General features: G+C 50.8%; 54 protein-coding genes and 1 other RNA gene (2 of these 55 only partly in view). 19 read left to right on the top strand and 36 right to left on the bottom strand.

From position 1 onward, the window contains the following. Positions 1-1418, bottom strand: partial view of a TonB-dependent siderophore receptor gene (locus tag ACTHRE_RS04905; protein WP_070815049.1) — the 5' portion only. 628 nt of this gene lie to the left of the window's left edge; only the first 1418 of its 2046 coding nucleotides appear in the window; its start codon is at positions 1416-1418; its stop codon lies off the left edge, out of view. Between the two features lie 423 nt (positions 1419-1841). Here ACTHRE_RS04905 and groES point away from each other — a divergent pair, with 423 nt between their 5' ends. Continuing rightward, positions 1842-2129 (top strand): co-chaperone GroES, encoded by a 288-nt coding sequence (gene groES / locus ACTHRE_RS04900; RefSeq protein ID WP_003684150.1) that lies wholly within the window; start codon positions 1842-1844, stop codon positions 2127-2129. A 98-nt stretch (positions 2130-2227) separates the two neighbouring features. After that, positions 2228-3862 carry a chaperonin GroEL gene (gene groL / locus ACTHRE_RS04895; RefSeq protein ID WP_049322649.1) on the top strand — a complete coding sequence of 545 codons (1635 nt, stop codon included), beginning with the start codon at positions 2228-2230 and terminating at the stop codon, positions 3860-3862. A gap of 303 nt (positions 3863-4165) precedes the next feature. On the opposite strand, the gene katA is transcribed toward groL, so the two are convergent. The 4 genes from katA to accB form a co-directional block, all read right to left on the bottom strand. After that, on the bottom strand, positions 4166-5680 hold the full coding sequence (katA, locus tag ACTHRE_RS04890; RefSeq protein ID WP_377073699.1) for a catalase KatA: 1515 nt from the start codon (positions 5678-5680) through the stop codon (positions 4166-4168). 304 nt (positions 5681-5984) lie between these two features. Further along, entirely contained in the window at positions 5985-7346 is a 1362-nt protein-coding gene (gene accC / locus ACTHRE_RS04885; RefSeq protein ID WP_296185240.1) for an acetyl-CoA carboxylase biotin carboxylase subunit, read from the bottom strand. Positions 7347-7374: 28 nt separating this feature from the next. Beyond that, positions 7375-7569 (bottom strand): YqaE/Pmp3 family membrane protein, encoded by a 195-nt coding sequence (locus tag ACTHRE_RS04880; RefSeq protein WP_039862547.1) that lies wholly within the window; start codon positions 7567-7569, stop codon positions 7375-7377. 71 nt (positions 7570-7640) lie between these two features. Then, positions 7641-8099, bottom strand: a complete 459-nt coding sequence (accB, locus tag ACTHRE_RS04875; RefSeq protein WP_070504010.1) for an acetyl-CoA carboxylase biotin carboxyl carrier protein — start codon at positions 8097-8099, stop codon at positions 7641-7643. Between the two features lie 355 nt (positions 8100-8454). Here accB and queA point away from each other — a divergent pair, with 355 nt between their 5' ends. Next, positions 8455-9483 carry a tRNA preQ1(34) S-adenosylmethionine ribosyltransferase-isomerase QueA gene (queA, locus tag ACTHRE_RS04870; protein ID WP_070633218.1) on the top strand — a complete coding sequence of 343 codons (1029 nt, stop codon included), beginning with the start codon at positions 8455-8457 and terminating at the stop codon, positions 9481-9483. A gap of 178 nt (positions 9484-9661) precedes the next feature. On the opposite strand, the gene gyrB is transcribed toward queA, so the two are convergent. The 4 genes from gyrB to ACTHRE_RS04850 all read right to left on the bottom strand — a co-directional run bounded on the left by gyrB (position 9662) and on the right by ACTHRE_RS04850 (position 14438). Beyond that, complete coding sequence (gene gyrB, locus ACTHRE_RS04865) at positions 9662-12052, bottom strand: DNA topoisomerase (ATP-hydrolyzing) subunit B (protein WP_377073697.1); 2391 nt, start codon at positions 12050-12052, stop codon at positions 9662-9664. A 194-nt stretch (positions 12053-12246) separates the two neighbouring features. Continuing rightward, positions 12247-13134: a 50S ribosomal protein L11 methyltransferase gene (prmA, locus tag ACTHRE_RS04860; protein ID WP_377073696.1), complete on the bottom strand. Its 888-nt coding sequence runs from the start codon at positions 13132-13134 to the stop codon at positions 12247-12249. Between the two features lie 89 nt (positions 13135-13223). Further along, a complete protein-coding gene (gene dapB, locus ACTHRE_RS04855; protein WP_070504004.1) occupies positions 13224-14033 on the bottom strand; it encodes a 4-hydroxy-tetrahydrodipicolinate reductase in 810 nt (269 codons plus the stop codon). A 9-nt stretch (positions 14034-14042) separates the two neighbouring features. After that, positions 14043-14438 (bottom strand): outer membrane protein assembly factor BamE, encoded by a 396-nt coding sequence (locus ACTHRE_RS04850; protein WP_107867902.1) that lies wholly within the window; start codon positions 14436-14438, stop codon positions 14043-14045. Positions 14439-14589: 151 nt separating this feature from the next. Here ACTHRE_RS04850 and fur point away from each other — a divergent pair, with 151 nt between their 5' ends. The 3 genes from fur (at position 14590) to dapD (ending at position 16995) form a co-directional block, all read left to right on the top strand. Beyond that, positions 14590-15087 (top strand): ferric iron uptake transcriptional regulator, encoded by a 498-nt coding sequence (gene fur, locus ACTHRE_RS04845; RefSeq protein ID WP_003682812.1) that lies wholly within the window; start codon positions 14590-14592, stop codon positions 15085-15087. A gap of 77 nt (positions 15088-15164) precedes the next feature. Continuing rightward, the gene (gene aat, locus ACTHRE_RS04840; RefSeq protein WP_293206389.1) at positions 15165-15911 is read left to right on the top strand and encodes a leucyl/phenylalanyl-tRNA--protein transferase; all 747 of its coding nucleotides are present in this window, start codon (positions 15165-15167) and stop codon (positions 15909-15911) included. A gap of 262 nt (positions 15912-16173) precedes the next feature. Beyond that, entirely contained in the window at positions 16174-16995 is an 822-nt protein-coding gene (gene dapD, locus ACTHRE_RS04835; protein ID WP_003684212.1) for a 2,3,4,5-tetrahydropyridine-2,6-dicarboxylate N-succinyltransferase, read from the top strand. A 191-nt stretch (positions 16996-17186) separates the two neighbouring features. On the opposite strand, the gene ACTHRE_RS04830 is transcribed toward dapD, so the two are convergent. The 4 genes from ACTHRE_RS04830 to ACTHRE_RS04815 form a co-directional block, all read right to left on the bottom strand. Further along, complete coding sequence (locus ACTHRE_RS04830; protein WP_377073695.1) at positions 17187-17981, bottom strand: glycosyltransferase family 8 protein; 795 nt, start codon at positions 17979-17981, stop codon at positions 17187-17189. A gap of 38 nt (positions 17982-18019) precedes the next feature. Then, on the bottom strand, positions 18020-19822 hold the full coding sequence (rmuC, locus tag ACTHRE_RS04825; protein WP_377073694.1) for a DNA recombination protein RmuC: 1803 nt from the start codon (positions 19820-19822) through the stop codon (positions 18020-18022). Between the two features lie 1026 nt (positions 19823-20848). Beyond that, a complete protein-coding gene (mnmE, locus tag ACTHRE_RS04820) occupies positions 20849-22213 on the bottom strand; it encodes a tRNA uridine-5-carboxymethylaminomethyl(34) synthesis GTPase MnmE (RefSeq protein ID WP_377073693.1) in 1365 nt (454 codons plus the stop codon). Between the two features lie 112 nt (positions 22214-22325). Beyond that, positions 22326-22865, bottom strand: a complete 540-nt coding sequence (locus ACTHRE_RS04815) for a DUF924 family protein (protein WP_377073692.1) — start codon at positions 22863-22865, stop codon at positions 22326-22328. 459 nt (positions 22866-23324) lie between these two features. Between ACTHRE_RS04815 and ACTHRE_RS04810 the strand changes: the two genes are divergently transcribed. The 4 genes from ACTHRE_RS04810 (at position 23325) to ubiG (ending at position 26326) form a co-directional block, all read left to right on the top strand. After that, on the top strand, positions 23325-24215 hold the full coding sequence (locus ACTHRE_RS04810; protein WP_440344857.1) for a LysR family transcriptional regulator: 891 nt from the start codon (positions 23325-23327) through the stop codon (positions 24213-24215). Beyond that, positions 24212-24484, top strand: a complete 273-nt coding sequence (locus tag ACTHRE_RS04805; RefSeq protein WP_107697139.1) for a GIY-YIG nuclease family protein — start codon at positions 24212-24214, stop codon at positions 24482-24484. The genes ACTHRE_RS04810 and ACTHRE_RS04805 overlap by 4 nt, the downstream gene beginning before the upstream one ends. A gap of 471 nt (positions 24485-24955) precedes the next feature. Further along, positions 24956-25450: a c-type cytochrome gene (locus ACTHRE_RS04800; protein WP_440344858.1), complete on the top strand. Its 495-nt coding sequence runs from the start codon at positions 24956-24958 to the stop codon at positions 25448-25450. A gap of 162 nt (positions 25451-25612) precedes the next feature. Next, positions 25613-26326, top strand: coding sequence for a bifunctional 2-polyprenyl-6-hydroxyphenol methylase/3-demethylubiquinol 3-O-methyltransferase UbiG (gene ubiG, locus ACTHRE_RS04795; protein WP_440344859.1), 714 nt, complete (start codon positions 25613-25615; stop codon positions 26324-26326). A 157-nt stretch (positions 26327-26483) separates the two neighbouring features. Here ubiG and ACTHRE_RS04790 read toward each other — a convergent pair whose 3' ends face one another. Both ACTHRE_RS04790 and ACTHRE_RS04785 read right to left on the bottom strand, forming a co-directional pair. Then, the gene (locus ACTHRE_RS04790) at positions 26484-26954 is read right to left on the bottom strand and encodes a CYTH domain-containing protein (RefSeq protein WP_003681591.1); all 471 of its coding nucleotides are present in this window, start codon (positions 26952-26954) and stop codon (positions 26484-26486) included. 37 nt (positions 26955-26991) lie between these two features. After that, the gene (locus ACTHRE_RS04785; RefSeq protein WP_440344860.1) at positions 26992-27411 is read right to left on the bottom strand and encodes a CopD family protein; all 420 of its coding nucleotides are present in this window, start codon (positions 27409-27411) and stop codon (positions 26992-26994) included. A gap of 234 nt (positions 27412-27645) precedes the next feature. Between ACTHRE_RS04785 and ACTHRE_RS04780 the strand changes: the two genes are divergently transcribed. After that, on the top strand, positions 27646-27909 hold the full coding sequence (locus ACTHRE_RS04780; protein ID WP_070645374.1) for a hypothetical protein: 264 nt from the start codon (positions 27646-27648) through the stop codon (positions 27907-27909). A gap of 353 nt (positions 27910-28262) precedes the next feature. On the opposite strand, the gene ACTHRE_RS04775 is transcribed toward ACTHRE_RS04780, so the two are convergent. The 4 genes from ACTHRE_RS04775 to ACTHRE_RS04760 all read right to left on the bottom strand — a co-directional run bounded on the left by ACTHRE_RS04775 (position 28263) and on the right by ACTHRE_RS04760 (position 32734). Continuing rightward, the gene (locus ACTHRE_RS04775) at positions 28263-30299 is read right to left on the bottom strand and encodes a M3 family metallopeptidase (RefSeq protein WP_070645372.1); all 2037 of its coding nucleotides are present in this window, start codon (positions 30297-30299) and stop codon (positions 28263-28265) included. A 121-nt stretch (positions 30300-30420) separates the two neighbouring features. Continuing rightward, positions 30421-31287, bottom strand: coding sequence for a hypothetical protein (locus tag ACTHRE_RS04770; RefSeq protein ID WP_440344861.1), 867 nt, complete (start codon positions 31285-31287; stop codon positions 30421-30423). Positions 31288-31354: 67 nt separating this feature from the next. After that, entirely contained in the window at positions 31355-32218 is an 864-nt protein-coding gene (locus tag ACTHRE_RS04765) for a mechanosensitive ion channel family protein (protein WP_070645366.1), read from the bottom strand. A 21-nt stretch (positions 32219-32239) separates the two neighbouring features. Further along, positions 32240-32734 (bottom strand): restriction endonuclease, encoded by a 495-nt coding sequence (locus ACTHRE_RS04760; protein WP_440344862.1) that lies wholly within the window; start codon positions 32732-32734, stop codon positions 32240-32242. A gap of 287 nt (positions 32735-33021) precedes the next feature. Here ACTHRE_RS04760 and ACTHRE_RS04755 point away from each other — a divergent pair, with 287 nt between their 5' ends. Continuing rightward, positions 33022-33357 carry a hypothetical protein gene (locus ACTHRE_RS04755; RefSeq protein WP_107810431.1) on the top strand — a complete coding sequence of 112 codons (336 nt, stop codon included), beginning with the start codon at positions 33022-33024 and terminating at the stop codon, positions 33355-33357. Between the two features lie 240 nt (positions 33358-33597). On the opposite strand, the gene dnaE is transcribed toward ACTHRE_RS04755, so the two are convergent. Then, the gene (dnaE, locus tag ACTHRE_RS04750; RefSeq protein ID WP_440344863.1) at positions 33598-37032 is read right to left on the bottom strand and encodes a DNA polymerase III subunit alpha; all 3435 of its coding nucleotides are present in this window, start codon (positions 37030-37032) and stop codon (positions 33598-33600) included. 165 nt (positions 37033-37197) lie between these two features. Here dnaE and ACTHRE_RS04745 point away from each other — a divergent pair, with 165 nt between their 5' ends. After that, positions 37198-37431 (top strand): RNA-binding S4 domain-containing protein, encoded by a 234-nt coding sequence (locus ACTHRE_RS04745; RefSeq protein WP_377073731.1) that lies wholly within the window; start codon positions 37198-37200, stop codon positions 37429-37431. Further along, positions 37409-37627 carry a hypothetical protein gene (locus ACTHRE_RS04740; RefSeq protein ID WP_070503978.1) on the top strand — a complete coding sequence of 73 codons (219 nt, stop codon included), beginning with the start codon at positions 37409-37411 and terminating at the stop codon, positions 37625-37627. The genes ACTHRE_RS04745 and ACTHRE_RS04740 overlap by 23 nt, the downstream gene beginning before the upstream one ends. A 100-nt stretch (positions 37628-37727) precedes the next feature. On the opposite strand, the gene ACTHRE_RS04735 is transcribed toward ACTHRE_RS04740, so the two are convergent. Both ACTHRE_RS04735 and yihA read right to left on the bottom strand, forming a co-directional pair. Beyond that, entirely contained in the window at positions 37728-38189 is a 462-nt protein-coding gene (locus ACTHRE_RS04735; protein ID WP_234394609.1) for a PepSY domain-containing protein, read from the bottom strand. Positions 38190-38532: 343 nt separating this feature from the next. Next, complete coding sequence (gene yihA, locus ACTHRE_RS04730; protein WP_377073686.1) at positions 38533-39174, bottom strand: ribosome biogenesis GTP-binding protein YihA/YsxC; 642 nt, start codon at positions 39172-39174, stop codon at positions 38533-38535. A gap of 215 nt (positions 39175-39389) precedes the next feature. Between yihA and ACTHRE_RS04725 the strand changes: the two genes are divergently transcribed. The 5 genes from ACTHRE_RS04725 to rarD all read left to right on the top strand — a co-directional run bounded on the left by ACTHRE_RS04725 (position 39390) and on the right by rarD (position 45684). Continuing rightward, a complete protein-coding gene (locus tag ACTHRE_RS04725) occupies positions 39390-40013 on the top strand; it encodes a c-type cytochrome (RefSeq protein WP_003684518.1) in 624 nt (207 codons plus the stop codon). 265 nt (positions 40014-40278) lie between these two features. Beyond that, the gene (locus tag ACTHRE_RS04720) at positions 40279-42231 is read left to right on the top strand and encodes a cytochrome c biogenesis protein ResB (protein WP_377073730.1); all 1953 of its coding nucleotides are present in this window, start codon (positions 40279-40281) and stop codon (positions 42229-42231) included. After that, on the top strand, positions 42224-43411 hold the full coding sequence (gene ccsB, locus ACTHRE_RS04715; protein WP_377073685.1) for a c-type cytochrome biogenesis protein CcsB: 1188 nt from the start codon (positions 42224-42226) through the stop codon (positions 43409-43411). Before ACTHRE_RS04720 ends, ccsB begins: the two co-directional genes overlap by 8 nt. A 99-nt stretch (positions 43412-43510) precedes the next feature. Further along, positions 43511-44581 (top strand): tRNA (adenosine(37)-N6)-threonylcarbamoyltransferase complex transferase subunit TsaD, encoded by a 1071-nt coding sequence (gene tsaD / locus ACTHRE_RS04710; protein WP_377073684.1) that lies wholly within the window; start codon positions 43511-43513, stop codon positions 44579-44581. Positions 44582-44781: 200 nt separating this feature from the next. Further along, a complete protein-coding gene (rarD, locus tag ACTHRE_RS04705) occupies positions 44782-45684 on the top strand; it encodes an EamA family transporter RarD (protein WP_107867843.1) in 903 nt (300 codons plus the stop codon). A 93-nt stretch (positions 45685-45777) separates the two neighbouring features. Here rarD and murU read toward each other — a convergent pair whose 3' ends face one another. From murU to ACTHRE_RS04635, 14 genes are all read right to left on the bottom strand, one after another. Next, positions 45778-46473 (bottom strand): N-acetylmuramate alpha-1-phosphate uridylyltransferase MurU, encoded by a 696-nt coding sequence (gene murU, locus ACTHRE_RS04700; RefSeq protein WP_070645347.1) that lies wholly within the window; start codon positions 46471-46473, stop codon positions 45778-45780. An 82-nt stretch (positions 46474-46555) separates the two neighbouring features. Further along, positions 46556-47059: a 4-hydroxyphenylacetate 3-monooxygenase, reductase component gene (gene hpaC / locus ACTHRE_RS04695; protein WP_107867842.1), complete on the bottom strand. Its 504-nt coding sequence runs from the start codon at positions 47057-47059 to the stop codon at positions 46556-46558. A gap of 10 nt (positions 47060-47069) precedes the next feature. Next, positions 47070-47507 (bottom strand): homoprotocatechuate degradation operon regulator HpaR, encoded by a 438-nt coding sequence (gene hpaR / locus ACTHRE_RS04690; RefSeq protein ID WP_003681518.1) that lies wholly within the window; start codon positions 47505-47507, stop codon positions 47070-47072. 343 nt (positions 47508-47850) lie between these two features. Next, a complete protein-coding gene (locus ACTHRE_RS04685; RefSeq protein ID WP_070460484.1) occupies positions 47851-48357 on the bottom strand; it encodes a protein disulfide oxidoreductase in 507 nt (168 codons plus the stop codon). Positions 48358-48444: 87 nt separating this feature from the next. Further along, complete coding sequence (gene rpsI, locus ACTHRE_RS04680) at positions 48445-48837, bottom strand: 30S ribosomal protein S9 (protein WP_003681515.1); 393 nt, start codon at positions 48835-48837, stop codon at positions 48445-48447. A gap of 12 nt (positions 48838-48849) precedes the next feature. Beyond that, positions 48850-49281: a 50S ribosomal protein L13 gene (gene rplM, locus ACTHRE_RS04675; protein ID WP_003684605.1), complete on the bottom strand. Its 432-nt coding sequence runs from the start codon at positions 49279-49281 to the stop codon at positions 48850-48852. A gap of 178 nt (positions 49282-49459) precedes the next feature. Next, a non-coding RNA gene (gene ssrS, locus ACTHRE_RS04670) (6S RNA) lies at positions 49460-49640 on the bottom strand. A gap of 14 nt (positions 49641-49654) precedes the next feature. Further along, positions 49655-49951: a cell division protein ZapA gene (locus ACTHRE_RS04665; RefSeq protein WP_070460483.1), complete on the bottom strand. Its 297-nt coding sequence runs from the start codon at positions 49949-49951 to the stop codon at positions 49655-49657. A gap of 11 nt (positions 49952-49962) precedes the next feature. Beyond that, on the bottom strand, positions 49963-50286 hold the full coding sequence (locus ACTHRE_RS04660) for a hypothetical protein (RefSeq protein ID WP_039864236.1): 324 nt from the start codon (positions 50284-50286) through the stop codon (positions 49963-49965). A 74-nt stretch (positions 50287-50360) separates the two neighbouring features. Further along, positions 50361-51350: an NAD(P)H-dependent glycerol-3-phosphate dehydrogenase gene (locus tag ACTHRE_RS04655; RefSeq protein ID WP_070460481.1), complete on the bottom strand. Its 990-nt coding sequence runs from the start codon at positions 51348-51350 to the stop codon at positions 50361-50363. A 135-nt stretch (positions 51351-51485) separates the two neighbouring features. Beyond that, a complete protein-coding gene (locus ACTHRE_RS04650; protein ID WP_440344864.1) occupies positions 51486-53645 on the bottom strand; it encodes a polysaccharide biosynthesis tyrosine autokinase in 2160 nt (719 codons plus the stop codon). Positions 53646-53671: 26 nt separating this feature from the next. Continuing rightward, positions 53672-54121: a low molecular weight protein-tyrosine-phosphatase gene (locus ACTHRE_RS04645; RefSeq protein WP_070460478.1), complete on the bottom strand. Its 450-nt coding sequence runs from the start codon at positions 54119-54121 to the stop codon at positions 53672-53674. A gap of 171 nt (positions 54122-54292) precedes the next feature. After that, a complete protein-coding gene (locus ACTHRE_RS04640; RefSeq protein ID WP_377073678.1) occupies positions 54293-55420 on the bottom strand; it encodes a polysaccharide export protein in 1128 nt (375 codons plus the stop codon). 43 nt (positions 55421-55463) lie between these two features. Continuing rightward, a protein-coding gene (locus tag ACTHRE_RS04635) for a polysaccharide biosynthesis protein (RefSeq protein WP_107792221.1) crosses the window boundary here: on the bottom strand, positions 55464-56421 show its 3' portion. 944 nt of this gene lie beyond the right edge of the window; only the last 958 of its 1902 coding nucleotides appear in the window; the start codon falls outside the window, past its right edge; it ends in the stop codon at positions 55464-55466.

Here is a 56421-nt window from a genome sequence, read left to right as displayed (position 1 = left end):
GCTTTAGTGCCGTCTGCAATCGATGTGATGGCATTTTTGCGTCCATGTTGACGCAGTGCATCGTAAAGACGCGGGCTGCGGGATGCGTAGTTGTGGCTGGCACTGAAACTCCAGTATTCATGTGGCTGCCAAATCACGCCGAAGCTCGGGTTGACTGTGCCGTCGGAAACGGATTTGCCGTCATGGGTTTTGATATCGAAATGGTCGTAGCGCAAGCCGCCTGTGAGGGTAAAGTCGCCGATGTCGTGGATGGCTTCAGCGTAAATACCGGCATCGCTTTTCTTCGGATTGCTCAAGGCTGAGCTGAAGAATACCGGCGGTTTGATTTCTTGATGACGGTAGTTGACGCCGTATTTAATCAATGTGTTTTCGCCAATGCGGCTGTCCAGATTGAAATTCGCGCCTTTGGTTTCGATAACGGTCGTACTCGGGCCGGGCAGGTTGCCTGCATAACCGTTTTTACTGTCATCGGCCGAATAGCGTTCATTTTTCATGAGGTAGGCGTTGGCGTCCAGTTTTTCGACAAAGCCCAAGTTGTTCGCTGTCCATGCCAAGTTGGTGTTGGAGAGGCTGGTTTCACGGTAGGTCGGGGCTTGGCGTTCCAAGGTCAGACGCGGGTTGTTAGTGGCGGTAAACTCTTCACGGACGGTACGGATGCCTCGGTGTTGATCATTCATGTGGCTTAACACTAAGCGGTGGTCGCCGAAGTTTGCGCCGATTTTGGCAAGATAGCTACGCTTGTCCAGCGCGCTGAATGGTACGGTTTTGCCGCCGTTGCTGTGTGTATAGCCTTTGCCGGGTTCATAATCTTTTTCATCGTTGCGGCTGTAAGAGAACAAGCCATCAAAGTTGCCCGCTTTGCCGAATACGCTTGCACCGTAGCTTACGCCGTCATTGCTGGCATAGCCGCTGTTGAGGCGCACACCCCAGTTTTTGTCCAAACCTTTGAGCAAGTCTTGGGCATCGACTGTTTTGGTAATAATCGCACCGTTGGTTGCGCCGATACCGGCAGATGCCGAACCTGCGCCTTTTTGTACAGAGACGATTTTAACCAGTGCAGGGTCGATGATGAAACGGCCTTGGTGATACAGCATTTGGCTGTCGGAAGAGGCGTTGTCCACCTTAATATCCACCGAGTTTTGACCCATGCCGCGCAGCGTCAGGAATTGAGATGAACCGTTGCCGCCACCGAAGTCGATGGCGGGTTCTTCTTTTAATAATTCACGCAAATCGGTTGCCGTGCTTTCGTCTTTTTGACGAAGAGTGACGATATTGGTTTTGATTTTGCTACCTTGGCGGTCACCTTTAACGGTAACGGTATCAAGCACAACGTTGTCTTTGGCTTCATTTTCTGCGTGTGCAAAACCGGCCGCCAGTGTCAGTGACAGCAGGCTCAGTCGGAACAGGGGCGTATTCATTGAGAAATGTCCTTAATAAAATGACAGTAATAAAAAATAAAAGCAAATAAAGAGAAATTATCTTTAAAATATGCAATTAAGAATAATCATCATTTATAATAATGCATTAAAAAGGAATAGTTGTAAAGAGTTGTGCTGCATTTGTAAAGAAATTGTGTTGTTTTTAAACGAATTTTGCAGTTTGTATGTCAGGCCGTCTGAAAAATAAGTGATCGGGCATTTTTGCGTATGAAAATATTTGGAAAGACTGCATAGAATTTTTTACTTTTTCCCTTGAATTTGTCGCAAACAACCCAAATCTACCCGCCATTACGGCAGGCTTTCCATAAGCGTGTCGCTATTTCCAAGCAAACCGTGTCTGTCATGTCCGACAGACAATTGTTTTCAATCTATTTATTTATTTATTTATCGGAGCATTAAGACATGACCATCCGCCCTTTACACGACCGTGTAGTCGTCAAACGCTTAGAAGCTGAAGAAAAAACCGCCTCCGGCATCGTTTTGCCGGGCGCAGCCGCTGAAAAACCCGACATGGGCGAAGTGATCGCCGTAGGTGCGGGCAAAATCGGCAAAGACGGCGAACGCCGTCCGCTGGATGTCAAAGTCGGCGACAAAGTGATCTTCGGCAAATACAGCGGCCAAACTGTAAAAGCCGACGGCGAAGAGCTGTTGGTAATGCGTGAAGAAGACATTTTCGGTATCGTTGAATAATTGTTGAATTAAGTTTCAGAACCAAAGGCCGTCTGAATCAAACATGAAGTTTTCAGACGGCCTCGAACAGATTTTTAATATTGATTTGGAGAATTTAAATGGCAGCAAAAGACGTACAATTCGGCAATGAAGTTCGCCAAAAAATGGTAAACGGCGTCAATGTATTGGCAAACGCCGTCCGCGTAACTTTGGGCCCTAAAGGCCGCAACGTGGTACTCGACCGCGCTTTCGGCGGCCCGCACATCACTAAAGACGGTGTGTCTGTTGCAAAAGAAATCGAATTGAAAGACAAATTCGAAAACATGGGCGCGCAAATGGTGAAAGAAGTGGCGTCTAAAACCAACGACGTGGCCGGCGACGGTACCACCACTGCAACCGTATTGGCGCAATCCATCGTTGCCGAAGGCATGAAATACGTTACCGCCGGCATGAACCCGACCGACCTGAAACGCGGTATCGACAAAGCCGTTGCCGCTTTGGTTGACGAGCTGAAAAACATCGCCAAACCTTGCGATACTTCTAAAGAAATCGCTCAAGTCGGCTCGATTTCCGCCAACTCTGACGAACAAGTCGGCGCGATTATCGCCGAAGCGATGGAAAAAGTCGGTAAAGAAGGCGTGATTACCGTTGAAGACGGCAAATCTTTGGAAAACGAGCTGGACGTGGTTGAAGGTATGCAGTTCGATCGCGGCTACCTGTCTCCTTACTTCATCAACGACGCTGAAAAACAAATCGCAGCTTTGGACAATCCGTTTGTATTGTTGTTCGACAAAAAAATCAGCAATATCCGCGACTTGTTGCCTGTTTTGGAACAAGTGGCCAAAGCCAGCCGTCCGCTCTTAATTATCGCTGAAGACGTAGAAGGCGAAGCATTGGCGACTTTGGTGGTGAACAACATCCGTGGCATCCTGAAAACCGTTGCCGTTAAAGCCCCTGGCTTCGGCGACCGCCGCAAAGCCATGTTGCAAGACATCGCTATCCTGACCGGCGGCGTGGTCATTTCCGAAGAAGTCGGCCTGTCTCTGGAAAAAGCGACTTTGGACGATTTGGGTCAAGCCAAACGCATCGAAATCGGTAAAGAAAACACCACCATCATCGACGGCTTCGGCGACGCTGCCCAAATCGAAGCGCGTGTTGCCGAAATCCGCCAACAAATCGAAACCGCGACCAGCGAATACGACAAAGAAAAACTGCAAGAGCGCGTGGCTAAATTAGCAGGCGGTGTGGCAGTGATCAAGGTCGGTGCCGCTACCGAAGTCGAAATGAAAGAGAAAAAAGACCGCGTGGAAGACGCGCTGCACGCTACCCGCGCAGCCGTTGAAGAAGGCGTGGTTGCAGGCGGTGGCGTAGCCCTGTTGCGCGCACGTGCCGCTTTGGAAAACCTGCACACCGGCAATGCCGACCAAGACGCAGGCGTACAAATCGTCTTGCGCGCCGTTGAGTCTCCGCTGCGCCAAATCGTTGCCAACGCAGGCGGCGAACCTAGCGTGGTCGTCAACAAAGTGTTGGAAGGCAAAGGCAACTACGGTTACAACGCAGGCTCCGGTGAATACGGCGACATGATCGAAATGGGCGTACTCGATCCTGCCAAAGTAACCCGTTCCGCGCTGCAACATGCTGCATCTATCGCCGGCCTGATGCTGACCACAGACTGCATGATTGCTGAAATTCCTGAAGAAAAACCTGCTATGCCTGATATGGGCGGCATGGGTGGTATGGGCGGCATGATGTAAGGCCGTCTGAAACCTTCAGATAAAAAGCAAAACCGCACGGCAAGCAGCCGTGCGGTTTTTTATTTGCCAGTAGAGGCATGAGATGGTGAGGAGAATGCCATGATTTACAGAGAAATAAGGGTAGCCAGTTCTATTGAATCAGAAGCAGTTAAATAAACTTCATCATCAAAAAAGGCCGTCTGAAACTTTATTCTGCGTTTCAGACGGCCTGCTTAATGATCTAAACCGTTACTTTTTGCTCGAACGGCTGTATCGGACAGCTTGAGACAAGAGTTCTTCAATTTCTATCCACATAATGCCTCCTTACAGTAAACCAGGTTGACCTAAAGCCGGGTCGTTGGCTCGTGCCGCTTGGGCATCTTCGACAGTCAGTCCAAGGGCTTTGGCTACGCCTTTGCCGTATGCCGGGTCGCAATAGTAGCAGTTGCGGATGTGGCGGTATTTGATGAAGTCTGGGGCATCGCCCATGGCTGCGGCGGTGTTGCCGAACAAAGCCTGTTTCTGCGCGTCGTTCATCAGGTTGAACAAGGCGCGCGGTTGGCTGAAGTAGTCGTCATCGTCTTGGCGGTAGTCCCAGTGCGCCGCGTCGCCGTTGATTTTCAAAGGCGGTTCGGCGAAGTCGGGCTGTTGTTGCCATTGGTTGAAGCTGTTGGGTTCGTAGTGCGGCAGGCTGCCGTAGTTGCCGTCGGCGCGGCCTTGTCCGTCGCGCTGGTTGCTGTGAACAGGGCAACGCGGGCGGTTGACGGGAATTTGGCGGAAGTTTACGCCCAAACGGTAGCGCTGCGCATCAGCGTAATTGAACAAACGGGCTTGCAGCATTTTGTCGGGGCTGGCGCCGATACCGGGAACCAGATTGCTCGGGGCGAAGGCGGATTGTTCCACATCGGCGAAGAAGTTTTCGGGATTGCGGTTCAACTCGAATTCGCCGACTTCAATCAGCGGATAGTCTTTTTTCGGCCAAACTTTGGTCAAATCGAAAGGATGATAAGGCACTTTTTCCGCATCGGCTTCAGGCATGACTTGGATGTACATCGTCCATTTCGGAAACTCGCCGCGTTCGATGGCTTCGTACAGATCGCGTTGATGGCTTTCGCGGTCGTCGGCGATGATTTTTGCGGCTTCTTCGTTGGTCAGGTTTTTAATACCTTGCTGGCTGCGGAAGTGGAATTTCACCCAAAAACGTTCGCCTGCTTTGTTCCAGAAGCTGTATGTATGCGAACCGAAGCCGTGCATATGGCGGTAGCTGGCGGGGATACCGCGGTCGCTCATGACGATGGTGACTTGGTGCAGGGCTTCGGGCAGCAGCGTCCAGAAGTCCCAGTTGTTTGTGGCAGAACGCATATTGGTGCGCGGGTCGCGTTTGACGGCTTTGTTCAGGTCGGGGAATTTACGCGGGTCGCGCAGGAAGAACACGGGCGTGTTGTTGCCGACCATGTCCCAGTTGCCTTCTTCGGTATAGAACTTCAATGCAAAGCCACGGATGTCGCGTTCCGCATCTGCTGCGCCGCGCTCGCCTGCCACGGTGGTGAAACGGGCGAACATCTCGGTTTTCTTACCGACTTCGCTGAAGATTTTGGCGCGGGTGTATTTTGTGATGTCGTGTGTTACGGTAAACGTACCGAACGCGCCTGAACCTTTGGCGTGCATACGGCGTTCGGGGATGACTTCGCGCACGAAGTCGGCAAGTTTTTCATTCAGCCACAAATCCTGCGCCAGCAGAGGGCCGCGCGGACCGGCAGTCAGGCTGTTTTGATTGTCGGCAACGGGCGCGCCGTTGTTCATGGTCAGGTGGGTAACAGGGCATTTAGAGACGGTCATGATGATTTCCTTTGCAAAATGGTCAGTGATTTATAAAACGATTTGCCGAAAAGCATATTCGTAGCTGGTTTCTTGATATTCATAAATTTCTTGTATCGACATTTGTTTTTCCTTTTATTTAAACTATGAAAAGAACTATACAGAAAGGTTTTGACTATTGGAACTATGAAACCGATTTAGAATAGATATAATAAATCAATTATTAAATATCATTAGTTTTAATAAATAATTTGATTGTGAAAAAAGGCCGTCTGAAACTTTGTTTTGCGTTTCAGACGGCCTGATTTTTAGTCAAAACAAGGGATTATTTATCCTGTTTGGCTTTGCGTTCTTCCAACCAGTGTTCCAAGTAGTGGATGCTGACGCCACCTTTTTGGAAGCCTGGGTCACTGAACAAGTCGCGATGCAGCGGCGTATTGGTTTTGATGCCGGTAATCGCCAGTTCGGCAAGGGCTACGCGCATTTTTGCCATGGCTTGGTCGCGGTCTTTACCGACGACGCAGATTTTGCCGATCAGGCTGTCGTAGTAAGGAGGGATGCGGTAGCCTTGGTAGATGTGGCTGTCGACGCGGATGCCGAAGCCGCCGGGCAGGTGGCAGCTTTCAATCAGGCCCGGGCTTGGAATGAAGTTGTACGGGTCTTCGGCATTGATACGGCACTCAAACGCGTGGCCTTCGACTTGAATGTCTTCCTGTTTGTATTGCAAAGGCAGACCGGATGCGATGCGTAATTGCTCTTGGACGATGTCTACGCCGGTGATGAGCTCGGTAACCGGATGCTCAACCTGAACGCGAGTGTTCATCTCGATAAAGAAGAATTCGCCGTCTTCGTACAGGAATTCAAACGTACCTGCGCCGCGATAGCCGATGCGTTTGCAAGCGTCGGCACAGGCTTTGCCGATTTTGGCGCGTTCTTCTTCAGTGATGAACGGAGCCGGTGCTTCTTCGATGACTTTTTGGTGGCGGCGCTGCATGGAGCAGTCGCGCTCTGCAAGGTAGATGGCGTTGCCGTGTTCGTCGGCAATCACTTGGATTTCGACGTGGCGCGGACGCTGTAGATAGCGTTCCATGTAAACCATCGGGTTGCCGAATGCCGCGCCTGCTTCGGCTTTGGTCATTTCAACAGACTGGAGGAGGTCTTCTTTTTTCTCGACGACGCGCATACCGCGACCGCCGCCGCCGCCGGAGGCTTTGATAATGACGGGATAACCGACTTTATCGGCAATTTTGAGGATTTCTTCGCCGTCGTCTGGCAATGCGCCGTCAGAGCCGGGAACGCAAGGCACGCCGGCTTCAATCATGGCGTGTTTGGCGGATACTTTGTCGCCCATCAGACGGATGGTGTCGGCTTTAGGGCCGATGAAGACAAAGCCGGATTGTTCGACTTGTTCGGCAAAATTGGCGTTTTCGGCGAGGAAGCCGTAGCCTGGGTGGATGCCGTCGGCTTCGGTGACTTCGGCGGCTGCGATGAGGGCGGGAATGTTGAGGTAGCTTTGTGCGGATGCGGCAGGGCCGATGCACACGGATTCGTCGGCGAGTTTGACGTGCAGGCTGTCTTTGTCGGCTTCGGAATGGACGGCGACGGTGGCGATGCCCATTTCACGGCAGGCACGCAGGACGCGCAGGGCGATTTCGCCCCGGTTGGCGATCAATACTTTTTTCAGCATGATAATCTTTCCGGATGGTTCAGACGGCCTATTGGCGGCCGCCTAATGCGTTGCGGATTTTTTGGTCGGTTTTGTATTGGCTCAAGGCGTAAACCGACCACATGGCTGCCGGTATCCAGCCGACCAGCGTACATTGCAGAATCAGACAGATGATGCCTGCAAACGGACGGCCGATGGTGAAAAACTGAAGCCATGGCAAGAAAATAGCCAAAATCAGACGCATGGTTTGTCCTTAATGAACAGAAAAAGGAATTTCAGACGGCCTTAAAGATAAAGGCCGTCTGAAAAAACGGATTATTCAATGATGAAGAGCGGCTCGCCGTATTCGACCGGAGTACCGTTTTCAACCAGAATTTCTTTAACGACACCGGATTTCTCGGCTTCGATTTCATTCATCAGCTTCATGGCTTCGATGATGCACAAAGTATCGCCGGCTTTGACTTGTTGGCCGACTTCAACGAAAGCAGCGGCGTTAGGGCCGGGGGCGCGGTAGAACGTACCGACCATAGGCGATTTTTGCGCGTTGGACAAATCGCGAGCGGCAGGGGCGGCGGCTGGAGCGGCTGCGGCCGGAGCAGCGGCAGGGGCGGCAACCGGAGCGGCTGCGGCAGGTGCCGGAGCAGCATAAATAGGCGCTGCGGCGGCAGTGGTACGCGTAATGCGGACTTTTTCTTCGCCTTCGGTAACTTCAATTTCTGCAATGCCTGATTCTTCGACCAAATCAATCAGTTTTTTTAATTTACGCAAATCCATTGCTTTTCCTTTTTAGCGCGGCATAAAGTGCATATTGGGTATGCGCCGCTGTGGTTTTAGATGATTTCCTGAGACGTCGGAAGGTAGGTTTGCCATCCGGCGTTTAAATAATGTCGGAACAGGGCGGAGCCTGAGAAATGAATCTGGTTATTTTCCCGAACTTGTCGGTAAATGTCCAGTAAAAGATAGAAAAAAGGCGTTTTTCGGCGAAAAAAGAAAGGAACGCTGATTTTCGTTAAAAAGTAATTTTTTCAAGAGCGTTTATTCTAATTTATTGGTTTTTCGATAAAACATGCCGTCTGAAAACCAACTTTGCGCGTATAATGGCGCCTGTTTTTTTAAAGTATGCGCGACAATGGATATTTCCGATTTTGATTTTGAATTGCCCGAAAAACTGATTGCCCAGCATCCTCCGGAAGTGCGCGGCAGCAGCAGGCTTCTGGTTGCCTTGCCTACATTGCCGATTGAAGACAAACATTTCGGCGATTTACCCGATTATGTCGCACCGGGCGATGTGCTGGTGTTTAACAATACCAAAGTGATGAAGGCGCGCCTGTTCGGCCAAAAAGCCAGCGGCGGCAAAATCGAAGCCCTGATTGAACGGGTATTGGACGCGCATACCGCATTGGCGCATATCCGCTCGTCCAAATCGCCAAAGCCGGGTACAGAATTGATTTTTGAAGGCGATATCCGTGCCGTCATGATGGAACGTGCGGAAGAATTGTTTTGCCTGAAATTTGAAGGCGAGCAAACCGTTTATGAACTTTTGGAGCAAAACGGTCATTTGCCGTTGCCGCCTTATATCGAACGCGCGGCCGATGATGAAGACGACAGCCGCTATCAGACCGTGTACGCCAAGTATCAAGGCGCAGTGGCCGCGCCGACGGCAGGTTTGCACTTTACCGATGAGTTATTGGGCCGTCTGAAAGCCAAAGGCGTAGAAACCGCGGAAGTAACCCTGCACGTCGGTGCAGGCACATTCCAACCCGTGCGCGTCGATAAAATTGAAGAACATAAAATGCACAGCGAGTGGTTTGACGTACCGGCCGAGACCGTTGCCGCCGTTGAGGCCGCCAAAGCGCGCGGCAATAAGGTGTGGGCAGTGGGTACAACCTCCATGCGCGCCTTGGAGTCCGCCGCACGCGAAACAGGCCGTCTGAAAGCCGGACGCGGCGATACCGATATTTTCATTACGCCGGGCTACCGCTTCAATGTTGCCGACCGCTTGATTACCAACTTCCACCTGCCCAAATCAACCTTGCTGATGCTTGTCAGCGCGTTTTCGGGTATGGAGCATATCCGCAGCGTTTACCGTCATGCGGTGGAACAGGAATACCGCTTTTTCAGCTATGGCGATGCGATGATTTTGGGAAAAGCGGAATAAATTGGAAGCAGATTGGAGCGTTTCAAACAGGGTATTTGGGTTGTCCCGAATCTGAATCAGTTGGAACGCTCTATTAAAACACGCGAAGTTGTTGGGATTTGAGTTGTAAGAAATAAAGTACAAAAACAAAAAAGGCCGTCTGAAAATGGTTTTCAGACGGCCTTTTATATCCCCATGCTTAGGCGTCGATGTTTTGTGCCAGCAGGGCGTTGTTTTCGATGAAGGCACGGCGCGGTTCGACTTCGTCGCCCATGAGGGTGACGAACACTTCGTCGGCGGCGATGGCGTCTTCGATGCGGACTTTCAGGAGGCGGCGGACGGTAGGATCCATCGTGGTTTCCCAAAGCTGTTCCGGATTCATCTCGCCCAAGCCTTTGTATCGTTGGATGGACATGCCTTTTTGGGCAACGCTCATCAAGATGTCCAAAGCGCCTTCAAAGCTGTCGATGTCGTACTCGTTGTCGCCTTTGTAGAGCTTCGCCCCTTTGCCGACCATGCCTTTGAGTGCGGCGGCGGTTTGGGTAAGGGTTTGGTAGGCTTTGCTGTTGAGGAACTTAGGCTCGAGGTAGCTCACCATCACATTGCCGTGCAGCTTGCGTGTGATTTTGATGAACTGGTGTCCTTCGTGGCCTTCGATGCGTTCAAGTGCGACTTCTTTTTCGTCCAAGAGGCCGCTCAATTCGGCAACGGCGCGGTCTGCGCTTTCTGCTGTACTGAGGTCGACCGGCGAAGCGTGCAGCATGGCGTGCAGGACGAGTTCGTCAATGATGCGGCTTTCTTGCTCGATAACGGTTTTGGCCAACAGGAATTGTTTGGCGGTATTGGCAAGCTCTTCGCCTTCGATGGTGCGGCCGTCTGAAACGATTTTGGCTTTTTCCAAGGCCAAGCCGAGCAGCCATTGGTCTTTTTCCAATTCGTCTTTGAGATAGCGCTCTTGTTTGCCGTATTTGGCTTTGTACAAAGGCGGCTGGGCGATGTAGATGTAGCCGCGTTCGACCAGCTCGGGCATTTGGCGGTAGAAGAAGGTCAGGAGCAGGGTGCGGATGTGCGCGCCGTCCACGTCGGCATCGGTCATGATGATGATGCGGTGGTAGCGCAGTTTTTCGGCATTGAATTCTTCTTTGCCGATGCCCGCGCCCAAAGCGGTAATCAGCGTGGCGACTTCTTGGCTGGCCAGCATTTTTTCAAAACGTGCTTTCTCAACGTTCAAAATTTTACCTTTGAGCGGCAAAATCGCTTGGAATTTGCGGTCGCGGCCTTGCATGGCGGAACCGCCTGCGGAGTCGCCCTCGACGAGGTAGAGTTCGGACAGGGCAGGGTCTTTTTCTTGGCAGTCGGCAAGTTTGCCCGGCAGGCCCAAACCGTCCATCACGCCTTTGCGGCGGGTAATTTCGCGTGCTTTGCGGGCGGCTTCGCGAGCGCGCGCGGCATCGACGATTTTGCTGGTGATGATTTTGGCTTCGGTCGGGTTTTCTTCAAGGAAGTCGGTCAGGGCTTGGTTGATGACTTCGTTGACGACGGGACCGATTTCGCTGGAAACCAGTTTGTCTTTGGTTTGCGATGAGAATTTCGGATCGGGCAGTTTGACGGACAAAACGCAGGTCAGGCCTTCACGCATATCGTCGCCGGCGGTTTCGACTTTGGCTTTTTTGGCGACTTCGTTGGCTTCGATATAGTTGTTGATGGTGCGGGTCATCACTTGGCGCAGTGCGGTCAAGTGGGTGCCGCCATCACGTTGCGGAATGTTGTTAGTGAAACATTGCACGCTTTCTTGGTAGCTGTCGTTCCATTGCATCGCGCATTCCACGCTCATGCCGTCTTTTTCGCCGAATGCATAGAAGATTTTTTCGTGCAACGGCGTTTTTTTGCGGTTCATGTATTGTACGAAACCTGCCACGCCGCCGGAAAGGGCGAAGCTTTCGTGTTTGCCGTCGCGTTCGTCAATCAATTCGATGTCCACGCCGTTGTTCAGGAAGGAAAGTTCGCGGATGCGTTTGGCGAGGATGTCGAAGCTGTATTCGACGTTGCCGAAGGTTTCCGCGCTGGCGAGGAAGCGCACGGTCGTGCCTTTTTTGTCGGAATCGCCGACTACTCGCAACGGCTCTTCGGTTTCGCCGCGTACGAAACGGACGAAGTGTTCTTTGCCGTCGCGGTAGATGGTCAGCGTTACCCAGTCGGACAGCGCGTTGACGACGGATACGCCCACGCCGTGCAAGCCGCCGGAGATTTTGTAGCTGTTGTTGTCGAATTTGCCGCCTGCGTGCAAGACGGTCATGATGACTTCGGCGGCAGAGCGGCCTTCTTTCGGGTGGATACCGGTCGGCATGCCGCGGCCGTTGTCGGCCACGCTGACGGAATTGTCGGCATGGATGGTTACGGTGATTTTGTCGCAATGTCCGGCGAGCGCTTCGTCAATGGCGTTGTCGAGCACCTCGAACACCATGTGGTGCAGGCCGCTGCCGTCCTGCGTGTCGCCGATATACATACCGGGGCGTTTGCGTACCGCTTCCAAGCCTTCCAGCACTTGTATGCTGTCGGCGCCGTATTCTTCGTGTTTTTGGTCAGTCATGGTCTTTTCTTGCTGAATTTCAAGGAATTTTTCCGTGCGCGCGATGAAATATCAAACGGGCGCGGCGGATGTGTTCCGAAAGGTCAAAATAATAGGCAATTATACCTGATTTTGCTGGAATATTCAGCGTTTTAAGTGCAAAAAGGCCGTCTGAAAGATTAAATTTCAGACGGCCTTTGTATCGTAAAACAGGTTTAGCGTTTGACGCCGCTCAATCGCGCCCAGCCTTCTTCGATTTCGGCAGGCTCGATGTCGAACCATTGGCTGTAAATGCCGCTGAGTTCTTCGACTTGTTCGTCCAAAAGGCCGGACAAGACAATGCGGCCGCCTTGTTTGGTACGCGCGGCAAGCATTTCGCCGAGCATACGCAACGGGTTTGCCAGAATGTTGGCGACAACGACATCAAATTGACCTTGCGGCAGGCCGTCCGGCAGGTAGAACTGCGCATTGACGTTGTTTTGCGCGGCATTGTCTTTGCTGGCGCGGATGGCTTGTTCGTCAATGTCTACGCCGATGGCGGAGCCTGCACCGAGTTTGAGGGCGGCAATGGCCAAAATGCCTGAGCCGCAACCGTAGTCCAATACGCTTTCGCCACCTTTGAGTTGCGTGTCGAGCCATTTGAGGCAGAGGCGGGTGGTCGGATGGCTGCCGGTGCCGAAGGCAAGGCCCGGGTCGAGTTGCAGGTTGACGGCGTTGCCGTTGGGCGCTTCGTGCCAAGACGGGGTAATCCACAAGCGCTCGGAAATTTGAATCGGATCGAATTGCGCTTGGGTCAGGCGTACCCAGTCTTGATCTTCAAGGATTTCGCCGGTGTATTTCAAATCGTTCAAACCGCATTCCTGCGCGGCAGTTTCGATAATGGAAGCGGCGTCGTCGCTTTCGCCGAAAAGGGCGATGACTTTGCTTTGTTGCCAGATTTGCTCGGTCGGCATGCCCGGCTCGCCGAAAATAGCCTGCTCGTTTTCTGTACCGGCGTAGGCATCTTCAATGGCGGCGGACAATGCGCCGTGTTCCATCAGCGCGTCGGCAAGGCGTTCGGCGACGGCATCGTTGACGTTGATGGTGATTTGTTGATAGGACATGGTGGGACTTTCTTTTTAATAAGGCCGTCTGAAAATCGACGTTGTGCTTTCAGACGGCCTTGTAAGGTATGAAACCTGATGATGCGGGTTTATCGGTTTTTCAAACCCAGTACGTCTTGCATATCGTACAGGCCTTTTTTGCCGTTTGCCCAAACTGCGGCGCGTACGGCACCGGCGGCAAAGGTCATGCGGCTGCTGGCCTTGTGGGTGATTTCCACGCGCTCGCCGTCAGTGGCGAAGAGGGCGGTGTGGTCGCCGACGATGTCGCCTGCGCGGACGGTGGCAAAACCGATGGTGGACGGATCACGCGGGCCGGTATGACCTTCGCGGCCGTAAACGGCGCATTCTTTGAGGTCGCGGCCGAGTGCGTCGGCAATGACTTCACCCATGCGCAACGCAGTACCGCTTGGGGCATCGACTTTGTGGCGGTGGTGGCCTTCGATGATTTCGATGTCGTAGCCTTCGTTTAACACGCGGGCGACGGTGTCGAGGATGTGGAAGGTCAGGTTGACGCCGACGCTGAAATTGGCTGCAAAAACAACGCCTGTTTTTTCGCCTGCGGCTTGGATGGCGGCTTTGCCTGCGTCGTCGAAACCGGTGGTGCCGATGATGATGTTGACGCCTTTTTCCACGCATTTTTGCAGGTGTTTTAGGGTTGGCTCGGGACGGGTAAAGTCGATGAGGACATCGCTTTGAGCCAGTACGGCATCCACGTCGTCTGAAATGGCAACGCCGGTTTTGAGGCCGGAGGCGAAGCCTGCATCCAAACCCAATACTTCCGAACCGGAATGCTCCAGTGCGCCGGAGAGGACGGCATCGGGATGGTTGTTGACCGCTTCAACCAAAACGCGACCCATGCGGCCGTTGACGCCGGCAATGGCGATTTTCAATGCGCTCATGGGGCTTCCTTATTTCGCGTTGGTTTTGGTAGTCGGAACGACGTTTTGTCCGGCTTGAACGGCTTCGATGGATTTTTGAATGGCATCGCCTTCGGCACGTGCGAGGACGTCGTTTTCAAAGTACAGGGTCAGGTTGCTTTGTTCTTTGATGATGCCGTTGCGGCTGGTGTTGAAAGTGTAATCCCAGCGGTCGGCGTGGAAGGCGTCACGCAGGAGCGGCGTGCCGAGCAGCAGTTGGACTTGGTCGCGGGTCATACCTTGGCGCAGGGAAACCACGGCGCGAGGATTGAGCTCGTTACCTTGAATGATTTTGAGTTTGTAGGATGGAAAGTTGGATACGCGCTCGGCACTGCATGAGGCCAGACCTAAAATAGCGGCGATGGCAAGGCATAAGGCTTTATTCACGGGCTTACCTTTCTGTGTCATTTCGGGAAAGATGTTTATCATCGCTTGAATATTTTTAAAAAGCAAACGATAATCATCTTCTTAATTTTTCTTTTCGCCGATTTTCAATTGCAAGACCGGCGGCAGATTGCCGCCCTTTAACGGCCCAATAGTGGGCAAACGGGCGGAAAGTGCGTATTATAACGGTTATTACCTTACAGGGATATTGAATATTATGGAAAAATTCAGCAACATTGCGCAATTGAAAGACAGCGGTTTGAAAGTTACGGGTCCACGTTTGAAAATTTTGGACTTGTTCGAGACTCATGCCGAGGAGCATTTGAGTGCGGAAGATGTGTACCGTATCCTGTTGGAAGAGGGTGTGGAAATCGGTGTGGCGACGATTTACCGTGTGTTGACCCAGTTTGAACAGGCCGGCATTTTGCAACGTCACCACTTTGAAACCGGCAAAGCGGTTTACGAATTGGACAAAGGCGATCACCACGACCACATCGTCTGCGTGAAATGCGGCGAAGTAACCGAATTCCACAATCCGGAAATCGAAGCGCTGCAAGACAAAATCGCCGAAGAAAACGGCTACCGCATCGTCGATCACGCGCTGTATATGTACGGCGTATGCGGCGAATGCCAAACCAAAACCAAACGTTAATCAGTTTGTATGTTGATTTTTCAGACGGCCTTGGGCATTTTCAGCCTGAGGCCGTCTGAAACTTTATGGGCTTTACGATGAAGATTCCTTTTCTTGCGCCACGGGATTATCGTTTCCCCGACCTGTCTTACGCATTAGATGAATGCGACGGCTTGGTCGGCGTCAGTGGCGATTTGGATACGGGGCGGCTGTTGTCGGCGTATGGGCAGGGGATTTTTCCGTGGTTTAGTCGCGACGGTTGGTTTTTCTGGTATGCGGTTGCGCCGCGAGCCGTGATTGTGCCGGGAAGCCTGCATATCGGCCGTTCGCTCGCCAAAACTTTGCGTCACAAGCCGTATCGGGTAACGGTCAACCGCTGTTTTGAAAAAGTAATTGCCCATTGCGCCAATGTGCCGCGTCCGGAACAGGACGGAACATGGATAGAACCTGCGTTTCAGACGGCCTATTTGAAGCTGCACCATCAGGGGCATGCGCATTCGTTTGAATGCTGGCTGCCGGATGAACAAGGCGAAATGCAGTTGGCAGGCGGGTTTTACGGCGTGCAAATCGGCTGCGTGTTTTATGGCGAGTCGATGTTTGCCTTGCGTCCCGATGCGTCCAAGATTGCGTTTGCCCGCGCCGTACCGTTTTTGGCGGATTTGGGCGTTGCGCTGATAGACTGTCAGCAGGATACCGAACATATGCGCCGTTTCGGTTCGCAGTTGATGGATTTTGCCGACTTTCAGACGGTCTTGAAGGATTTGAATACGAAACCGTTAAAGCGGAATATCGAATGCGGCGTGGTGGCTGAAAATCTTCTGCAAAAGATTGGCGGCGAAGATTGATTTATCGGCACGGCGTGTCGGCAGAATAGACAGTCTGAATATCGTGGCTGGAAAATTAGTTAGAAAATAAATGCGATTCCATTCACTCGAACAGGCCGTCTGAAAATCTTGGTTTAACCGAAATCCTGCCGTGTAATGCTCGGCGCTCATCATGTTAATAGCTGACGAAATCGCTTTTACATGGCAAAATAACGAGTTAAATATTTGTAATAGGGCGGCCTGAAGAGGTTTCAGACGGCCCTGATCTCTTGAAGGAATCAACATGTCTTTGCAAAACATCATTGAAACGGCTTTTGAAAACCGTGCCGAAATCAATCCGAATACCGTTACCCCGGAAGTGCGTGAAGCGGTTTTGGAAACCATCCGCCAACTTGACTCCGGCAAACTGCGCGTTGCCGAGCGTTTGGGTGTGGGTGAATGGAAAGTCAACGAATGGGCGAAAAAAGCCGTATTGCTGTCTTTCCGCATTCAGGACAATGAAATCCTCAACGACGGCGTGAACAAATACTTCGACAAAGTGCCGACTAAATTTGCCGATTGGTCTGAAGACGAATTCCGCAGCGCAGGTTTCCGCGCAGTTCCGGGTGCCGTTGCCCGCCGCGGCAGCTTTGTGGCGAAAAATGTCGTGTTGATGCCTTCTTATGTCAACATCGGCGCATACGTTGACGAAGGAGCGATGGTCGATACTTGGGCGACTGTCGGCTCTTGCGCGCAAATCGGTAAAAACGTGCACTTGAGCGGCGGCGTCGGCATCGGCGGCGTACTCGAGCCTCTGCAAGCCAGTCCGACCATTATTGAAGACAACTGCTTCATCGGTGCGCGTTCTGAAATCGTTGAGGGCGTGATTGTCGAAGAAGGCAGCGTGATTTCCATGGGCGTGTTCATCGGTCAATCCACTAAAATCTTTGACCGTACTACCGGCGAAATCTATCAAGGCCGCGTACCGGCTGGCTCTGTTGTCGTATCCGGCAGCATGCCTTCCAAAGACGGTAGCCACAGCCTCTACTGCGCGGTTATCGTTAAACGCGTGGACGCGCAAACCCGTGCGAAAACCAGCGTGAACGAATTGTTGCGCGGTATCTAATCGGATAACGATAACGCCGACTGAGGGTGGTATGCTCACTCTATGGTTAGTTTTGAACAAAAAAACAGGCAGAATGTTCTGCCTGTTTTTTTATGGCTTAAAGGCCGTCTGAAACGATTTCAGACGGCCTTTTGTTTTTGATGATGGGTTCTTTAAGAGTAATCGAAGGGAGAGGGGTCCCTTGCCTGAAATTACGCTTTCGGCCAGTCGGCGCAATAGTATTGCCAATAGACTTCGATAAAAGGAATTTCGCCGTAATCGCACAACCACGGTTTGGCGCGTGTGGTGTAGTGGATAACGGGCGGAACAGTGTCAGGTTTGGGGAATACTTCGCCGAGATTTCGTTTTTGGAAATATTGGACTGCGCCTGTTTGGAAATTCCAAGATTCTTCTAGTTGCAGCCAGTTTTTTTGAAATACGGTGTTTAGAAAGCATTGGTCGCCGTAGGGAACGGATTTGTCAATGGTGGTAGCAGTTTGCAGCAGTTGCGCCGCGATATTGTGTTCCCGCCATTGCGCCAGGTCGACCAACAACATACCGGAATTGAAATAGGGCGTAGTGTGCAGGCCGGTCGGATGGTTCCAATCGGTACGGGCGAGATAGGAATCTTGTACGGCGGCGACGGGATAGTCGCGCATATCGAGGTTGAACAAATCGTGTAGGGATTGGGTAACCACCATATCGCTGTCGAGATACAGGGCGCGGTCGACAGGCAGATGTTGCATCATCAGACGGAAAAATGCGGCATCCGAAATATGGGGTAGGCGGCGATATTGGCTGAAGTCCATCTCGATTTTGACATCATTCAGACGGCTGCCGCTGGCTGCGAGCTTTTGGTTGGTATAGTCGATCCATTCCCGCCTGAAGGTATTGTGCATGAGGTAGAAATTGACATTTTTGTTGTGGGTACAGACGGACTTCATCAGTGTATGAACCTGCTCGGCATAGCCGGTATCGGCGGCAAGGACGATGGTGATGTTGCTCATTGGTTAAATTCCCTTTATTTGCAATGCCTTAAATTTTATCAGTCATTTTCTTGGGCTTGTGCGGTCGGTAAGGCGGCGTGGTCTTCGTTTTCTGACATGGCTTTTTCTAATAAATCGCGTTGCAGTTGCTTACCGGCTTTGATGCCCAATTTGCGCAGTTTTTCGGTGCTGCTGATGAGGTTGCCCCTGCCGGAAACCAAGCGGCCATAGGCCGTCTGAAACTGGGATTGAGCCTGACCGAGCGCTTTATTGATGCCGTCCATGCTTTCGACAAAGCCGACAAATTTGTCATAAAGTTTGCTGCCTGCCTCGGCAATCGCCAGCGCGTTTTGGTTTTGTTGCTCATTGCGCCAGATGTTGGCAACGGTGCGCAGGGTGGCGAGCAGGGTGCTGGGGCCGGTCAGCATGATGCGTTTGTCGAAACACTCTTGGAAGAGGTTTGGATCGTGTTGCAGGGCGAGGAGGTAGGCCGGTTCGACAGGGACGAACATAAAGACGAAGTCCAACGTTTTGACACCCTCAAGGTCGGTGTAATCCTTCGCTGCCAAGCTTTTGATGTGGGCGCGGATACTGGCGACGTGGTTGGCAAGCTCGCGCTCTGCTTCTGCGCCGGTGCTTTGCGTATAGCGGACGTAGGCGGTCAGCGATACTTTGGAGTCGATGACGATTTGTTTGTTGTCGGGCAGATTGATGAGGACATCGGGCTGGAGGCGGCGTTGGGTGCCGTCTGCTTCGTGGCGGACGCTGGAAGCTTGGACAATGTATTCTCGACCTTTTTGCAGGCCGGAATTTTCCAATACGCTTTCCAAAATCATTTCTCCCCAGTTGCCTTGGGTTTTGTTTTGCGTGCCGGTCAGCGCGGTGGTCAGCGCTTTAGCATCGTGGTGGAGCTGAGTGTTGAGGGTTTGCAGGCGTTTGAGCTCGTTTTCGATGGTCAGGCGTTCTTTGGCTTCTTTTTCATAAGTCTGCTGAACCAGCTCGCTGAAGCCGTGTATGCGTTCGTTGAGCGGATTGAGCAGTTGCTGAAGGTGGTCGTGGTTTTGCTCGGTAAAGCGGCGGCTTTTCTCTTCTAAAATAGTGTTGGCGAGGTTTTGGAACTGGTCGCTTAGGTTTTTACGCGCATCTGCCAATAGAGCTAATTTTTCTTCGGCAGCCTGACGGTCTTTTTCCGATTGGGTGTTGAGGCGCTCATTTTGGACTTGAAGCGCGTGATTTTGCTCCAAAAGGGCGGCGTATTCTTGTTTCAGACGGCCTTTTTCAGCTTCCTGTTGCTGTAAAAGGCTGTTTTTGTCGTCGATATTGGCTTTTTCTTGCGTCAATTGTGTGGAGAGGCGTTCGTTTTGGACTTGCAGCGCATGGTTTTGCTCTAACAGCGTGTCGTAGCCTTGTTTCAGACGGCCTTTTTCCGCTTCCTGTTGTTGCAAAAGCGTATTTTTATCCGCGCTCAAGGCCTGTTCTTGAGCCAGTTGCGTGTTTAGGCGTTCATTGTTGATTTGCAGGTTTTGCGCGCTTTGCTGCCATTTTGCACATTCGTGTTTTAAAGCTTCGGCTTCGGCCTCGCAATCTTGCAGATAGGCAATCTGTTTTTCGGCTGCGGCAAAGCGGTTGCCTGTCTCCTGCAATTCGTCTTGCAATTCCTGCACGGTATGGCGGCTTTGCGCCAAGTCCGCCGCAGTTTGAGCCTGCACCTGTTCGGCAAACTCATGTAGGCGGCGACTTTCGGCCAATTCTTGCAAAACAATAAAGTGTCGGCTTTGGGCTTGGTAGCGTGTTATCAGCCAAGCAAACAGCGCGCCGATAAAAAATGCGGCCGCGCCGGTCAGGATTAGGGTGTTGTTCATGCTGGAAATAGTCAATACGCAGAATGTTTCACTATATCATATATTTGCAGCGCATTTTATGGTCGGATATGCGCTAGAAACGTGTGTTTTCTTTAAAAGAAGCTATCAAAGGTATTGGTTTTGACTAATTGAACATTTAGGTTGTGAAAAAGATAAATTTATAACATTTTGAATTTAAAAACATATTTAATTTAGAGTGCGATTTTACAACAAAAAAGGAGGGATTTTATGGGGAAAATGAAACACGTTTGTAGTGCGTATGTAATCAAGACATCGGTGTCATTGAAGAAGACATCGGTGTCATTTTCAAAACAAAATATAAATTAACTAAAATCTTCATTATGTATATTTTTAGTATTTTATCTTTACGGAAAAGTTGTATTAATTAACGATTAACACGGTATGATTCGTCCTGTCGGTAGCGCAGATGCCGGCAAAAAATGTGTATGTTGTTAAATAACATTTTGTATCTATGAAAAAGGACTACTTAAAATGGGACATTTAATAACGCTTGCCGCCGCTTCTTTAATCGGTATGTCCGGAATATCGGCTTCTGCCATCGGCATCTCCCGTAATATCGAAACGGTAGTACACAAATAATTCAATCATAAACGAATTAATTACAATACCTCAGAAAACGCAACTTAGGCCGTTTTTCGGCCGACAGACAAGAAAGTGATACAAACAATGAAAACTTTAATCAAACTGGCAGCTGCCTCTTTAATCGGTATGTCCGGCCTGACCGTAGGTGCAACCAATATCGCCCACAATATGGCTGATGCCGATAAATAAAAAATACACAACACACCCTTAAATACACAGAAAAGAGTTAAAATGAAAACATTAATCAAATTGGCCGCAGCTTCTTTGATCGGCATGTCCGGTTTGACAGTTGGTGCAACCAAAATCGCAAAAAATATGGCAGAAGCTGCCAATAAATAAACGCAAGTGAAATTAAGCTTGTTTTGGTGATAAAAAAGGCCGTCTGAACATTCAGACGGCCTTTGTATTTGATGGCAAACTGTTTTATTTGCCGATACAGAAGCGCGAGAAAATCACGCCCAGTAAATCGTCGGCGGTAAATTCGCCGGTGATTTCGCTGCACGCGTTTTGGGCTAGGCGCAGGTGTTCGGCGAAAAGCTCGATTTGGTTGTTGTTGCAGAGGGCGGCGTTTTCCAGCTCGGTTTCGGCTTCGTGCAAGGCGTTGAGATGGCGACTGCGGGCGAGGAACAGGCTTTCGCTTTCGCCCTGCCAGCCGACTTCCTGCAACAGCGCGTATTTGAGCAAGTTGAGACCCGCGCCGGTTTTGGCGGACAGGTTGATAACGCTTTCCGCACCGGTTTGCGCGAGGCCGTCTGAACGGATGGCGACAGGTTCGCCGGTCAGGTCGGCTTTATTGTGGATTTCGATTTTTTTCAAACTTTCGGGCAGGCTGTTTAAAATCGCTTGGGTTTTGGCGTTCACGCCTTCGCGCGGGTCAATCAGAATCAGTGCGACATCGGCTTCGGAGACGGCTTTGCGGCTGCGCTCGATGCCGATTTGTTCGACCACGTCGTCGGTTTCGCGCAGGCCGGCGGTGTCGATGATATGGACGGGCACGCCGTCGAGGGTGATTTGTTCACGCACGGTGTCGCGGGTAGTGCCGGCGATGTCGGTTACGATGGCGATGTCGTCGCCCGCCAAGGCGTTGAGCAGGCTGGATTTGCCGACGTTGGGCGCGCCGACGAGGACGACGTTCATGCCTTCGCGCAAAATCGCGCCTTGTTCCGCACTGGCAAGCACGGTTTTCAGACGGCCTTGCAGCGCTTGGAGCTTGCCGCGCGCGTCGGCGGCTTCGAGAAAGTCGATGTCTTCTTCGGGGAAGTCCAGCGTGGCTTCGACCAGCATCCTCAGGGTAATAAGGTCGTCCACCAGCTCGTGTATATGTTGGGAAAACGCGCCTTTGAGCGAACGCAACGCCATGCGTGCGGCGGACTTGCTGGAGGCGTCGATGAGGTCGGCGACGCTTTCGGCTTGGGCAAGGTCGAGTTTGTTGTTGAGGAAGGCGCGTTTGGTAAATTCGCCCGGCTCCGCCATGCGTGCGCCCAGTTCGAGGCAGCGCGAAAGCAGCATATCCATTACCACAGGGCCGCCGTGTCCCTGCAATTCAATCACGTCTTCGCCGGTAAAGCTGGCGGGGGCGGCGAAGTAGAGCAGAATGCCGTTGTCTAGCGGCTGTCCGTCGCCGCCGAGAAAGTCGGTGTAAAGCGCGGTACGCGGTTTGGGCGTTTTGCCACCGCTGAGGGTTTGCGCCAAAGGCAACAGGTTTTTGCCGGAAAGGCGGATAACGCCGACTCCACCGCGTCCGGGTGCGGTGGCGATGGCGGCGATGGTGGGTTGGGTTACGGACATGGTTGGCTCGTATCTGGAATTTAATAGACGGTATTATATAGTGATTTCACGATGATGCAGGCCGTCTGAAAACCTTGATTTCGGTTTCAGACGGCCTTTGACTTTGATGGAATTAAAATGATGAACCTTCCTGCTTCAGAAATTCTGCTTCTTCTTCCGTGGTTTTACGCCCCAATACGGCGTTACGGTGCGGATAGCGTCCGAAGTGGTCGATGATGACTTTGTGTTTGATTTCAAAGGCCAATGCGTTTTCATTGGTATAGCGTTCAAACAGCGGTACGGCTTGTTCATGGATAACTTGGCTTTCGCTGTGCATCAACGGCATCAGCATGAAATGGCGTTCATGCGGAAGGAGGTCGGCGAAGCCGGGTTGGCGAACGGCTTCTTGGGCAAGAATGAGTGCAGCAGTATCTTGGGCAAACGCTTGAGGGCTGTCGCGGAACAGATTGCGCGAGAATTGGTCAAGAATAATGATTTCGGCGAGCCTGCCTTGCAGAGTATCGCGCCAGTGTGAAAGTTCGCCGCGAGCTGCCTGCTGCCAGATATCGAAAAATTGAGCGCGAATTTGGGCATCGAATCCATTGTTGAGGGCAAATTGGAAAGGGTGGTTTTCTTCGGTAAACCAGAAATCTAAGACAGTTTGAGGTGTCATGAGAATTCCTTGAAATAGAGTACAGGGAAAATTGAGGCCGTCTGAAAAATTAGAGAGATGCTTTCAGATCATCTTAACCATCAGCGCTTGCGTGAGAAAAGATCGGTAGCGGAGCGGATTGTTGCTCACAATATGCAATTTATGATCTACATCTTTTCAGGATGGGCTCCTTACTACTCTGGTACAGTTCCTTCACTTTGTTCAAAATATTTTTGTAATTTTGATATAAATTGCCGACAGATTTTATTCGTATGTGGAGACAACGACAATATTTTGCACTTGGAAAACTTTGCTTGCGTTGCCGACATAAGCTGTTGCACCAATCACTGCGATTTTCATGTGTGACTTCTTGTTGAGATTCGATTGATGAGATGAGCGCATGCAAAGGCCGTCTGAAACGCTTGATAATCCCTGATTTACTGTTATTATTGTGAAGTTGAACTAAATAATTATTTCCAAATGCAAGACATCAAACCCCTGCTTGTTTTCGCTGCCGTCCTTGAACACGGCAGCATGAACGCCGCTGCTGCCGCGCTGGGCATGACCCCGTCTGCTGTCAGCCAGCACATCAATCGCCTCGAAACCCTGCACGGCATTAAGCTGTTAAACCGCAGCACGCGCAGTCTTGCGCCTACTGATGCCGGCCGCGCCTTGGGCGAATACTGCCGCCGTCTAGCCGCCACGCTTGCCGATACGCGTACTGTTATCGACAATCTGAAAACCGAACCCGTCGGCGAATTGCGGATTTCCCTGACTTCCTGCGTCATCGGCTCCCGCGCTTTTCAGACGGCCTTTTCGCGATTGCAAACCGAGTTTCCCAAAATCCGTCCTGTCCTTAATTTCAGCGATACTTTGGACGACCTGCAACGCAATCAGACCGACATCGCCATACGCGGCGGTGACCGCGCTTTGGACGATCCCAATTTGGTTGCGCGCCATCTCGTGACGTGGCCGTACATAATTTGCGCCGCGCCGGATTATCTCGACCGGCATCCGCCCATTACCCATCCCTCTCAGCTTCATGCACACCGCTGGCTGCATTTTTTACCTGTCCGCACGACCTTGCAACATGGCGGCGAAAGCTATTTCCTCGACGTTGCCGACAGCATTGCCTGTACGCATCTTGCCGCCGTGTGCCATCTGACCGAAAGCGGTTTCGGTTTGTCTTTACAAGTGGGCGGAGAAGTGAGGGAGAAAATTGCACAAGGCCGTCTGAAAGCGGTTTTGCCTGAATGGACATTACCACCAGTCAGCCTTTATTTGGTAACGCCTTATCGTGTGCAGTCTGCCAAAGCCGAGGTTGCCGTGCGCATTTTTACCAAGAGTTTTGCCAAGGAAGGGGATTTATGAACGCGGAAAATTGGAGCGTTTACCTGATTTTGTGCGAAAACGGCGCGTTTTATTGCGGCATCAGCAACCGTCCGCAAGAGCGATTTGCAACGCATTTGTCAGGAAAAGGCGCGAAATACACGCGTTTGAACAAGCCTGTTGAGATGCGCATTGTTTCAGACGGCCTGAGCAAAAGTGAAGCGCTGAAACGGGAAATCGGGATTAAGAAATTGACGGCAGAGCAGAAGCGGGGATTGTGGGCTGAAGCTGAAACAATGATAAAAGACTAATGGAGGCAATGGATTAAATTATAGTCGGGATATGAATAACCACATAAATAGGTAAGCCTGCTGGTGTCTTTTGGCATGGCCAAGCAGCAAATGTTTATTAACATGATTCAAAAAGGCCGTCTGAAATCTGATTGGGGTTCAGACGGCTTTTTTAGGATAAGAAGCGGTTTAATGCTTATGGTATTATCTGGAAAGTTTGTAAAAAGTTGAATTTAAAAAGAAACTTTACAAAATTAAGAGGATAACTGTTTGAACAATAAAATGAAAATTATTACGCTAAATGACAAATGGGCGTAAATTTCTATCTGAGTAGAGGTGTGGTGTCAATATGTTTTTCCTGTTTTTGTGACAAAATCTGATTTATGCCAATATTTATTATAGTGTAGGTCGAAGGTATTAGTTTCTATGCTAAAATTTTTAAGCTGTTTATATAAAACAGTGATTTAAACTAAAACTAAGGAAAGACAGAACATGAACAAATTACTGATTGCCGTAATGATGATGGCTGGTTTGACAGCTTGTTCCCAAGAGGCTAAACAGGAGACTCAAGAGGCTGCTCAAGCCGTTGCATCTGAAGTTAAAAACGAAGTTGCTTCTGCTGCTGATACTGCTGCGTCTGCCGCTCAAGAGGCTGCCGATAAAGCCGAAGTCGCTGCCAGCAAAGCAGAGGAAGCCGCTAAACCTGAAGAAGCTGCCAAGCCTGCTGAATCCGCCAAAGTGGACGGCAAAGCTGTTTTTGAAGCGAACTGTAAAGCATGTCACGGCGGCTTGATTCCCGGCGCTCCTGCCGTAGGTAAAAAAGAAGACTGGGCGCCTCGCATCAAACAAGGCCAAGACACTCTGCACAAACACGCAATCGAAGGCTTCCAAGCCATGCCAGCCAAAGGCGGCAACGGCAGCCTGAGCGACGATGAAGTGAAAGCCGCAGTTGATTACATGGCCAACGAATCCGGCGCTAAATTCTAAATCGTACCGATTGAAACGCACCTTGCTACAAGGTGCGTTTTTTATGGGTGGGCGGATAAAAGTTGAAATAGTGCCGATAAACAGGCAAAGGCCGTCTGAAACATTTTATTTTGAAGCACAATCGGCTAAAATCAGGCGAATTATTTTATGCAGGAGCAAACCATGAGCAATCAACACGACAACGTAGATGCCGGCGAAATCGCCAAGTTCAGCCAAATCGCCGACAAATGGTGGGATAAAAACGGTGAATTCAAGCCCCTGCATGACATCAACCCCTTGCGCCTCGACTATATCGATGGCTATGCCGGATTGGCAGGCAAACGTGTGTTGGATGTAGGCTGCGGCGGCGGTATTTTGTCGGAAAGCATGGCCAAACGCGGCGCAGAACACGTTACCGGCATCGATATGGCGGAAAAATCCCTGCAAACTGCCGCTGCCCATGCGGCCGCTCAACACGTTGCCAATATCGATTACCGCTGCATCCGCGTCGAAGACCTCGCCGCCGAAGAGCCGCACAGCTTCGATGTGGTAACGTGTATGGAAATGATGGAACATGTTCCCGATCCGTCCGCCATTGTTCAAACCTGCGCGAAACTGGTCAAACCCGACGGCATGGTGTTTTTCTCCACCATCAACCGCAATCCCAAATCTTATCTGCATCTGATTGTCGGTGCGGAATATCTGTTGAAATTCGTCCCCAAAGGCACGCACGACTGGAAAAAATTCATCACGCCGGCAGAACTCGCGCGTATGTGCCGCCAAGCCGGATTGGATACCGTCGGCAGCAAGGGCATGACCTACAACTTGTTGAGCGGCCGTTATTCCCTGTGCGACTCGACCGAAGTCAACTATATGGTGGCCTGCCGTCCGGCGTAAGGTTACACAGATAAAGCACACGGGCTTGCCCGATATTTGAAACGGTATGTCGAAAGCAGCTCGATACAAATATCGGTAAGGTAAATCAGGTCGTCTGAAAAGAAAAAAGGCATGTTTGATACATGCCTTTTTTGTATGTGCAGAGAGGTTGTCGCCCTTATTCCGTCCAAGACGAATACGGATGTTTGCTCAAATACGCATTGGTGAATTTACCGTCTGCCGTGATTTCCTTGCCCAACCAAGACGGTTTGGGGAACTCGGTATCTTCAGACGGCAATTCGATTTCCGCCACAATCAAGGGCGCATTGTCGCCAAAATATTCGTCGATTTCATACACAAAGCCTTCAAATTCGACCCGATAGCGGTATTTTTCCATTTTAAACGGGCACATGTCCGCCATCATCGCCTGCGCGTGAGCCAGCGGAATTTCGTATTCAAACTCGCTGCGCGTCATGTCGGAAATATAGCCTTTCAGGGTCAGCCAGGCTTGCGAACCGATAATCCGCACGCGGATGGTGCGCTCTTTTTCCACGCTCAGATAGCCCTGTTGCAACACCAGCGGCTCGCTTGCCGCTTCACGCCAACTGTCATCCGCCAGCAAAAAGCGGCGTTCGATTTCGACCGTCATGAATTCTTTCCTTTTTACCAAACAGGCCGTCTGAAGATCAAAACGGCTTGAAAACCACCATATAAAGCGCGGCCATCATCATCAATACGGGGAGTTCGTTGAATACCCGATACCAGCGGTGCGAATACACATTGCTGCCGTTTTGAAAACGGCGCAGCAGCAGGCCGCAATAAAGCTGGTAAGCCAAGAGCAGCAAGCCGCACAATAATTTAACCGCCAGCCAGCCGTTGCCCCACCAATTGTTTACAAACCCGATGGCCGCGCCAAATATCAGCGTTCCCCAGCCCAAAGGCGACATAAAGCGGTACAGCCTGCGCGACATATCCGTCAGTCGTACATATTCCACGCTGCCAGGCTCTAATTGCGCCAGATTCACATAAATCCGCGGCAGATAAAACAGTCCGGCAAACCAAGAAATTACAAAAAACACATGCAGCAGCTTAAACCACAAATACATTTCAGACGGCCTCAAAACCTAAAACCATTATTTTATCCGCAATGCGGCCCAAGCCGAAACAAAATAGTCAAAACAATCCGATTTAGTGCGCCGCAACAATGTGTTGCAGGCATGATTTTACTCAAAAGCCAAATTGTAAATTTCGCAACAATATGCAAGTTGATATATGCACGATGCAAAAAACTTGTTAGAATCATATGCTATTTAATTATAAAAACATTATGGACGGAAAACATGAAACAATTCGAAATCAGCAACAGCGTCAGGAAAGCGCTTTGCGACTACCTGAATACGCACAATCTAAACCTCAAAGCCGCCATGGACAATGAAACAACCAATGGCGAAGTCGCGGCCATCGTTCACGCAGGATTGCCGGCGATGATTCGGAAAATCTATTCTTTGGAAAAAATGAAAACCTTTTTCTGGACGAAAAAAGATTTGATGATGGAATTTATCAATATGCGCTTGGATGCCGGTGATAAAAAGGGCAAAAACTAATTTTAGCGTTGAGCTGGGGGAGATAGGGGTTTGAAATGTGGGCTTCTGTTTTTCTCGATGTCTTGTTAGGGATAGGGCTTACTTATTGTTCCTAATAAATTTTGACAACAGGCCGTCTGAAATTCAAATGATAGGGCATGGGGAACATGCCCTGTTTTTATGGGCGGCTTGTCCGCATTGGGAAAATATTGAGCTTGGAAATCATTGCGGCGTTCTGCGCTGGGTGGTTTTATCGGCTGAATATTTTTATATTTGTCTTGCTGAAAATATTGAATTAATTATAAAAAGGCCGTCTGAAACATTTCAGACGGCCTTTAGCGTTGAATCAGCAATTAAAACGGCGGATTTTCAAATCAAGCTGCGTTGTCGAAACCGCTGTGGCGGAGCAGGGCATCCAAGCTTGGTTCGCGGCCGCGGAAGGCTTTGAAGGATTCTGCTGCGCTGCGCGAACCGCCGACGGCCAGTATTTCTTTCCAGAAGCGGCGGCCGGTTTCGGCAACGTCGTCGCTTTCTTCAAAAGCGGCGTAAGCGTCTGCACTCAAAACTTCCGCCCATGCGTAGCTGTAATAGCCTGCGGAGTAGCCGCCGGCGAAGATGTGGCTGAAGCTCAAGGCAAAGCGGTTGTATGCCGGCGGTTGGGTTACAGCGACTTCTTGACGCACTTTGTCCAAGATTTGCGGCCATTCTTTCAGACGGCCTTCATCTTCCTGATGGTAGATTTCCATGTCGAAGAGGGCAAATTCCATTTGACGGACGAGGAACATACCGCGTTGGAAGTTTTTGGCGGCGTGCATTTTGTCGAACAGTTCTTTCGGCAATACCGCGCCGGTTTCTTCGTGCGAGGACATTTGCGCCAATACGTCGTATTCCCAAACGAAGTTTTCCATGAATTGGCTAGGCAGCTCGACCGCGTCCCATTCGACGCCGTTGATGCCGGATACGCCCACTTCGTCAACTTGGGTCAACAAGTGGTGCAGGCCGTGGCCGGTTTCGTGGAAGAGGGTGATGATTTCGTCGTGGCTCAAACGCGCCTCTTTGTCGCCGACCGGCGGGGTGAAGTTGCAGACGAGGTAGGCGGTCGGCAGTTGCAGCGTACCGTCGGCGAAACGGCGGCGGCTTTTGTAGCCGTCCATCCATGCGCCGCCGCGTTTGCCTTCGCGTGCGTACAAGTCCATGTAAACGCCGCCGATGGTTTGGCCGTCTTGTTTCAGCTCGAAATAGCGCACGTCTTTGTGCCAAACGGGGACGGTTTTTTCAGCCAGCTCGATGCCGTAGAGTTTTTTGATTTGGGCAAACAGGCCTGCCAATACTTTGCTGATAGGGAAGTATTTTTTCACTTCGGTTTCGCTGAAGGCGTATTTGGCTTGACGCAGTTTTTCAGCGGCGTAGCTCAAATCCCAAGATTGCGGATCTTCGATATTCAGGTTTTCTCGCGCAAAGGCTTTGATTTCGGCAAAGTCTTTTTCGGCAAACGGTTTGGCGCGGCGGGCTAGGTCGTGCAGGAAATTCAGAACCTGTTCGGGCGTATCCGCCATTTTGGTTGCCAGCGACAGCTCGGCGTAGTTTTTGAAGCCGAGCAGTTTGGCGGTTTTCAGCGCGTTTGCGAGGGTTTGTTCGACGTTGGCCGTGTTGTCGAATTTGCCTTCGTCAGACAATTCGCTGGCACGGGTAACGTAGGCGCGGTAGATTTGTTCGCGCAGTTCGCGGTTGTCAGCGTATTGGATAACGGCGAGGTAGTGCGGAATCTGCAGGCCGATTTTGTAGCCTGTTTTACCTTCGCTTTGCGCGGCAGCGGCAAACATGGCGAGTGAGTCTTCGGGGATGCCGGCAAGCGGCGCGGCATCGTCAAAGTAAATGCCGAAAGCATCGGTCGCGTCTTGGATGTTTTGTGCGAATTTGGCACCCAGTTGCGCGCCTTCGGTTTGCAGTTGAGCCAGTTCTGCCTGCTGTTCGGGCGGTAATTCGGCACCGCTGAGGACGAAGTCGCGCAAGTCGTGGTTGAGCTTGGTTTGCTGAGCCGGGGAGAGGGTGTCGAATTCGGCAGAATTTTTGATGATTTTGAAGCGGTTGTACAACTCGATGTCTTGACCGATTTCGGTGAAGAAAATGGTGATTTCAGGCATCAATTCGTTGTATACGGCACGCAGCTCGGGCGTATCGACCACGGAGTTGAGATGGGAAACCACGCTCCAAATGCGGCCGACACGTTCGGTAATGTCGGTCAGTTTTTCTACGGTATTTGCCCAGTCGGTGTGCGTTTGCGCTTTGATGGCGGCGATTTGTTCGCGCGCTTCGGCAATGGCGGTTTGCAGGGCGGGTTTGATATCTTCGGTTTTGATTTGGTCGAAACGGGGTTCTTCGCCCAAGTGGAGCAGGACGTTGTCGCTCATATGGTTTCTCCTGAATAAGATGGATTCAGACGGCCTTGTGGCCGTCTGAAAAGAAAACGATAGGCGTTATATGGTGGCAGACAGGCAGAATTAAAGTGTTCCGTCTGTCTATCAGCCAATTTTATTCTGCGCCGCGCGGATTGGCGTGTAATGGCGCAGCCAGCTCGAGGCGCATCGGTGTGCCTTTCGGAGCAAATACGGCATTGGCAACATTGGTTTGCAGGGATTCGGCAAACGAGCCGCGATATACTTTTGCGCCTTGGTGGGTCAGGTTGGATTGTACATCGACGTACACTTCGCCGCCGATTTGACGCCAGAGGTGGCAGAAGGTGTAATCTTCGGACAGGTAGCGTTTGCTTTTCGGATCAACCATGCAGTCGAAGAAGCGGTAGTGTAGGCCTTTGTCTTCTCTGTTGTAGTCACTGTCGGAGATGTAGTTCAACTCGGGGTAGGCTGCCATCATTTTTTCAAATACGCTGCGCTTGATAACCATAAAGCCGGTTGGCGCGTCATGGACTTTCATAAAACCGTCTTCATCGACTTTCAGTACGATTTCACCGTTTTCATTTTTTTCGCTGGTGTTGATGGTATAAGAAGTGTACATGCGCTCGAAGTCGGCTTGAGTCGTGCCGGCCGGAACACCTTCTTCAGGCCAGTTGTCGCGTTTGAGCGGGTAAATGCCTGCCACAACGTCTTTGTCGGCCAAAAGCAGACGGTAGAATGAATCGGGAGAGAAGCCGATGTCGGAGTCAATCCAAAATAAATGCGTCCATTCTTTGTTTTCTAAGAATGTGGCCACGCAGTTGTTGCGCGCGCGCGTAATCAGGCTCTCGCCGCGCTGCATCATCACTTGAAGCGGCAGGCCGTGTGAGGCGTTGGTGTGGACGATGTTCAGAAGTGAGAGGGTGTAGTTGTGGAAATATTTGCCGTCATGGCTGGGGGTCATGATTACAGGGTACATTTCGGCAAGGGCTGATTCTGGCAACATGAGTTTTCCTTATTGTTGATTGTGAATTTGGGTATTGTAAGTGATTTGATAGTATATATAAACTGGGCTATTTTAATTTATTGATTAATTGGCATTGCGTGCGCAAGAATTCGTCCAAAACCGCCTGTTGGATTTCCAAGCGTTTGGCTACGGGCGAGGCGAAGCGCACGATGATGTTGTACACCTTGTCATCATGTGGCACGCGGGATACACGCGGCTGGGCGGCGGGCGTGATAAACAACTTTTGGGTTTGCACGTTTTCCAAATGCTGCTTGATGGCAGGGACATAAGGCTCGCACAAGGGCTCAAGAACGTCTTTCAGACGGCCTATGATTTCGTCCGAATCCAAATGAATCGGCACGGGGATTTCCACCGTATGAATCACATAATCGCCCAAAATATTGTCGCGGCGCACGGTGTGGCTCAGAAGCAGGCTGTTGGGAAACGAGAGCGTTTTGCCGGAAAGTTGACCGATCAATGGATTAGGGCCGATTTGCATCATCAGCGTGTTCAGCATATTGATATCGACCACCCGTCCGCGCAGGCCGTTGATTTCGATGTAGTCGCCGATGGAATATTGTTTAGTCACCGAGCGCAGGATGCTGCCGGACAAACACATAATCAATTCTTTGGTTGCCACCACAATCGCCGCGGCCACTGCAAACATCGACAAGGCTAAAGTTTGAATCTGCGCCGCCCAAATCATCGCCAGCCCGAACAAGAGCAGTAGCATGGTGATGTTGCGACTGACCACCAGCGAACGGCGTTTATTTTCGATACTCAAATCCGGATGGCTGCGAAAATGCGCCGAGAGCAAGATGCTGCGCCCGGCAATGACGGCCACAATCATCAATACCGACATCAATGCCGATTTGATGATTTCTTCACTGACAGGCAAAGCGTTCAGCCATTCCTGTATGGTGTTCCACATAATCCTGTTTCCTTTTCCTTCTTAGGCCGTCTGAAAATCCACGCGTTCAAAAATTTCTGCTGCACACGCTTCCGATACCGCAAACAAAGTTGCCACACTGCCTAAAGCCCGTTGTGCTGCCACGCTCAAATCATCACGGCATACTTCGCCCAGCCACTCAACAGGCCGCACCAGCGACATTTTCTCATCGTCCCATTGCGGACAATGTACTGCGCCGCCTGTAATCCTGCCGATCCGATAACGGCGCAGGGCAGGCGAGTAGGTCAGTACGGCATCTCCATCGGCCAACTCGTTGGCAAACCGCCACATCTGAGCCACACCCGATTGCGCTGTTCTCAATTTCACATCCGGCACGGCCGAACGGTAAATATCCGTCAGTTTCTCACGGCCAAAACCCTTGGCCGCCGCTTCGGCCAGCATGGGCCAGGCCAACGCCGCCACACCGCGTTCAAAAAATACATCATAAAGCGCACCTTGCGTGCTGCGAACCATATAAAGTTTGGCTTGTTTTCCCATTACAGTACCTGTTTGTTTGAAGGATTCATCCCTTTGTTTCCATGTTACCTGTTACGGCTGAAAAATTCGATATTTTACATTGCCGGAAGGGTTTGAAGTTCTCGCTGAAAATAAATGAATTATAGATGAAAGGCCGTCTGAAAAATAAAATAGGCTTATATATCAACAGATGATATATCGTAACAATATATTAATAACTGTAAAATTTTTTACGTTTGCATCAAAAAAAGATAAGATAAAAAATCAATCGCGAAAGATTGCTATTTACTGAACATTAGGAGAGAAAAATGACCTGTAAAACCCACGAACATCATGACCACGTTCACGGCGCAAACTGCGGCCACACTGCCATCAAACACGAAGGCCACGTCGATTATCTGCACGACGGCCACCTGCACCATGAGCACAACGGCCACTACGACGAGCATTCCCTGAGCGTCAATGAAACCAACCCTGATGGCTGCCATCCGGTTGACACCTGCCACGGCCACGTTCACGGCGAAGGTTGTGGCCACGAAGCCGTACCGCACGGCGATCACGTCGACTACATCGTCAACGGCCGTCTGCATCACCAACACGGCGACCACTGCGACGACCATGGCCCGGTTGAAATCGTTAAATAAAACTGTTTTTCAGACGGCCTTTGATATGGGGCTTCTATAGAAAAAGGGGGTGTATTTTCACCACCTTTTTTTGTGGGCTATCTTTTCCTATTAGCCAAAGTCTCTTGCAATAAACTTTTCAGATAATCTCTCTATACAATAAGGTCGTCTGAAAGCCTCAATCCGTATTTGATTTATGTTTTTAAAGCGCTTTTTAAATTAAAGGCCGTCTGAACGTATAGTTTCAGACGGCCTTTAGTTTTACCAATTCACGCGGACAGCCCTGCTGCCGAGCAATGTTTCCAGTTCGTCAAACAAGGCAGTGCTTGGTGTTACCATCCATTTGGGCGCAATTTTCAATTTGCCTGATGCTTTGCCGTTGCTGTACGACAGTTGCAGCGGAATGTGCGACGTGTCGGGCAGTCGGTGGGCGGTGAGGATGGCGGCGAGGCGTGCGATGTCATGACCGGGGGAGAGGGCGAGGCTGAGGCTGCGGGCGTAGCGTTCGCGCGCCATTTGCAGGGTCATGACTTGGTTTGCCATGATGCGCAGCCCGTCGCCGCCGCCGTAGTCGTCGCGGCTGACTTTGGATTCGATAATCAGCACTTGGTCGGATTTGAGGTAGTCGGCGCAGTTTTCCAGTGTCTGGCCACTGACCATGATTTCAATCTGCCCGCTTAAATCTTCAAGGCTGACGAAGGAGATTTTGCCGCGTTTGCCCATCATGGTGCGTACGGCGGTAACGAATCCGGCGAGGCGCACGCTGTCTTGCGGTTTCAGACGGCCTAATTTGGTCGGGGCGATTTGGCGGACTTCTTGGGCATATGGGCCGAACGGGTGGCCGGAGAGGTAGAAGCCGATGACGGTTTTTTCTTCGGCGAGTTTTTCCGACTCGCTCCACATGGGCGCGTCAACGAGCTGCACCGGTTCGATGGCGTCTTCCATCATGTCGAAAAGCCCGCCCTGATTGGCGTTGGCAGCTTTTTGGTCGGCATTGTTCATGGCGAGGTCGATGTTTGCCAAGAGCATGGCGCGGTTGGGTTCGATGCTGTCGAACGCGCCGCCGCGTATCAGGGCTTCGAGGGTGCGGCGGTTCATGTGTTCTTTGCCGACGCGCTCGCAGAAGTCCAAGAGGCCGGTAAACTTGCCGCCGCTTTGCCGCGCGGCGATGATGGATTCGACGGCGGCTTCACCCGTGCCTTTAATCGCGCCGAGTGCGTAGCGGATTTTCATGTTCGGATACGGCGTGAAGCGGTAGTCGGATTCGTTGATGTCGGGTGGCAGGAACTCGATGCCGTTGGCGCGGCAGTCGTCGTAGAAATGCTTGAGCTGGTCGGTATTGTCCAATTCAGACGACATGGTCGCCGCCATAAATTCGGCGGGGTAGTGGGCTTTAAGCCATGTGGTCTGGTAGGAAATCAGGGCGTAGGCGGCGGCGTGGGATTTGTTGAAACCGTAGCCGGCGAATTTTTCCATATAGTTGAAGATTTCGTCGGATTTTTCGCGCGAAATGCCTTGTTTTGCCGCACCTTCGGCGAAGATTTCTCGGTGTTTCACCATTTCTTCGGGTTTTTTCTTACCCATGGCGCGACGCAGCAAGTCCGCGCCGCCGAGCGAGTAGCCGCCGATAATTTGCGCCGCCTGCATCACTTGTTCCTGATACACCATAATGCCGTAGGTCGGCGCGAGGATATCTTCGAGCAGCGGGTGGATGTATTGGAATTCCTGACCTTTCATGCGCGCGACAAAGTCGGGAATGTTGTCCATCGGGCCGGGACGGTAGAGCGATACGAAGGCGATGAGTTCTTCAAACTTGGTCGTATGCGCCGTTTTCAGCATTTTTTTCATGCCGGTCGACTCGAACTGGAAGACGGCGGTGGTGTTCGCATCGCGGAAGATTTGGTAGGCGGCTTGGTCGTCAAGCGGAATCTTGCCGACATCGACGATATCGCCGGTGGTGTTTTTGATGTTGTTCTGCGCCATTTCGATAATGGTCAGGTTGCGCAGACCCAAAAAGTCGAATTTCACCAAACCCACGTCTTCCACGTCGCCTTTGTCGTACATGGATACGGGCGAGGCGGATTCGTCCGCCTGATACACGGGGCTGTAATCGGAAATCTTGCCCGGCGCAATCAACACGCCGCCTGCGTGCATACCCAAACCGCGCGTCAGGTCTTCCAGCTTTTTCGCCAGTGTAATCAGTTCGTCCGCTTCTTCCGCTTCGATTAATTCCTGAATTTGCGGTTCGGCCTCCATGGCTTTTTCCAAACTCAGGGGTTTGTTGGCTTCCAACGGAATCAGCTTGGACAGTTTGTCGCATAGCATGAACGGCAGTTCCAGCACACGCCCTACGTCGCGGATGACCGCTTTGGATGACATCGTGCCGAAGGTGACAATCTGGCTGACCGCTTCTGCGCCGTATTTCTCGCGCACATATTCAATCACGCGGCCGCGGTTTGCCTGACAGAAGTCCACGTCGAAGTCGGGCATGGAGACGCGTTCAGGGTTTAAGAAACGCTCGAACAGCAGCGCGTATTTGAGCGGATCAAGGTCGGTAATCTTCAATGAATACGCCACCAGCGAACCTGCACCCGAACCACGGCCCGGCCCTACTGGACAGCCGTGTGTTTTCGCCCAGTTGATAAAGTCTTGTACGATAAGGAAATAGCCGGGGAATTTCATCTGGATGATGATGTTCAGCTCAAAATCCAAACGTTCTTGATATTCCGGCATTTTTGCCGCACGCTCCGCCTCGTCGGGATAAAGCTGAACCATGCGTTCCTGCAAACCCTCGTTGGACAACTTCACCAAATAATCGTCCAGCGACAGGCCGTCCGGAGTAGGGAAGAGCGGCAGGAAGTTTTTGCCCAATGTGATGTGCAGATTGCAGCGTTTGGCAATTTCCACCGTGTTTTCCAAGGCTTCGGGTAAATCGGCGAAACGTTCGGCCATAGTTTCCGGTGGAATGAAAAATTGGCTCGGCGTGAAATCGCGCGGACGTTTTTTGTCCGTCAATACCCAGCCGCCTGCGATGCACACCCGCGCCTCGTGTGCGTTGAAATCGTCGCGGCTCATAAACTGTGTCGGATGCGTCGCCACCACCGGCAAACCCAGTTCCTCCGCCAGCTTCACGCTGCCGGAAACGCAAGTCTCCCATTCAGGGCGTTCGGGCAGGCGTTGCAGCTCTAAATAAAACGCATCGGGGAACCACGCCGCATATTTCAACGCCGCCGTACGCGCCGCGTCTTCATTGCCGTTTAAGAGATTCACGCCCACTTCGCCGTAATGCGCGCCGCTCAAACAAATCAAGCCACTATTGTCGCCGTTTTCCAGCCATTTGGGGTTGAGTTCCGCATGATGGATATTGCGGTCTTTGCCGACATAAGCCTCCGTCAAAAGCTCGCTCAAGCGCAGATAACCCGCATCGTTGCGGATAATCAGCATGGCGCGAAACGGCTTGTCAGGCGCATTCGGATTGCCTATCCACACATCCGCCGCGCCGATGGGCTTAATCCCTGCGCCGCGGCAGGCTTTATAGAATTTCACCAAGCCGAATTCGTTCATTAAATCGCTGATGCCCAAAGCAGGTAAACCGTATTCCTGCGCTTTGGCAATCAGTTTTTTAATCCGCACCATACCGTCGGTAATCGAGAATTCGGTATGCAGGCGCAGGGGGATGTAGGTCGGCTCGGTCATGGCAAAATCGGCGTGAACAATAAAAGGCGTATTGTAGCAGGGTTGGCAGCTAAAGGCCGTCTGAAAACCAAATGTAATGAGGTTGGATAAAGCAAATAAAACAGAAGGGGGCTTTCTTTCAGACGGCCATGTTAAAATATCGCCATTATTGAAAAGGATTAAATGATGGAAGCAACTGTCTATCTTGAAGACAACGAATACATCGCTTTATGCGACCTGTTGAAATTGGCCGGCCTAGCTGAAAGTGGCGGACAGGCAAAAGCGTTTATCGCCGAAGGGCTGGTGTTGCGCAACGGCGAAACTGAAATGCGCAAAACCGCCAAAATACGCGGCGGCGAAGTGATTGAGTTTGATGGTGCGCGCTTGGAAATCACCGATGGATACGACCCTGAAGAATAAAGCCGAAGCCATCTTGGGCGAGCCGTTGTTAGACGAACCTGTTCGCCCCGAGTCGTGGGAATGTTGCGGCAGCGAATGCGGCGATGCCTGTATCCAGACAATGTATTGGGTGGAAAAAGCCCGATATGATGCGCAACAGAGGAAATTGAAAGAAGCAGGTTGGATAGACGGCGAAGATGGTGCAAAGGCCGTCTGAAAATGATTGGGCTTGATAGGAGCTGTGTTTCAAACAATGCTGCATTAAAGCCAATGCCGTCTGAAAGTTTCAGACGGCATTGGCTTTTTTAAAGTTTAAATTAAGATTGTGTTACCTCGGAAGCGGTTGCATTTTCAGGTGTGCCAGGTGCAGCATCGGCAGGAGCCTGATAATCTGTATTTTGCGATGAAGAGGGCTCGGCATTGTCATGTTTATGATGCTTATCATGTTTACCAAAGTGTCGTTTGTCCTGATCGTCATCTTGTGCTACTGCCAATACTTTGCCGTTTTGAGCATCAACCAAAGCTTCGTATTCGACGCCGTCTTTCAAGATTTCTACTTTGTAACGGCCGCCCAAATGTTGTTTGTATTTGTAATCGACATCTTTAACGACGCCGCCCACTTCTGCTACCGCTGCTGCGGCTGCTTGCTGGCCGGAAACCTTTGCGAACATACCTTCTTTGAAAGCCATGGTACCTGCCGCACCGGCAACGCCCAAACTTGAAGCAATAATACCGGCAATGATGAGTTTTTTTGAAATAAAAGCGTTAATGCGTTTCATGATTTTCTTTCCTACTGTGTTGTTGAACGATGAATGTATTCTATGCCTCAACAATTAGCTGAACATGAGCAAAACGCTAAGATGTGTAATGGGTTGCAATACTAAAATTAACACTTTAATAATAATGGAGATCGAAGCCGCGCTTTCAGACGGCCTTGCTAATATGTTGTGATGGCATATTTGGCGGGGATTGTGGTTTGCGTGTGAAAACAAAAAAGCGTGATGAAAAAAGGGCATGTGTGAGACATGCCCCGGATTAAATGGTAAACGCGATGGTGAGAAACCAAATGACGGAATAAGATTTGCGGTTGGTCAACTTATCTTATTCCGCCTTGTTTTACAATCATTCAGGCGATGCTTCGCCTGCAAGATTCTTGATTTCTTCGCGATGCGCGTCAAACCATGAACCGACCACCTGATTGACTTCGTCCATGCCTTGTTTTTTCAGGCTGGAGAACAGTTGAACGCTGATTTTTTGACGCTCAGTGTAGGGTTTGAGTGATTTTTTTACCGCCGCCAAAGTTTTAATCTGGTCGTTTTTAGACAGCTTGTCTGCTTTTGACAGCAGGATATGCACAGGGCGACCAGTGATGTGGAAAAAGTCCAGCATTTGAATGTCTAAAGCCTTAAGCGGATGGCGCGAGTCCATAATCAAAATCAGGCCGATCAGTTGGCGGCGTTGTTGCAGGTAGTTGCCCAAGAGTTTGACCCAGTGCGCACGAATGGCCTCCGGTACTTGCGCGTAGCCGTAGCCGGGCAAGTCGACCATGAAATTGCCGTTTTCCAGTTCAAAGAAATTAATGTGTTGGGTGCGGCCCGGTGTTTTGGAAACGTAGGCAAGACGCACATGATTGGTTAAAGTATTGATAGCGCTGGATTTGCCGGCATTGCTTCGGCCGACAAAGGCAATCTCGGCCGGCGTGTCGGGCAGGTCTTTCAGATGGTTGACCGTTGTAAAGAATTTGGCGTTTTGAAAAAGGTTCATCAGTATTTCCTTGCATGGAAACAAAACTGCAACATCATAATTTGTATCGGGCATTTATGTTGCAGCAGTTTGGTAATTTGAGTAGTAATTTAATGTAAACTTGGTATAGAATAGCACGTTTATAGAATTATCGGTTTTAATCGGGAAAATTCCCCGGTATTTGAGTATAAAAAAGGCATTGACGCGGTACGCAATGCTGTAATCAGGAGCACTCCATGAAACGATTGACTTTATTGGCCTTGGTATTGGCTGCCGGTGCGGTTTCCGCTGCCCCTAAAGCAGATGCTGAAAAAGGCAAACAGGTAGCGACTACTATCTGTGCGGCGTGTCACGCAGCCGATGGTAACAGCGGTATCGCAACTTATCCTAAACTGGCAGGTCAGGCCGCGGCCTACACCTACGGTCAAACCATGGCCATCAAAGACGGTACCCGTACGCACGGTGCTGCCGGCGTAATGAAACCGATGGTGATGAACTTGTCCGAACAAGACATCCGCGACGCTGCCGCCTACTATGCCAAACAACAAGGCAAACCGGGCGAAGCCAATCCTAAAGAAAACCCAGAGCTGGGCGCAAAAATCTATCGCGGCGGCCTGAGCGCTAAAAAACTGCCGGCATGTATGTCTTGCCACGGTCCTAGCGGCGCAGGTATCCCTGGCGGCGGTACTGAAATCCAAGCCTATCCTCGTCTGGGCGGCCAACACAAGGCTTACGTTGTCGAGCAAATGAAAGCTTACCAATCCGGCCAACGCAAAAACGCCATCATGGCCGATATTGCCAACCGCCTGAGCGAAGAAGAGTTGAACGCAGTAGCCAACTTCATCCAAGGTTTGCACTAATTTCGTTTTGAAACGAGCTTATTGATACAGGCCGTCTGAAAACCCTTCAGACGGCCTTAGCCAATATAGGCCGATAAGCCTGATTGTTTTTTTCAAATAGCGACAGCAAGATTTTTACTACAATATGCAGTATTCTTCCTTTCGCATCATAACGTCCATCGCAGCCCGATTGATTGGGTTGTTCAAAGCCGACAGTTGAAACATGAGTAAATCTTCATCATCCGTCCCACTCATCCGCAGACCGTGGTTTGCCTTTTTCAGCTCCATGCGTTTTGCCGTCGCCCTGCTCAGCCTGTTGGGCGTGGCTTCGATTATCGGTACGGTCTTGCAGCAAAACCAGCCACAAGTCGATTATTTGGTGAAATTCGGCCCGTTTTGGTCGCAGATTTTCGGCTTTTTGGGCTTGTACGACGTGTACGCCTCGGCGTGGTTCGTTGTCATCATGATGTTTTTGGTGATTTCCACCGGATTGTGCCTGATTCGCAATGTTCCGCCGTTTTTGCGCGAGATTCGTTCGTTCCGTGAAAACGCGAAGGAAAAATCACTGGCGGCAATGCGCCATTCCATCGTTTTAGACGGACAGGTGACGCCCGAAGTCGCGCAACGATATTTGGAAGTACAAGGCTACGGCTGCAAAACCGTTACGCGTGAAGACGGTTCGGTTTTGGTGGCGGCGAAAAAAGGCGCGATGAACAAATGGGGCTATATCTTTGCCCATGCCGCGCTGATTGTGATTTGTTTGGGCGGTTTGATAGACAGCAATATCCTGCTGAAAATCGGTATGCTCACCGGCCAAGTCGTGCCGGACAATACGGCGGTTTACGCCAAAGACTTTAAGCCTGAAAGCGTGTTGGGTGAATCCAACCTGTCGTTTAGGGGCAATGTCAATATCGCGGAAGGGCAGAGCGCGGACGTGGTGTTTCTGAATGCGGATAACGGCATGCTGGTGCAAGACCTGCCGTTTTCGGTCAAATTAAAGAAATTCCATATAGACTTTTACGATACCGGTATGCCGCGCGATTTTGCCAGCGATTTGGAAGTAACGGACAAGGCAACCGGCAAAGTCAGCGAACACACCATCCGCGTCAACCATCCTTTGACGCTGCACGGTATTACGGTTTATCAGGCAAGTTTTGCCGACGGCGGCTCTGACTTGACGTTTAAAGCGTGGAATCTGGCTGATGCCGACCGCACTCCGGTCAAACTCAAAGCGACTTCCATGCGTGAGTTTCCGCTGGATTTGGGCAAGACCTCTTATAAACTGGAATTCGACCAGTTTACTTCGATGAACGTCGAAGACATGAGTGAGCCGTCTGAAAAAGAACAAAACCTGAAATCCGCCATCAACGATGTTCGCTCCGTCCGTCAGGAAGGCAAAAAATACACCAACATCGGTCCGTCTATCGTTTACCGTATCCGCGACAAAGCAGGGCAGGCGGTCGAATATAAAAACTATATGTTGCCGGTAAAACAAGATGAAGACTATTTCTTCATTACCGGCACACGCAGCGGTTTGGCGCAGCAATACCGTTGGTTGCGCATTCCGATGGATAAAAACGGCCAAATCGATACCTTTATGGCTTTGCGCCAATATCTGAAAGATGATGCGGCACGCCGTAAAACCGTTGCTAATGCCGTTAAAGGCGCGCCTGCCGAAATCCGTGAGCAATTCATGGCAGCGGCGGAAAACACTTTGTCGATTTTTGCCAAAGGCGGCTATTTGGCTTTGGACGAATTTGTTACCACCAATATTCCGAAAGAGCAGCAGGAAAAAATGCAGGGCTATTTCTATGAGATGCTCTATGGCGTGATGAATGCCGCTCTGGAAGATACGATCAGCACATACAATCTGCCGGCTTGGCCGCAAGATGAAAAACGCAACCGCTTCCTGCTGCACGCAATGGATGCCTATACCGGTCTGACCGAATATCCCGCGCCAATGATGCTGCAACTGGAAAGTTTTACCGAAGTGCGCTCTTCCGGCCTGCAGATGACCCGTTCGCCGGGCGCATTCTTGGTGTATTTGGGTTCGGTATTGCTGGTGTTGGGTACGGTGTTTATGTTCTATATTCGTGAAAAACGCGCTTGGCTGCTGTTTTCAGACGGCCGTATCCGTTTTGCCATGTCTTCCAGCCGCAACGAACGCGACTTTCAGAAAGAATTTCCGCAACACACACGGCAATTGCAGCAGCTTGCCAAGGATTTGAACCATGAATAACAAACATCAGGCCTTGCCCGAGCATGAGCTTCTGACACACAAATCATTTATCCGAAACCTCAACCTTTTCGACTGGGCATTCGCACTGCTGATTGCAGTCGGTGCGTTTATTGCCCAAACCCAGTCCGGTCTGCATATGGACATCTACGAAATGGTGATTTTGTGGGCGAGTGCCGGTATTGCCGTTTTTCTGGGTTGGTTTTTCAAACCGATGCGCTGGTTTATCCCTTTGGGCGTGTGCTTGGCGTATTTGGCCGTTGATTTGTATGGCGGCAACATCAAACACGCAGACGGATTCCTGCTCAAATACCTGTTAAGCAGTCAGTCGGCGATTATGTGGCAATGCGCGTTTGTGTTCTTCGCCTTGTTTGCCTATATCGTCGGCGCGATAGCGGCGGTGCGCAAAAATGTGCCGTCCAATACGCTTTTGGGCATGGGTACCGTGTTTGCATGGGTTTCCGCGATGGCAGGCTTTGTCGGCCTGCTGGTACGTTGGCATGAAAGCTATCTGCTGCGTCCCGATGCCGGCCATATTCCGGTTTCCAACCTTTACGAAGTATTCATCTTGTTCTTGGTCATTACGGCGCTGATGTATCTCTATTACGAAGGTCGTTTTGCCGTACAAAAATTGGGTGGCTTCGTCTTCAGCTTTATGGCGATTGTGGTCGGATTTGTCTTGTGGTACAGCGTTTCACGCGAGGCGCATGCCATTCAGCCGCTGATTCCGGCTTTGCAGTCTTGGTGGATGAAAATCCACGTTCCGGCCAACTTTATCGGCTACGGCGCATTCTGTATCGCCGCCATGCTGGGTATTGCCGAACTGCTGGCACTCAGAAAAGAAGATGCAGGCAAAAAATCATGGCTGCCACACTCGCAGGTCATTGAAGAAGTCATGTACAAAGCGATTGCCGTCGGTTTCTTGTTCTTTACTATTGCCACCATTCTCGGCGCATTGTGGGCGGCTGACGCGTGGGGCCGCTATTGGAGCTGGGACCCGAAAGAGACTTGGGCATTCATCGTTTGGCTGAATTACGCTATCTGGTTGCATTTGCGGCTGGTGGCAGGCTGGCGCGGCAAAGTGTTGGCTTGGTGGGCGGTCATCGGCCTGGTCATTACCGCCTTTGCCTTTATCGGCGTGAATATGTTCTTGAGCGGCCTGCATTCTTACGGCACTTTGTAAGTAGCTTATCCCGCACTTTATTTCAGACGGCCTTTTTCCGTTTTCGGGGAAAACGCCGTCTGAATCGTTTTTAATCATTTTTTCAGACGGCCTCAAACCATGTTGGTATTAGGAATTGAATCATCTTGTGACGAAACCGGCGTTGCGCTCTACGATACCGAGCGCGGCCTGTTGGCGCATCATTTGCACACACAAATGGCGATGCACGCCGAATACGGCGGCGTTGTCCCCGAATTGGCCAGCCGCGACCATATCCGCCGTGTCGTGCCGTTGACGCAAGGTTGCTTGAAGGAAGCAGGCGTAGGCTATGCCGACATCGACGCGGTTGCCTTTACGCAAGGTCCGGGCTTGGGTGGCGCATTACTGGCCGGTTCAGGCTTCGCCAATGCCTTGGCATTTGCCATCGGCAAGCCCGTTATCCCCGTTCACCATCTTGAAGGCCATTTGCTCTCGCCTTTATTGGCAGACGACAAACCTAAATTTCCATTTGTCGCTTTGCTGGTGTCGGGCGGACATACGCAATTTATGGCTGTACGCGGTATCGGCGATTACACCTTGCTGGGTGAAAGCGTGGACGATGCAGCAGGCGAAGCGTTTGATAAAACGGCCAAGCTTTTGGGCCTGCCTTATCCCGGCGGTGCCAAATTATCCGAGCTGGCCAAACTCGGCACGCCTGATGCCTTCACATTCCCACGCCCCATGCTCCATTCGCACGATTTGCAGATGAGCTTTTCCGGTTTGAAAACTGCCGTTTTGACCGCTGTCGAAAAAGTCCGTGCCGAAACAGGCAACGATGAAATTCCCGAGCAGACGCGTAACGACATTTGCCGCGCTTTCCAAGATGCGGTGGTTGACGTATTGGCGGCCAAAGCCAAAAAAGCGTTGTTGGATACCGGCTTCAGAACTTTGGTGGTTGCCGGCGGTGTGGGTGCAAACTGGAAACTGCGTGATGAATTTTCGCGCTTAACCGTCAAAATGCCATCTGAAAAAGGCAAATCCAAACCTCAGGAAGAAAAAATCAACGTCTATTTCCCGCCGATGGCATATTGCACCGACAACGGCGCAATGATTGCCTTTGCCGGCGCGATGCGTCTTGCCGAGCGTCAGGCTGTCGGCGCATTCAATGTCAAGCCGCGCTGGCCGCTGTCGGATATTGTGAAGCAGGGCTGATGCATTAGACTGCTTCGATGCAATGAAAGGCCGTCTGAAAACCCAAAAATATGGTTTTCAGACGGCCTTTGAATGTAATTTTTTTTGATTTTTTAATCATAATAGAAAAATTATCTTTGTTATATAAAAAAATATGAGAAATTTTTTCACACATTTTCTTTACAATATCAATATTGATTTATCTAGGAAGGCTGTCTGAAATGACGAATTTATCCAAAGGTTTGCTGGCGGCCATAACGTCCAATGTATTGTTTGCCATGCTTTTTCTGTACGGCGTATGGATGCAGCCGATGAGCGGCACGGAAATTTTTGCGTGGCGTATGGTGGCGATGCTGTCGGCTTTATGCGTGCTGATGACGATGGTCAACGGTTGGCAGGCGGCGGCGCGGTTTGCGAACAATATCGGCCGCGATTGGAAGCGGTGGCTGTTGATTGTATTGCCGACGCCGATATTTGCCAGCCAGTTGTGGCTGTTTGTCTGGGGGCCGGTCAACGGCGAAGGGGTAAACATCGCCATGGGTTATTTCCTGTTTCCTTTGGCGATGATGCTGGGTGGACGGATTTGGTTTAAAGAGCGTTTAAACCGATTGCAGATGGTTGCCGTTGCGTTGGCATGTGCAGGCGTAGCATGTGAATTGGTACGGTCGGGTGCGTTTTCGTGGACGACTGTATGGGTGTTCGGTACTTATCCGTTTTATTATCTGCCGCGCCGAAAACTCGGCGTGCCTTCTTTAATCGGTCTGACTTTTGATTTGATGATGATTACGCCATTTGCGTTGGCGTATATTGTGCTGGCAACGGATACACCCGCGATGATTGCGGCCAAACCAGTTTTAATTTTCTTTATTGTGTTGCTAGGCTTCAATAGCGCAATATCTATGCACTTGAATTTGAAGGCGAGTCAGTTGTTGCAGGTTGCGGTGTTCGGTATGTTGAGCTATTTGGAACCTGTATTGCTTTTTATCGTGTCGATTGTGTGGCTGGGCGAGCCGGTAGAAAAAGGCGCATTGATCGGCTATGGCCTGATTTGGTCGGGATTGTGCGTGATGATTGTCAATGGCTTGTTGGGAATGAAGAAAGAAAAGAAATTGGCTAAAGCTTGATGATAGATTGAGGCCGTCTGAAAAATGGGTTGACCAATATTTTCAGACGGCCTTTGATATTGAAAGGGACGTATCGGATACGCCCCTTTTGTTTTACCAGCTTTGGGCGACACGGTCGGCTTCTTGCAGGCGTTCGACTGTGCCGACGTCCAACCAAAGGCCGTTGTGGTGTTCGCCGCTGATTTGGCTTTGGCTCATGGCTTGACGCAACAGAGGGGCAAGTTTGGCAGCCTGATGCGCCGGGGTATCTTTGAAAAGTGCGGGATGATAAACGCCCACGCCGCTGAAAGTCAGGGCTTGGCCGTCTGCAGATGAGGCGGATACCAGGCCGTCTGAAAGCAGGCCGAAGTCGCCTTCGGGATGGTGTGGTGGATTGTCCACCAGCCATAAATGGGCGAGAAGGTTGTGTTCCTGCATACGCTGGGCAGCCAGTCGTGCAGCTTGGAAATCAATGTCAGTCAACACATCGCCATTGACGACCAAAAACGGCTCGTCGCCCAAAAGAGGCAGGGCAGTGGCAATGCCACCGGCGGTTTCCAGGCCTCCGGCGAGTTCTGGAGAATAGGCAATGCGCACGCCGTAGTCCGAACCGTCTTTCAAGGTATCTTCGATTTGTTGGCCAAGCCAGGCATGGTTGATGACGATTTCAGTGAAACCGGCCTGTTGCAGGCGGCGCAAGTGCCAACCGATAAGCGGCGTGCCTGCTACTTCGAGTAAGGGTTTGGGTGTGTGGTCGGTCAAGGGGCGCATGCGTTCGCCGCGACCGGCGGCCAGTATCATTGCTTTCATGAGGGTGCCTATAATGTATGAGCCAGAAAAGGTCTCAGGCCGTCTGAAAAATGAAACCGATGTTTCAGACGGCCTGAGACCTTTATTTATCCAAATATTTGAATTGCCTACGAAAATACAGCAATGCCGGTGCTTGTGTGTCGGTATTGCGGATTTCGTTGATCTGAACGAAAAAGACGTAATGCGTGCCGATTTCGCGTTGATCGACAATGCTGCCGTGCAGGTGCGCCAGCGCGCCTTCTACCTCGAGCTGTCCGGTTTGTCCCCTGTGCCAAATATGGTATTCGAAGCGTTCTTCGGGCGATAGGTCGGTCAGTCCGGCAAAGTGTTCGGCGACATCCTGCTGGCTGTCGTTGAGCGTGTTGATACACAAATCACGGTTGCCTTGCAGGATGGGAATGATGGCGGATTGGCGGTTGATGCACAGCATGACCGTCGGCGGCTCGTCGGTAACGGCAGTTACGGCAGTCATGGTAATGCCATAGCGTCCCGCTTCGCCGTCTGTCGTGATGACGTGTACGCCGGCGGCACAGGAGGCCATGGCATCTCGAAATGGTCTCTTGAGTGTGTGTGTTGAGTCTGTCATCCGGCTTTCTTTATTTTAATGCCTGTTCGATTTTAGCCAGCTCTGCCAAGAGTTCTTTGAGTTGTGCCATTTTTTCTTTGGATAGAACTTTTTCAATCGCATCGTAGCGTTCGTCAACCAATGCGCCGGTGGATTCATAGAGTTTCTCGCCTTCGGGCGTCAGTTTAAGGTAAACGCGGCGTTGGTCGTTGGAAGGCTTCAGGCGCACGGCCAAACCTGCTTTTTCCAAGCGGGTCAGAATGCCGGTCAGGCTGGGGCGAAGGATGCAGGCCTGATTGGCCAAATCTTGAAAGTCGAGTGTGCCGTTTTCCGCTAAGAGCCGGATGATACGCCATTGCTGGTCAGTAATATTGGCTTGGTTCAGAATAGGGCGGAATTGGGTCATCAATGCTTCCCGTGCCTGAATTAGACCGATATTGATAGATGCATGTTTAGATTGGTTGGGCATTACTAAGTCTCCGGTGTTATCAAAAATCAAACCGTTGAAGCGTGAGGTAGATTGATAAAGGCGAATATTGCTGTTTTTTTAATGCTGCCGTCGGCAGCCGGGTTTATGGGAACAAAAGCATCACTGCCACAATATTAGATGAGAATCTCTAACAGTTTGTTTTGATAATAATGTTTCCAATTGTTCTTATGGTTATATCTTAGTCTATTTTCTTTATAATCTCAACAAAATGATATGTTATTGGGAAAGCGATAGTTTATTTATTTATGAAATTGAATTGTTTGAATGTATTCAGGTGAAATTATTCTTTAGATTTCCTATTTTTAGTGGATTTTCAATGAATTTAGCTGAAGATATTTGCCAAGTAAATTCTGATTTTTAATCCGATATAACTGGAAAGTCCGGATGTGTGATGAATCATTTTGCCATCTTTTAATATGATAATGGTTGGTGTGACGGCTATGTTCCATTTTTGAGCCATCAGGCCGTCTGAATCGTTGAAGTTTGGAAAGGATAGATTGTTTTGTTGCATATGGTGGGCAATGTCCGCGTCACTTCCGGAGCGCAAGGCTACGCCCAATGTTGGGATATTGTCTTGGTGCAGTTTTTCTATGGTTGATGATGTGTATGAACAAATACGACACCAGCTGCCCCAAAAATAAACGACGGCAACCCGATTTTGGCTGAAGGATTGGAGGGAAGTGGTTTGACCATTGGTTAAAGTCAGTGTTTGTGCTGCCGACTGCAAAGGTTGGTCAGGCTTGCGCACCCAGTCGACAATCAGGGATAAGAAGATGAAGAGAATCACAGCCTGAAGCAATGATTTGGCGTAGTGGAGCAGGGTTTTCATCATATATTGCGGGGATATTGGATTATTGTTTGATAAATGAAAAAAGCCTTGCAAAGCAAGGCTTTTTGATTCGATTCTGAAAACGTATTAACGTTTGGAGAATTGTTTTGCGCGACGTGCTTTGCGCAAACCAGGTTTTTTACGTTCAACTTCACGAGCATCGCGAGTAACGAAGCCTGCTTGAGACAGGGCTGGTTTCAGAGCTGCATCGAAGTCGATCAGTGCACGGGTGATGCCGTGACGGATGGCGCCGGATTGACCAGTTTCGCCACCACCGGTTACGTTAACTTTGATGTCGAAAGATTCGGCATTTTCAGTCAAAACCAGAGGTTGACGTACAACCATGCGGCTGGTTTCACGTGCGAAAAATTCGTCAACGGGGCGGCCGTTTACGATGATTTGGCCGGTACCTTTAGTCAAGAATACACGAGCCACTGAACTTTTGCGGCGGCCTGTGCCGTAGTAGTATTTACCGTTCATGTCGTGTCCTTATTATTTCAGTTCCAAAACTTTAGGTTGTTGTGCAGCGTGGCCGTGTTCGGCGCCGGCGTACACTTTCAGTTTTTTGATCATGGCGTAGCCCAGAGGACCTTTAGGCAACATGCCTTTTACGGCTTGTTCCAAAGCGCGGCCAGGGAATTGCTCTTGCATTTCACGGAAAGTACGCTCGTAGATGCCGCCTGGGAAACCAGAGTGACGGAAGTATTTTTTGTCTTCGAATTTAGCACCGGTCACGCGCAGTTTGTCTGCGTTGATGACGATGATGTAGTCGCCGGTATCAACGTGAGGGGTGTATTCGGGTTTGTGTTTGCCGCGCAGACGGTGTGCGACTTCGGCTGCGACACGACCCAGAACTTTGTCTTCTGCGTCAATGACGAACCATTCGCGCTTCACCTCGTGGGGTTTTGCAGAGAAGGTTTTCATGGTTGGAATCCAGATATATATAGAAAGTTATGGATTTTAAAGAGGAGATTGGTTTTTGTCAATCTTAATCGAACGTGTTTGATGCATGAATATGCGGTTTTTTCAGACGGCCGGAAATCTTTACGAAAGTCTTTACTTGGAAAGGGAAAAGCCACACCTGTCGGTATGGCTTTTTTAGGGAATCCCCACGAGTGCCGTTTAGGCTGAATCCGCTTGAACCTTGCTGACAAGGCGGTCACCTCGGGTAGTTTCGGGTGCGTCCGATAAACGGACGCTCGCGCCCACTACAGCTCCCGGCAACCTAAAGCGAACGTATTGGTTCAAAGGAATGTATGCCTTCGCGAACACCGCAGGGAAAAGGGGAAAATCAGTTTTACTCCAAGCGCGCCAGTGCTTTTTGGCACGCGTTGTTCATGTCGGTTATTCTACGCTCAAATTCACCGATTGCCAAATCGTCGTTGAGGGTGGCTTTCAAGAGGTCGTGTACAACGTTGAGGGCTGCCATGACGACGATTTTGTCCGTGCCGACGATGCGGCCGCTTTCTTTAATCGCATCGCTTTTTTTGTTTAGCATTTCAACGGCTTGCAGGAGGGTGGCTTTTTCTTCACTCGGCGTGTTGATGGTGAAGTTGACATTCATGATGTCGAGATTGACTTGTTCGATACTCACGAGGCATCCTTTTATTGTTGTGTTTCTTGGGGCAATCGGGCAATGAGGCTGCGGATTTGGTCTGCACTTTGGGCCAGCGCGTTGCGGTAGTTTTCTTTTTCGGCAGTCAGGTTGTCAATTTTGCTTTGCAGGTCTTCTTTGAGTTTGCCGACTTGAACCAGCAAGGCTTCACTAAGTTCGTCAATGGCAGCGTCGTGTTGGTGTTTTTGTTGCTCTTGCTCGAGTTTGAGTCTGTCGATTTCTTCGTTGAGACGGCGGTTTTCTGAAACCAGCGTTTCAAATTTTTGGACAAGTTGGTAAACGTTGATTTCCAGATTGTTCAGTGATTGGTTCATGTGTTTCCCTTCAGACGGCCTGATGGCCGCCATATTGTGCGTCAGGCCGTCTGAATGGCAGACGGCGCGACCGTTTATTCGAAGCGCGCGCTTCGTTCCATCAGTCGTTCAACGACTTGCTGCGGGGTCATTTCTTTGCGGATGAGTTGTAGCAGGGTTTGAGTGATGGGCATATCGATTTGGTATTTGGCAGCGGTGTTGAAGACTTCTTCAATGGTGCTGACGCCTTCGGAAACGTGGCCGATTTCAACAAGCACTTGATGCAACTCTTTGCCTTCTGCGAGGCCGAGGCCGACGCGGCGGTTGCGCGAGAGTGCGCCGGTACAGGTTAGGATAAGGTCGCCGATGCCTGCCAAGCCCATCATGGTTTTAGGTTGTGCGCCCATGGCGATGGCAAGGCGGGTGATTTCGGCAAGGCCGCGTGTTACTAAGGCTGCGCGTGCATTGAGGCCGTATTCGAGGCCGTCTGAAAGGCCGGTGGCAATTGCCATGACGTTTTTAACGGCACCGCCCACAGCGACGCCGATGACGTCGGTGCTGCCGTACAGACGCATCACGTTGGTGTTCAGTTGGGCAGTGGTTTCCTCCACCCAGTCTTTGTTTTCGGAGGCAAGCACGACGGCGCAAGGTAGTTGTGCTGCAAGTTCTTGGGCAAAGCTCGGTCCTGAGAGAACGCCGATTTTTTTATTGTTAGGCAGGACTTCTTTCAGTACTTGGAAAGTCAAAAGGCCGGTATCTTGTTCAAAACCTTTGCAGGCGGCGAGAACGGGAATATCGGCGGCGTTATGCTGTTTGAGCAACTCGGCGCTGCTTCTGAGTCCGGCTACGGAGGTGACGATCAGGGCAAGTTGGCTGTCTTTCAGCGCTTCTCCCAAATCGGCATGAGCGGTCAGGGACTCAGGGAAAGGGAAGCCGGGCAGGCCGCGTTTGTTTTCGCGATCTGCTTGCAGGGTGCGGATTTGGTCGGGATTGCGTGTCCAAAGTGCAACTTCATTGTTGTGGTGCGCAAAGTGCAACGCGAGAGCTGTACCCCACGAACCTGCGCCGATGACGGTAATTTTCATGTTTCTCTTCCATATGGGAACGGGGCTTACTTTAAAACAAACGGCTTTGGGGTGCAAGGGCGGCGTTTGTGAAAAATTTTTTGTGCCGTTTAAAAAGCCTTAGGCCGTCTGAAAGTTCAGACGGCCTGCTTCGGTTTATGATTTATTGTTACCGGAATGGTAGGCATCGTAGGCGTAGTAGTCGTAGCTGTTGTTGGCTTCGCGCTTCATACCGTTGAGGACGACACCTTTGATGTTGATGTGGTTTTGTTTGAGGCGTTCAACGCTGGCCTCAAGCTCTCGTGCACGCGTGTGTGCATAACGGCTGATCATCAGGACGGTGCCTGCATGTTGGCCGATGATGACGGCGTCGGTCACGGCCAATACGGGCGGCGTGTCCAAGATGACGTAATCGTAGCGTTGGCGCGCGTGGGTGAGCAACTCGTTGAAACGTTTGTCCATCAAAAGCTCGGACGGATTGCTAGGATAGCTGCCGCTGCTGATGAGGTGGAGGTTTTCAATGCCGGTCTCTTGTACGGCTTTGGCCGGAGCGGCTTTGCCGTCGAGGATGTCAGACAAGCCGAACTCGGGGGTAAGGCCGAAGAGTCGGTCGAGGTAGCCTTTGCGCATATCGGTATCGATAAGCAGAACGCGTTTGCCGGATTGTGCCATTACGGTGGCGAGGTTGGCCGAGATAAAGGATTTACCTGCTTCAGGCGCGGCACCGGTAATCATGAGGACGTTGTTAGGTGCGTCCAGCATGGAGAAGTAGATGTTGGTGCGCAGGGCGCGGATGGCTTCGACGGCAGTATCGGCGCGGTCTTCACTGGCCAGCAGATAGTTGGAACGGCCGCCGGTTTTCTTGAATTTGCTTTTGAAGAAGTCGCGTTTTTGCTGGGTTTTGGAGTGCGGAACAAGAGCGACGACTTCCAAATTGAGGTTTTCGATTTCTGCAGATGAAGTAATGCCGTTTTTCATGCGGTTGCGAATCATCAGCCACAAAGCGGTCAATGAGCCTGCGGCAAGTGCGCTCAGGAACGTGATGACGGCTTTGCGCGGTGCAACGGGGTTTTCAGGGACATAGGCATAATCGACGATGCGGACATTACCTTGCGCACTGGCTTTCATGATGTTGAGTTCTTGTTGTTTACTCAACAGTTGGACGTAGGTAGCCTGGTTGGTTTCTACGTCTCGGGTCAGGCGGATAACTTCTTGTTGGGTATTCGGTAACTCGGCAATTTGTTGATTAATTTTGTTTTTAGCACGCTCGAGGACGGCAAGTTTGTCCAATACGGCTTTATAGGAAGGGTGTTCCGGCGTGTACAGCTCGGCCAAACCTGCTTCTTCGGTTTTGAGCAGGGTAATTTGGGTTTCGATGCCGGTCAGGCTTTCCAATGCACCTTTGGACTCGAGCGGAATGTCGAGAGAGCCTGATTGTTGGCGGTAGGCATTGAGTTTGTTTTCAGCGTCTTGCAAGGTTTCTTTCAAGCGTGGCAATTCTTCGCTGATGAAGGCCAAACCGCTGGATGCAACTTGGACGTCGCGTTCACGGTTTTGCGCAACGTAGTTGTCGGCAATGCTGTTGAGGATGACGCTGGTACGTTTAGGGTCGGTGCCGGTAAAGGCAAGGTTGATGATGGGGCTGGTTTTACCTTTGCTGATGACCGCCAGTTTGTTTTGGATGTTTTCGATCGCACTGATGCGGGAGAACTTGGTCAACGCAAATTCTTGACCCGGATTGGCCAAGATTTGATCGATTTTGAGGGTGGTGTGATTGTTGATTTTCAGAGGCACGCCGACCTTGCCTTCGACGACGCGTTTGTCAGGCAGGGTAAGGGTATAGGCCTTGTTGCTTTTGGCGGTCAGCGTGAAGGTTTTGTTGAACCATTCGTCTTGTACGGTAAAGCTGCCGACGGTCAATTTAGGATCGGGGTCGCCGCTGATGTTGTGCATCAGGCTGCCGATAACGGGTGTGTATTTGGCTTTGACTTCTTGGTCAAGTTGAAGGTCGTCAACGGTTTTACCCAGCACTAAGCGTGATTGAACCAGCTCGACTTCTGCTTCAGACGGCGTGGTTTGATTGTTGAAGATGCTGTTGATTTCGGTCAGGATTTGGTTTTGTCGCGTTTCAATTTCCAGCATGGCGTCGGCACGGTATTGCGGAGTGGATGCCAAGCTAAAGGCTGCGCCAAGAATGCCGCCTGCAAGCAGGGCAGCGAGGATTTTGTATTTATTTGTCCAAATGACGCGCAGCTGTTGGCCGAAGTCGATTTCGTCGTTGTCTGCGCTGTAAGGTATGTAGGTCGTTTTTTTCATTGCTTGCTTTCTTGTTCATGCCGGTTTTATACCGGTTGAGTTTTTCCGTTTAGTTTGGTTTTCCAAGTGTCTGCGGCAGCATTGAGCTGTTCAAAAACGGCTTCAAACATTTCGCTGCTTTGTTTGTATGGGTCAGGTACGGTTTTTTTAGGCAACCATTGGGCAAACAGCATGGTTTTGCTGCGTGCCGGCGAATGGATGTCGGCCACCATATCGATTTGACTGGGCTCCATCACAAGAATCAAATCGGCCTGTTCGCACATTTGGGCGGTCAGCTGGCGTGCCGTATGGCCTGCAACGATAACGCCGTGTTTGAGTGCGGTTTTAATGGCTTGGAAATCGGCATCCTTCCCTGTCAGTGCTTTTATGCCGGCGCTGCTGATTTGATGGCCGGGTAGTTTTTTCTGCATGATCCGCTCTGCTGTAGGGGAGCGGCAGATGTTGCCTAGGCAGACGATGAGTATGTTGTGGTACATGATATTGTTTTCGGTTTATGGTCTGAAAAAAGCGTGAGTCAGACTATAAGATACTGCTTTTCCGTTTATGTGGTGTGTACGGCTTTTGTATGCCGTTTATGTAATTGGTTTGGATTGTGCGTAATTTTGTATCCTGCTGTCAAACAAGGGTCTGACAGCAGGAACCACTGTTTATTTAAATGTATTGTCGAGGGTGTTGACGTTGCTGATGGAGTTGGTAATTTGTGACATTACGCGGTTCCAACGGGTAACCGGGGCGGCGGTAACGTAAACGGTATCTTCCGAACGCAGTTTGAATTCGCTGCCCAGCGCGTAAGAAGTCGCATCTTTCAGGTTGAGCTGGTAGATGTGGATAGGTTTGGCCGCATCTTCAGGTGCGCGGCGGATCACGAATACGCCGGTTGCATCAGCATAGTTTTGGTTCATGCCGCCGACTTCGCCGAGCGCTTGGGTCAGGTTGAGGCCGTGATTGCCGATCGGCAGGGTGGCTTGTTTGCCGACTTCACCCATGATGTAGATTTTGTTGTTGCTGCTGTTAGGAACGTAAACGATGTCGCCATGGCTGAGAAGATGGTTTTGCGACATATCGCCGTATTGCAGCATGTCTTGCAGGGAGAGGGTGCGGTCGACGCCGTTGTGCGTCCATTTGATGTGTTGGGTGTCGGCACTTTGGGTGACACCGCCAGCCTGGTTGATGGCGTCCAAAATGGTCATCGGGATATTGGTAATCGGCAGCTGACCTGCTTGGTTGATGGCACCGGATACTGAAATGCGTTGCGAACGGAATTCGGTAACGTTGATGGCTACTTGAGGATTTTTGATGTAGCGTTTCAGAAGGTTGGTCAGGGTATTTTGCAATTCGTCCAAAGTTTTGCCTTTGGCTTGAATTTTGCCTGCCAATGGGTAAGTTATGTAACCGCCCTCATCTACCCAGGCACCGCGGCTGACTTGGTTGGTTTGCGGGTTGCTTTGCTGGATAGGGGAGTTGAGGTCGGAGTGCGCCCAAACCATGATATTGAGGACGTCGCCGCTGCCGATGCGGTAGCGGTAAGCACTTTTGCTTTGCTCCAAACCTTGGTTGTTTTGGGAAAGTACCGGCGGCTTGCGCATTTTTTCAATCAGGTTGGGCGTGATGGGGTAAACGGCAACGCGGCTGTCGAGGTTGGTATCGGCTGCGGTGTCGGTATCGGTGTAAACAATGGTTTTGGTTCTGGTTTTGATGGTTGAACCAGGAATAATTGTCGTGCTGTTACAGGCAGTCAGTGCTAATAGAGCAAGTAGGGAGAGCGTTTTTTTCATGTAGTAGTCCTTGCGGGATGGTGTCCGGGCCGTCTGAAAATGTTCAGACGGCATTATTGTTTTGTTGCCAAACCAAATCGCAGATACCGTCTTTAGGTACGAAGCCTGTCGGTGCACGCAGCAGAAGCTGGCGCAGGCTGTCTTGGTCGCTTTTTAGGCAGGCAGTATGGAGTTCCGACAGTATGTCAGATAATTGCGTCCATGGAAGCATTACTTCACTGGCGGTCATAATACGGGGATGAGTGGTTTTTTGCACCTCATCGCCGATGAGCAGTTCTTCATAAAGTTTCTCGCCTGGGCGCAGGCCGGTAATCTTGATTTCGATGTCGCCGTGTGGGTGTTGCTCATCTTTGACTTTGAGGCCGCTGAGGACAATCATTTGACGGGCAAGGTCGATGATTTTGACGGATTCGCCCATGTCGAGGACGAATACGTCGCCACCTTTACCCATTGCGCCGGCTTGGATAACCAGTTGCGCTGCTTCGGGAATGGTCATGAAGTAGCGGGTAATGTCTTGGTGGGTCAGGGTAATCGGGCCGCCTTCGGCAATTTGTTTTTCAAATACGGGGACAACGGAGCCGGACGAACCCAATACATTGCCGAAACGCACCATGCAGAAGCGTGTTTTTTGTTCCGGCTCGGCGGCAAGGGCTTGCAGGCAGAGTTCGGCCATGCGTTTGCTGGCACCCATGGTATTGGTCGGTCGGACGGCTTTGTCGGTGGAAATCAAAACAAAGGTGGAAACGCCTGCATCTACGGCAGCCTGCGCGCAGCAGAGTGTGCCGAACACGTTGTTTTGAATGCCTTCTATGGTGTTGAACTCAACCATAGGGACGTGTTTATAGGCTGCGGCATGGTAGACGGTGTCGACGTGATAGGCCTTCATGATGCTGCTAAGGCGTTCTTTGTTTTGAACCGAACCCAAAAGCGGTACGATTTCGACTTGGCTGCCTTGCGCGGCTTGGGTTTCGCGCAATTCTTTGTCTATGCTGTATAGGGCA

The sequence above is a fragment of the Neisseria sp. P0001.S007 genome, assembly GCF_051963655.1.
Taxonomy (GTDB): domain Bacteria; phylum Pseudomonadota; class Gammaproteobacteria; order Burkholderiales; family Neisseriaceae; genus Neisseria; species Neisseria subflava_A.
Note: the sequence above shows the minus strand (reverse complement) of the source record. Positions and strands in the feature narration are given on the sequence as shown.

What these genes read in the sequence shown, in the direction of transcription:
- rarD (WP_107867843.1), top strand. Translation starts at nt 44,782, where the DNA reads ATGACGAATTTATCCAAAGGTTTGCTGGCGGCCATAACGTCCAATGTA.
- aat (WP_293206389.1), top strand. Translation starts at nt 15,165, where the DNA reads ATGAAGATTCCTTTTCTTGCGCCACGGGATTATCGTTTCCCCGACCTG.
- ACTHRE_RS04775 (WP_070645372.1), bottom strand. Translation starts at nt 30,299, where the DNA reads ATGAGCGACAACGTCCTGCTCCACTTGGGCGAAGAACCCCGTTTCGAC.
- yihA (WP_377073686.1), bottom strand. Translation starts at nt 39,174, where the DNA reads ATGAACCTTTTTCAAAACGCCAAATTCTTTACAACGGTCAACCATCTG.
- accB (WP_070504010.1), bottom strand. Translation starts at nt 8,099, where the DNA reads ATGGATTTGCGTAAATTAAAAAAACTGATTGATTTGGTCGAAGAATCA.
- ACTHRE_RS04805 (WP_107697139.1), top strand. Translation starts at nt 24,212, where the DNA reads ATGAACGCGGAAAATTGGAGCGTTTACCTGATTTTGTGCGAAAACGGC.
- hpaC (WP_107867842.1), bottom strand. Translation starts at nt 47,059, where the DNA reads ATGACAGACTCAACACACACACTCAAGAGACCATTTCGAGATGCCATG.
- ACTHRE_RS04745 (WP_377073731.1), top strand. Translation starts at nt 37,198, where the DNA reads ATGGAAGCAACTGTCTATCTTGAAGACAACGAATACATCGCTTTATGC.
- hpaR (WP_003681518.1), bottom strand. Translation starts at nt 47,507, where the DNA reads ATGCCCAACCAATCTAAACATGCATCTATCAATATCGGTCTAATTCAG.
- ubiG (WP_440344859.1), top strand. Translation starts at nt 25,613, where the DNA reads ATGAGCAATCAACACGACAACGTAGATGCCGGCGAAATCGCCAAGTTC.
- ACTHRE_RS04720 (WP_377073730.1), top strand. Translation starts at nt 40,279, where the DNA reads ATGCGTTTTGCCGTCGCCCTGCTCAGCCTGTTGGGCGTGGCTTCGATT.
- katA (WP_377073699.1), bottom strand. Translation starts at nt 5,680, where the DNA reads ATGACCGTCTCTAAATGCCCTGTTACCCACCTGACCATGAACAACGGC.
- ACTHRE_RS04765 (WP_070645366.1), bottom strand. Translation starts at nt 32,218, where the DNA reads ATGTGGAACACCATACAGGAATGGCTGAACGCTTTGCCTGTCAGTGAA.
- rmuC (WP_377073694.1), bottom strand. Translation starts at nt 19,822, where the DNA reads ATGAACAACACCCTAATCCTGACCGGCGCGGCCGCATTTTTTATCGGC.
- accC (WP_296185240.1), bottom strand. Translation starts at nt 7,346, where the DNA reads ATGCTGAAAAAAGTATTGATCGCCAACCGGGGCGAAATCGCCCTGCGC.
- ACTHRE_RS04770 (WP_440344861.1), bottom strand. Translation starts at nt 31,287, where the DNA reads ATGTTGCCAGAATCAGCCCTTGCCGAAATGTACCCTGTAATCATGACC.
- prmA (WP_377073696.1), bottom strand. Translation starts at nt 13,134, where the DNA reads ATGTCCTATCAACAAATCACCATCAACGTCAACGATGCCGTCGCCGAA.
- ACTHRE_RS04735 (WP_234394609.1), bottom strand. Translation starts at nt 38,189, where the DNA reads ATGAAACGCATTAACGCTTTTATTTCAAAAAAACTCATCATTGCCGGT.
- ACTHRE_RS04810 (WP_440344857.1), top strand. Translation starts at nt 23,325, where the DNA reads ATGCAAGACATCAAACCCCTGCTTGTTTTCGCTGCCGTCCTTGAACAC.
- queA (WP_070633218.1), top strand. Translation starts at nt 8,455, where the DNA reads ATGGATATTTCCGATTTTGATTTTGAATTGCCCGAAAAACTGATTGCC.
- ACTHRE_RS04725 (WP_003684518.1), top strand. Translation starts at nt 39,390, where the DNA reads ATGAAACGATTGACTTTATTGGCCTTGGTATTGGCTGCCGGTGCGGTT.
- gyrB (WP_377073697.1), bottom strand. Translation starts at nt 12,052, where the DNA reads ATGACTGACCAAAAACACGAAGAATACGGCGCCGACAGCATACAAGTG.
- dapB (WP_070504004.1), bottom strand. Translation starts at nt 14,033, where the DNA reads ATGAGCGCATTGAAAATCGCCATTGCCGGCGTCAACGGCCGCATGGGT.
- ACTHRE_RS04655 (WP_070460481.1), bottom strand. Translation starts at nt 51,350, where the DNA reads ATGAAAATTACCGTCATCGGCGCAGGTTCGTGGGGTACAGCTCTCGCG.
- ACTHRE_RS04815 (WP_377073692.1), bottom strand. Translation starts at nt 22,865, where the DNA reads ATGACACCTCAAACTGTCTTAGATTTCTGGTTTACCGAAGAAAACCAC.
- ccsB (WP_377073685.1), top strand. Translation starts at nt 42,224, where the DNA reads ATGAATAACAAACATCAGGCCTTGCCCGAGCATGAGCTTCTGACACAC.
- rpsI (WP_003681515.1), bottom strand. Translation starts at nt 48,837, where the DNA reads ATGAACGGTAAATACTACTACGGCACAGGCCGCCGCAAAAGTTCAGTG.
- ACTHRE_RS04755 (WP_107810431.1), top strand. Translation starts at nt 33,022, where the DNA reads ATGACCTGTAAAACCCACGAACATCATGACCACGTTCACGGCGCAAAC.
- rplM (WP_003684605.1), bottom strand. Translation starts at nt 49,281, where the DNA reads ATGAAAACCTTCTCTGCAAAACCCCACGAGGTGAAGCGCGAATGGTTC.
- ACTHRE_RS04650 (WP_440344864.1), bottom strand. Translation starts at nt 53,645, where the DNA reads ATGAAAAAAACGACCTACATACCTTACAGCGCAGACAACGACGAAATC.
- ACTHRE_RS04685 (WP_070460484.1), bottom strand. Translation starts at nt 48,357, where the DNA reads ATGAAAACCCTGCTCCACTACGCCAAATCATTGCTTCAGGCTGTGATT.
- ACTHRE_RS04660 (WP_039864236.1), bottom strand. Translation starts at nt 50,286, where the DNA reads ATGAACCAATCACTGAACAATCTGGAAATCAACGTTTACCAACTTGTC.
- murU (WP_070645347.1), bottom strand. Translation starts at nt 46,473, where the DNA reads ATGAAAGCAATGATACTGGCCGCCGGTCGCGGCGAACGCATGCGCCCC.
- groES (WP_003684150.1), top strand. Translation starts at nt 1,842, where the DNA reads ATGACCATCCGCCCTTTACACGACCGTGTAGTCGTCAAACGCTTAGAA.
- dnaE (WP_440344863.1), bottom strand. Translation starts at nt 37,032, where the DNA reads ATGACCGAGCCGACCTACATCCCCCTGCGCCTGCATACCGAATTCTCG.
- dapD (WP_003684212.1), top strand. Translation starts at nt 16,174, where the DNA reads ATGTCTTTGCAAAACATCATTGAAACGGCTTTTGAAAACCGTGCCGAA.
- ACTHRE_RS04880 (WP_039862547.1), bottom strand. Translation starts at nt 7,569, where the DNA reads ATGCGTCTGATTTTGGCTATTTTCTTGCCATGGCTTCAGTTTTTCACC.
- mnmE (WP_377073693.1), bottom strand. Translation starts at nt 22,213, where the DNA reads ATGTCCGTAACCCAACCCACCATCGCCGCCATCGCCACCGCACCCGGA.
- groL (WP_049322649.1), top strand. Translation starts at nt 2,228, where the DNA reads ATGGCAGCAAAAGACGTACAATTCGGCAATGAAGTTCGCCAAAAAATG.
- ACTHRE_RS04785 (WP_440344860.1), bottom strand. Translation starts at nt 27,411, where the DNA reads ATGTATTTGTGGTTTAAGCTGCTGCATGTGTTTTTTGTAATTTCTTGG.
- ACTHRE_RS04780 (WP_070645374.1), top strand. Translation starts at nt 27,646, where the DNA reads ATGAAACAATTCGAAATCAGCAACAGCGTCAGGAAAGCGCTTTGCGAC.
- tsaD (WP_377073684.1), top strand. Translation starts at nt 43,511, where the DNA reads ATGTTGGTATTAGGAATTGAATCATCTTGTGACGAAACCGGCGTTGCG.
- ACTHRE_RS04800 (WP_440344858.1), top strand. Translation starts at nt 24,956, where the DNA reads ATGAACAAATTACTGATTGCCGTAATGATGATGGCTGGTTTGACAGCT.
- ACTHRE_RS04790 (WP_003681591.1), bottom strand. Translation starts at nt 26,954, where the DNA reads ATGACGGTCGAAATCGAACGCCGCTTTTTGCTGGCGGATGACAGTTGG.
- ACTHRE_RS04640 (WP_377073678.1), bottom strand. Translation starts at nt 55,420, where the DNA reads ATGAAAAAAACGCTCTCCCTACTTGCTCTATTAGCACTGACTGCCTGT.
- ACTHRE_RS04760 (WP_440344862.1), bottom strand. Translation starts at nt 32,734, where the DNA reads ATGGGAAAACAAGCCAAACTTTATATGGTTCGCAGCACGCAAGGTGCG.
- ACTHRE_RS04645 (WP_070460478.1), bottom strand. Translation starts at nt 54,121, where the DNA reads ATGTACCACAACATACTCATCGTCTGCCTAGGCAACATCTGCCGCTCC.
- ACTHRE_RS04830 (WP_377073695.1), bottom strand. Translation starts at nt 17,981, where the DNA reads ATGAGCAACATCACCATCGTCCTTGCCGCCGATACCGGCTATGCCGAG.
- ACTHRE_RS04740 (WP_070503978.1), top strand. Translation starts at nt 37,409, where the DNA reads ATGGATACGACCCTGAAGAATAAAGCCGAAGCCATCTTGGGCGAGCCG.